We start from the raw sequence: 54,511 nt of genomic DNA on the forward strand, positions 1-54,511 counted from the left end.
CGTCGTGGCCCTCGAACGTGGCGGCTTCGGCACTGCGGGGGAACATCGCCAGCTCGTATGCGGTGAGGGCGGACTCCACGTCGTCGGGATGCGCGGCGAGGGCCGCGCCGAGTTCGGCGCCGTCCAGCATGGCGAGGTTGGCGCCCTCGCCGTTCGGGGCCGCGAGGTGGGCGGCGTCGCCCAGCAGTGTCGCGCCCGGCAGCCGCGGCCAGCGGAAGCCCGTCGGAAGAGCGTAGAGGGGGCGCAGGACCGGTGGGGCGTCGGTTTCGGTGATCAGCGAGGTGAGCTCCGGCGCCCAGCCGGCGAACTCCTCCGCGAGGCGCGCGGTCGCCGCGGCCGCATCGCCGAAGTCGATGCCGGCGAACCAGGACTCCGGCTCGGCCAGGCCCAGGTAGACGTGGAGCGTGTCGCCCTTCTCCCGGTGGGCGAAGATCTCCCGGCCCGGCCTCGTCGCGACCATCGACCCGCCGCCGACCGTCGCCGCGGCGGCGGGGTGCCGACTGTCGGAGTCGAACAGGTACGTGTCGACGACCGACTTGCCGGTGTACTCGGGTGTCACGGTGGAGAGCAGCGGTCGTACCCGTGACCAGGCGCCGTCCGCGCCGACCAGTAGGCCGGTGGTGACGACCCCGCCATCGGCGAACGTGACCTCGTGGCGGCCGTCGTCGAGCGTGCGGGCCCGGTTGACCTTGTGTCCCCAGCGCACGGTGCCGTCCGGGAGCGAGTCGAGCAGCAGCTGCCGCAGGTCGGCGCGCTGCACCTCGGGCCGTCCTCCCGTGCCGTCGTCGGCCTTCTCGAACAGGACGGTCCCGTCCGGATCGAGCACGCGCAGGGCTTGGCGCCCGTCCAGGACGAGCCCATCGAACTCATCCATCAACTTGGCTTGCTCAAGCGCTAGTTGGCCGTTGTAGTCGTGGATGTCCAGCATGCCCCCCTGCGAGCGGGAGGTCGCGGAGGGCTCGGCCTCGTAGACCGTGGCGGACATGCCGTGGACGTGCAGGACCCGGGCGAGCATGAGGCCGCCGAGACCGGCACCGATGATCGTGACGTCGGTGGGCATGGGATTCCTTCTGGGCCGTGGACCCTGGACGGCCGGCCGGCGGCGTCGCGCCGGCCGGGACCGCTCCAGAGGGTCCGGACGATCGGATGTGGCGGGGGCGCCTGCCGTTTCCGGCCCGGCTCCCACGTGATCCAATGTCCCTGCGCCCGCCGACAGTTCACCGACAGACCGCTGACAACCCCCGACAAGCGCCCGACGCGGCGCGGTCCCACACCCCCGCATCGCCGGGGCCGATCGCTTTCCGGCGACAGGACTTCGGCGACTGTGAGATCCCCTCCTCGCACCTCAGGGCGGGGTTTGAGCCCGAGGGGCGCAGCGGCTTCGGGTTGCATGTGCGCGGCTGAGGCGGAAGGAGGGGCCTCGCGGAGGCGCAACCGCGGATCGGCGAAAATGACCCGCGAAGGGATATTCGGCTCGTACGTGGGCAGTGTGGACCCGTGCTCTCCAACGCTCTCGCCTGGTGCCGCGCCCGTCTGCGCCGACCGCGCCCCGGTGTCCGTTCCCCGGTGGCCGACGGCCCGGTCGTGTTCACTGCGGACTTCGCCTCGCTGACGCAGTGGGTGGCGGGACGATCGTCGGCGTATCCGGACGGCGGCCCGGTCAACCCCGGTGACAACAAGCTGGATTACCTGGTCGACGATCCGTCGTACAGCCGCGGCGGAGTATTCCGGGCGACCCGGAACCCCGACGGCACCTGGAAGACCGGGCTGTTGACCACGGAGGGCAGTGCCGACGGGTTCACCGTGCGCACCGGAGACGTACTGGAGGCGCGCGTCCGGCTGCCGGTCGGTGTGGGGGCGTGGCCCGCCATCTGGACCTGGCGGGACGGCGGTCAGGAGATCGATGTCTTCGAATACCACCCGGACAACCCCGACCTCCTGGAGCTGACGAACCACGTCAAGGGGGGACAGTTCTACTTCCAGGACGCCGTCGTCGCACCGGACGCATGGCTCGATCTGCGCGTCCGGTTCGGGGCCCGGTCGGTGACCTGGTGGGTGAACGGCGTACGCGTCTTCGGAGACCGTGCGGGAGTGGGCCGGAACTGGCAGGCGTATCTCATCGTGAACTTGTCCGTCAGCGCGGGCCGTTATCACCCCGAGCCCCCAACTGCCTTGTCGGAGCTGTCATTCGAGGTGTCGTCCCTGCGGATCCACCGCCGCTGAGGGCACCGGCCGGCAGCGGCCGCGGGGCAGCGGGACGCGGCATGGTCTCCGACGGGGGCCGCGCTCGGTGGTGCATGCTGCCCACGGCGATGGGTACGACCCCTCTCGTACCGGAGGGCACCGGAGCCGCCCGCGAACAAGGAGTGTCGCACGTGATTCGAAAGCTACAGGCGGTCGCGTTGGACTGTGACGACCCGGCCCGGCTCGCGGAGTTCTACGCGGGTCTGCTCGGCGGCCGGGTGGCCGCCGACCCGGACGACCCCGACTGGGTCGAGGTGGACGGCTTCGAGGGAGGCCGTCTGGCCTTTCAGCGGGTGGATGGCTACCGGCCGCCGGAATGGCCCGGCCAGCAGGTTCCCCAGCAGATCCATCTGGACTTCGACGTGGACGATCTGGAGGCTGAGGAGAAGCGGGCGCTCGCCCTGGGCGCGACGGTGCTGGAGCGGACGGACCAGGTCCAACCGGGAGCCAACTGGCGGGTCTACGCGGACCCGGCCGGGCACCCGTTCTGCCTCTGCCTGCACTGACCAGACCGTGTCCGCGTCGGCCGCCACGGGCACGGCCACGGGGTCGCCCACGGCGGAGGGTCACCAGGGCACGGGTGTCCCGTCCCAGGAGAAGAAGCCGCCCGTGGGGCCGTCGTCCGGGAGCAGGGCCAGGCGAACGGCCCCCTGGGCCGCCTCGGCCGGGTCGCCGCCCGCGCTCGCGGCACGGGGGTTGAGGTCGGTGGCCCGCAGGCCGGGGGCCAGCGCGTTCACCTTGAAGCCCGCGTCGGCCAGGCTCAGGGCGTACAGGACCGTGAGGGCGTTGAGGGCCGCCTTGGACGAGCGGTAGGAGGCGGCGCCTGCGCCACCGGGAGTGAACTGGGGGTTGGGGCTGGTGCTCCAGGTCAGCGACGCGGTGCCGCTGGAGATGTTGACGATGCGCGGATGCGGTGAGCTGCGCAGGGCGGGCAGGAAGGCATTGGTCACCGCCACCACCCCGAACACATTGGTCTCGTAGGTACGGCGGAACTCCTCGACACCGGCTTCGGCCGGCGGGGTGAGCGAGGGGGAGAGCCCGGCGTTGTTGACGAGTACGTCCAGGCGGTCCACCTGGGCCGCGGCCTTCGCGATGCTGTCGGGGTCCGTCACGTCGAGGATCAGGCAGCGGGCGCCCGCGCCGATCTCCTCGACAGCCCGTTGCCCGCGCTGGGCGTCGCGGGCACCCACGTGGACGGTGAGGCCCTCGGCGACGAGCAGGCGGGCGATGTGCTTGCCGATTCCCTTGCTGGCTCCGGTCACCAGAGCTGCGCGATCGTTCATGAGACGTACTGTTCCCCGGCCGGGAGCACCCTGCCAGGGACAGTCCGTACCAGGGAGGGTTCGCACCCGGAGCAGTCCGCACGCGGGAGGCTTCCGGCGGACGCCCGTACGCGGCGGGAGGAGGACCGGGATGGCACGGCAGGAACTGGCCCGCTTCCTGCGGGACCGCCGGGCGGGTCTGCGGCCGCACGAGTTCGGACTCCCGGCGACCGACGGCCCGCGGCGCACACCGGGGCTTCGGCGTGAGGAGGTGGCCGAACTGGCGCACATGTCGGTCGACTACTACACCCGCCTGGAGCAGGCCCGGGGGCCACGGCCCTCGGCCCGGATCCTGGACGCGCTGGCGCGGGCCCTGCGGCTCACCTCCGCCGAGCGCAGCCACATGTTCCGCCTCGCGGGATCCGGCGTCCCGCCCGGCAGCACCGCCGTGCGGCAGGTACGCCCGCATGTGGCCCGGATGCTGGAGCGGTTGCCGGAGACCGGCGCCATCGTCACCGACGCCGCGTACGGCGTCCTCGCCTGGAACCCCTTGGCCCAGGCGCTGTTCGGCGGCGACCTCGGGGTGGGGACGACCAACCTGGCCCGGCGGCGTTTCCTCGGCCAGGGGCGGAGGTACGAGAGCACCGGGGCCGAGGAGTTCGGACACATCGTGGTGGCACGGCTGCGCCGGGCCGCCGACCGCTACCCGCACGACCCGGAGTTGGCCGCCCTGCTTGCCCAACTGCGCGCCGGAAGCCAGGAGTTCGGGCAGACCTGGGAGACCCGTCCGGTGCACGCTCCCGGCCACCGGACCAAGACCATCGACCATCCGGAGGCGGGCAGGCTGCGGTTGAACTGCGACGTCCTGCTCGTGCCGGAGGACGACCAGGAGGTCGTTCTGATCACGGCGGACCCTGGATCGCCTGCCGCGCGCACCTTCCGCGCACTGGCCTCGACGCCGCAAGCGTATGGTGTACGCTAAAGCGAACGGTGTACCCGGCTGGTGAACGGTGTGCGCTTGGATGCGGGTGTTAGCCCTGTGGGTGCGAGACGGAGACAGGGGGAGGCTCGATGGCGGCCGATGAGCAGCAGGGAATTCCGTCGGTGTGGACCCGGCCGCGCCAGCGGCGGGAGCAACCGGCGCTGAGCCGGGAGCAGATCGTCGCCGAGGCCGTCCGGCTCCTGGACGCGGAGGGCATCGACGCGCTGAGCATGCGCAAACTCGGCACCCGCCTCGGCGCGGGGGCCACCTCCCTCTACCGGCACGTGGCCAACAAGGACGAGCTCATCGAGCTGGTGGTCGACGAGGTGTACGGGGAGTTGGCGGAGCCCGACATCGCGCGGTCCGCGCACTGGCGCGACGTCACGGCGCGGCGCGCGCACGGCGTGCGGGCGATGTTGCTCGAACATCCGTGGATCGCCTCGCTGCTCGGCGAGGTGGGCGTCGCTCATCTGGGGCCCAACCTGATGCGTCTCTCGGACCGCATGATCGCCACGTTCGAGGCGGCGGGGTTCGCGCTGAACGAGTCGGACCACGCGGTGCGCACCGTCTTCGCGTACGTCACCGGGATGGCGACCAGCGAGGCCGCGTGGATCACCATGCTGGCGCGCAGCGGTCAGACCGAGCAGGAGTGGGTGGAGCGCCTGTGGCCGGCCGCCGAGCAGGCCGCGCAGGCCTATCCGCGCCTGCGGAAGGGATACGCCGACCAGCGCGGCAAGGACCCGCGCACCACCCGGGACGAGAACTTCGCGTATGGCCTCGATCTGATCCTGGACGGCCTGGAGGCCAGACTCGGACAGGCGGGCCCGGCCGCCGGATAGCGGGACGCCGGCTTCGGGCGCGCGGGGGGAGCGGGGGATCCCTGTCCGCGGCGCACACATCAGTGATCCACCGTCCGGTGCATGCGGACGGCTCATCCCCTCTGTAGGAGTGCCTTGATGGCCAGGCAGGAACGCGCGTTACGTACGCGCAACGCGTTAGTCGAGTCCGCTGCCGAGCTGTTCGACCGGGACGGCTTCGAGACGGCGTCGCTCGCCATGATCAGTGCCCGCGCGGGCGTGAGCAACGGGGCCCTGCACTTCCACTTCGCCAGCAAGTCGGCCCTGGCCGACGCGGTGTGCGTGGCGGCGGCGCAACGGTTGGCGAGGATCACGGACGCGGGTGAGGAACGTGCGGACGGCGGCGCGCTACAGATGCTGATCGACACCAGCCACGCCCTGGTGCGGGGCCTCGGTCAGGACGTGGTGCTGCGGGCGGGGTTCGACCTGGCGGACGGCCGCGAGTCGACGGGTGCGGGCATCGACCTGTGCGGCCGCTGGCAGGACTGGGTGGGGGAGGCGTTCGCGCGGGCGGCCCGGGAGGGCGCCCTGGCTCAGGGAGCCACGGCGAGGGACGCGACCTTGACCGTCGTGGGGGCCGTGGCCGGGTTCAAGTCACTGGGAGTGCGGGATCCCGCATGGCTGTCCCCGGAAACGCTGACGCGCTTCTGGGGGCTACTACTGCCGCGCGTGGCAAGGGAGTTCACCCTGGACGGGCTGGAAGCCGCGGGGACGGAAGCCGGCAAGGCAGCGCTGTGGTTCTGAGCATCGGCCGATCCGCCGGCTCGGGGCAGGCGGATCGGCCGTAAAGGGATCCTTGACGGAGCGACTCCGTAAAGGCACCCTTTACGTATGGCCGATGACGCGGATGACGCGGAACCCTCGATCTCGCTCGGCACGCTGACCGGGCGGCTCGCCGAACAGGCGGAGGCTCTGGCCGGGGCGCTGGGCGGCCCGTTCGAGCCGCCCGCGTATCTGGATCTGGTGCGGCGCGCCCGGGACGTGGACGGCCTGGCGGAGCAGGTGTTGAAGCTGTCCGTGCAGCAGAGCCGCGACGCCGGTCACACCTGGCAGGAGATCGGAGATCTGCTCGGCGTCACCCGCCAGGCCGCCTTCCAGAGGTTCGGCAAACCGATCGATCCCCGGACGGGAGCCCCCATGGACAAGACGGTACGCATGCACAACGCGGCGCAGCGCGCACGGCAGATCGCCGAGGCCGTCCTTGGCGACCGGATGGACGAAGCGAGGCCGCACTTCAACGCCCAGGTCCTGGCGGCCTTCACCGAGGAGGAGCGCGGCAGGGGCATGGCCACGGTCGCGGGTCTGGTCGGAGCGTTCGAGGGCTTCGCCGAGGACGCCCCGTTCGTCCGCCGCATCGGGGATCACACGGTGGTCGACATCCCGCTGCACTACGAGGCGGGCGACATGAAGGCCCGGGTGGCCTTCGACGCCGACGAGAAGGTCGCGGGCCTGTTCATCCTGGCCCCGGAAACGCCGTAACGCCGCTGTTCCGACGCGTAGAGAGGCCTTCAGTATGACGGCCGACCCCGCCCCCACCCTGTGGATGACCCTGGTCCCGCTGATCGCGGTGCTCCCAGCCGTCCTGTGCATGCTGGACATCGCCCGCCATCCCCACACGCGCACCCTGACCCCTCAACTCTGGCTCGTCGTCTGCGCGTTCGGGAATGTGATCGGCCTCGTCGCGTACCTCAGGTACGGGCGGGACGAGCGCCGCTGAGCGCAGCCGGCCGACCCGACGCGTCGCCCGGCCACGACGATGGGCCGGCCATGTGGATCGGGCGGCCGCGCGGATCGGGCGGCCACGACGACGGTCCGGCCAGGAAAACCCGTTGGTGCTGTCCGCCCCGGCGGATAGTATGCGCAACGCCGTGACACCGATCCAGGAGGTGAGACCCATGAACGCAGTAACCATGTGGGTGCTCCCCTTCTCCGTTACGGTCGGCGACTGACGAAGCTGTCGCCGGGAGCGCCTCGAAGCAGGCACTCCCGAAAGGCAACAGCCATGAATACTCTGCACTTCACCACCAAGACGTCGGCGAACAGCATCGTCGAGCGCGAGTTCACCCTGGGCGACCTCGACGGCGCCCTCTGGTCACCGTCCTCCGGCGCCGAACGCGCGCCGCTGATCCTGATGGGTCACGGCGGCGGCAACCATCACAAGTCCCCGGCGATGACCGGCCGTGCGGCACGCCTTGTGGCCATCGGCGGCTTCAACGTCGCGACCATCGACGCCCCCGGGCACGGCCGCCGCCCGCGCACGGAGCGCGACGAGCGCGAAATCGCCCTGATGCAGGCGGCGATGGCGGCGGGCGAGCCCGTCGGACCGATCGTCGTTCCGTACAACCTCCACCTGGCCGAACGGGCCGTCCCCGAATGGCGGGCGACCCTGGACGCGCTTCAGGAGCTCCCGGAGATCGGCGCCGAAGGCCCGGTCGGCTACTACGGTCTGAACATGGGCACCGCCATCGGCATCCCTCTGACGGCGGCCGAACCCCGCATCGCGGCCGCGGTCTTCGGGCAGTTCTGGCCCGACCCGCTGGCCGAGACGGCCAAGCGGATCACCGTGCCCATCGAGTACGACCTCCAGTGGGACGACGAGCACATCCCACGTGAAGAGGGCCTCGCCCTGTTCGACGCCTTCGCCTCGAAGGACAAGACCCTGCACGCGAACGCGGGCCGCCACAAGCAACTGCCCCGGTTCGAGGCGGACAGCGCGGCGCACTTCTTCGTACGTCATCTGGGCCGGGTGATCGCGGCCTGAGCCTCGGAAGGGGTCGAGCCGGTGCGGCACTTGAATCGGCTCGGCCCCCTCGCCCAGGGGGCAGCTCCTCGGGCCGCCTCTGGTTGCGGCGGGTTGAAGCCGGCTGAAACCGTGGTAACGCCCTGTTGAAACCGGCTCGGCGCACTGTCTTCATCAACGCGGCGGACAGCCGCCGCGCCGGAGACAACGAGTCGCAGGAGACCACCGTGATGCAGAAGTTCGCCACCACCGCCCCGATCGCCGTCATCCTCGACGTCCCCGCCGGGCGGGTCCGGATCGTCGCCGCCGACCAGGCGCACACCACCGTCGCGGTGAAGGCGGCGGACCCCGCCAAGAGCCGTGATGTGAAGGCGGCGGACCACACCACGGTCCGCTATGACCACGGGGTCCTGCGCATCGAGGCCGCACCGGCGGGGAACCAGTACTTCGGTTCCTCGGGTGCCCTCGATGTGACGGTCGAAGTTCCCGCCGGCTCGCGGATCGAGGCGAGGACGGCCAGCGCGGAGTTGCGTACGGTCGGGCGGCTGGGCGATGTCGTGTTCGACGGCGCGCACGGCACGGTCGAGCTGGACGAGACGGCGGGCCTGCGCCTGGGTGTCCATGCCGGGGACGTCTCGGTCGGTCGCCTGGCGGGGGACAGTGAGATCCGGGTCGCCTCGGGCGACATCACCATCGCCGAGGCGCAGCACGGCACGCTCAAGCTCCGTACCGAGTCCGGCAGGATCACGGTCGGTGCCGCCCGGGGAACCTCCGCGACCCTGGACGCGGGCACCTCCCACGGCCGCATCCACAACGCCCTCACCCACACGGAGGGTGCCGCTGCGGTCCTGAACATCCACGCGACCACGGCCAGCGGCGACATCACCGCCCGCACCCTGTAAGGGATATGACTAGCCATCAGCTGAATGTGACTGATCGTCAGATCGGCTCTTGGGCGGCCCCGGGGCCACTCACCACCCGTCCGTCCGGTGCCGGGCATCCCGTTTGCTCGGCACCGCAGGGCGCGAGTCAGGCGGGAAGGAGCCGGGTCAGGGCGCGGCGGGCGCGGGACGTGGCGAGTGGGTCGTGCTGGAGCTGCTGGAAGTGGTTCAGCGCCAGCATGATCCCGACGATGTCGTAGATCAATTGGTCGGGGTCGGTATCGCCGGGAAGGTCCCCGGCCGCGATGGCGCGCTGAACGTGAAGGCGCAGATCGCGCTGCCAGAGTGTGTTCAGCCCGGCGATCGCGTCGCGCACCGGACCCTCGCGCCCGTCGAACTCCGTCGCGGCCGCGGTGAAGAAGCAACCGCCGGGAAGTACACCTCGTTCGAGATGGGACACCCAGGCCTCGCAGAGCGCGCGCAGGCGCGGCAGCCCGAGCGGTACGTCCCGTACCCGCTGGGGCACTTCTTCATTGAACAGTTCCGCCGCGGCGTCGACGACGGCGAGTTGGAGGGTTTCCTTCGTGCCGAAGTGGCCGAGGACGCCGGCCTTGCTCATCCCCAGGTCGGTGGCGAGCCGGCCGATGGTCAAGCCCTCAAGGCCTTCCGCCGAGGCGATCGCCAGGCTGCGGTCCAGAATGCGCCGACGCGTGTGACGCGTCTCCAGGACGGAGTTCCGAGGGCTCATGAGGCTCAATGATAGCCGAGCGCCACCCCTTTAGCTTCCGACCGATCGGTTGCTATATTCCTCGGGTTCGCCGCTGGCCTGAATCCAAGGAGAGCTCTCTTGTCCGGCTCCCGCATCACCGCCCTGGGGCACCACCAGCCCTCACGTGTCCTGACGAACACCGAGTTGGAAGCCATCGTGGACACCAGCGACGCCTGGATCAGGCAGCGCACCGGCGTCGTGACGCGGCGGATCGCCGACGCGCAGGAGTCCGTGACCGATCTGGCCTCGGCGGCGGCCGCCAAGGCGATGGCCGCCGCCGGCCTTGAGCCCGTCGAGATCGGCCTGGTCACCGTCGCGACCTGCACGGCCGTGGACCGCTGTCCGTCCATCGCCGCACAGGTGGCTGCCCGACTCGGCATCCCGGGCGCCGTCTGCTTCGACCTGAACAACGGATGCGCCGGCTTCTGCACCGCACTCGCCTGCGCGGACCACTCGATCCGCGCCGGAGCCGCCCGGCACGCACTTGTCATCGGCGCCGAGAAGATGTCGGACGTGACCGACTGGGGCGACCGCTCGACCTGTGTTCTGCTGGGCGACGGCGCGGGCGCCGCCGTCGTCAGCGCCACGGAGCGGGACGATCCCGCGACCGGCCCGCGCGGTGGCGGAATCGGCCCGGTCGTCTGGGGCTCCGACCCTGAGCGGGGGCGCGCTGTGCGACTGGTCGACGCGTGGCAGCCGCGGTTCGCGCAGGAAGGACAGACGGTGTTCCGCTGGGCTACCGGCGAGATGCCCGCGATGGCGCGAGAGGCCTGCCACCGGGCCGGGATCACCCCCGCGGACCTGGCCGGTGTCGTCACGCACCAGGCCAACCTGCGGATCATCGAGTCTCTGGTGCGGCAGCTCGACCTGAGTGAGGACGTGGTCATCGCCCGGGATGTCGTCGACTCCGGCAACACCTCTGCCGCGTCCGTTCCGCTGGCTCTGTCAAAACTGGTCGCTCGCGGCGAACTCGCCACTGGATCGCCGGTCTTGCTCTTCGCCTTCGGCGGCGGCCTCTCATGGGCCGGCCAGGTCATCACCTGCCCCTGACTGGTGCCCCTGACGGGTGCCCCTGACGGGCCCACTCATGGGCCCGTGATCGCCCATGCCCTTACCGAACGGGGGTTGGCCGGCCCCGCCCGGGCCCGCCGTCGCCCGCACCGGACGAGCCCTCGCCCTTCCCGATAGGCCGACACCCATCCCTGGCCGGTCATGCCTGCGCCTGGACAGGCATCATCCGCCTCCCTGAGAGGATCACCGATGCTCTACCGCCTCACCCGGCTGCTGCTCGTCCCGCTGGTCCGTCTTGTCTTCCGGCCCGTGGTGCGCGGCCGCGGCAATGTTCCGCGCCGCGGCCCCGTCATCCTCGCCAGCAACCACCTGTCGTTCATAGACAGCGTCGTCATCGCACTGCTGTCCCCGCGCCCGGTCCACTTCCTCGCCAAGGACGCGTACTTCACCGGTCCGGGCCTCAAAGGCGTGCTGGTGCGCTGTTTCGTCACCGCCTTCGGCTGCGTCCCCATCAACCGAGGCGGCCACCGCAGCGCGCAGGCGGCCTTGGAAGCAGCCGAACGCATCCTCGCCGACCGGCGCGCCTTCGGTATCTACCCGGAGGGCACTCGTTCACCCGATGGCCGGCTCTATCGCGGCCGGACCGGCGTCGCCTGGCTCGCCCTGGCCACCGGAGCACCCGTCGTGCCGGTGGCGCTGACCGGCACCGATCAACTCCAGCCCGTGGGGCGGATATTGCCCCGCTATCACCGCATCTCGGTCGAATTCGGTCGGCCACTGCACTGCTCCACGGCCCATCGGGATCTTCCCCCTGCCCGCGCCCGTCGCGCCGCGACCGACGAGATTGTCCAGGCCATCGGCGACCTCTCCGGCCAGGAGCGTGTCGAGGCCCACGCAAGCCCTCCGGCCCGGAGCGTCCCGCTCAGCTAGCGCGGTCCCAAGGACCGACCGGGGCTGTCCAGGTTGATGCGCACGGCAGCGTCCGGATCGCCCGTCTCCAGGGCCCCGGTCTCGGCCTCGTCGTACGCGATCATGTCCGCCGACCAGTGGTAGCGCGGCCAGGGAGCGGCGAGTATCGCCAGGGAGCGCACCCGTTCCGGGTGGGCGAGCGTGAAGTCCACGGCCACCCGGCCGCCCCAGGAAGCGCCTACGAGCCGGGCACGATCGTGACGGAGGTGGTCCAGGAGGCGGCGCAGGTCGTCGCTCTCGCTGAACGGCCCGGTCGGGGGCGCGGACTCACCGAAGCCGCGCAGGTCGTACCGGATCACCGTGTGCTGCTCGGTGAGGGCCGGCACGACCGCGTCCCACATGTGGTGGTCGGTCACGCCAGCGTGTACGAGTACATGTGGCTGCGCGGGCCCGCCCGCGGCTGGGACGACGACGCCGACGGGCTGGTCGGCCAACTGCGCTGCCCGTTGCGGACATCGCTGGTGAACCAGCCCCTGGAGGGCGAGCACTCCGAGGGCCCGGGGACGGGAGACCTCGCCACCATCTCCGTCCACACGCTGGTGGGCGTCGGCAAGCTCGACGTCGCCGACTTCCAGGACATCGCACGTCGCTACGCCGCCGAGATTCCTGGCGCGCTCCTGGCCGAGTTCGCCTCCGCGGCCCACCTGATCGCCATGGACGTGCCGGACGAAGTCGCCTCAGTGCTGCGGGAGTTCTTCGCTCGGTAGCGAGTGGATGACGGATCCTCCGTTCTCGGTCGGTCCTCGGACCGTCCTCGGTCAGTCTCCGATCCGCGTCCTCGTCGTCAACCTCATGCCGGGTCGATGAGGCGGCTTTCGTGGGCGAAGACGACGGCCTGTATCCGGTCGCGCAGTTCGAGCTTGTGCAGGATCCGCCCCAGGTGGGCCTTCACGGTCGCCTCCGCGAGGTGCAGGTCCGTAGCGATCTCGGTGTTGGACAGGCCGCGGCCCACCCGGACGAGCACCTCGCGCTCACGGGCGCTGAGCCGGCTCAATCGCTCGGCCCCGTCGGCGCTCCTGCCGTCGGGGATGTGCGGACGGAAGTGCTCCAGCAGGCGCCGGGTGATCCGGGGGGAGACCACAGCGTCGCCCGCGGCCACGCTGCGTATCGCGGTCAGCAATCGCTCGGGTCTGGTGTTCTTGAGCAGGAAGCCCGAGGCTCCGGCGCCGAGCGCGGCGAAGGCGTATTCGTCCAGGTCGAAGATGGTGAGGATCAGCACTCTGCTCCGCGGGGAGGCCCGGATGACCTGCCGGGTCGCCTCGATCCCGTCGGTCCCGGGCATCCGGACGTCCATGAGGACGACATCCGGGCGCAGTTGACGCGCGAGCCGTACGGCCTGGAGGCCGTCCGAGGCCTCACCGACCGGTGTCATGTCGGGCTGGGCCTCCAGAATCGTGCTGAAGGCCATGCGGAGCAGCGCCTCGTCGTCGACGATCAGGATGCGCAGTGTCATGCGGACGCCCCTTCGGTGCTGCCGAGATGGAGGCGGGTGTGGACTCCCCAGCCGCCGCCCGGGAGCGGTCCGGCGCGCAACGTCCCGCCATAGGCGGCCGCACGGGCGCGCATGCCGGGGATGCCGTGGCCGGAAGGCGGGGAGCCGGCCGCTGACGGGTGGGGGCCGCTGTCGGCGACGTCCACCGTGACGGTCTCGGCCGAACACCGTATGCGGACCTTCGCCTCGGTGCCGGTGGGCGTGTGCTTGAGCGTGTTGGTCAAGGCTTCCTGAACCAGGCGGTAGACGGTCAGCTGGGCGGTGGCGGGTATGTGGGTGTGGTCGCCGCGGACCTCCACGCGGGTCGGCAGCCCGGCGGTGCACATCTGGTCGGCCAGCACGTCCAGTTGTGTGAGGCCGGGCAGCGGGTGGCGCTCCGCGTCCGGTTCATCGGTCCGCAGGATGCCCAGCGCGCGCCGCATGTCGGTCAGGGCCTGTCGGCCCGTGTCGGAGATCTGGAGCATCAGGGTGGTGGCCTTGGCGGGCGACCGGTGCTGTGCGGAGACGGCGGCGTCGGTGAGCGCGACCATGACGGACAGGTTGTGGGTGACGATGTCGTGCATCTCCCGGGTGATGCGGGTCCTCTCCTCGGCGACCGCCAGCCGCGCCTGCTGGTCCCGCTCCCGCTCCAGACGCACGGCCCGCTCCTCCACGGCCGCCAGGTAGGCGCGCGTGGTCCGTGCGTTCACCCCCAGGACGGTGACGGCCACCACCGTCGCGGACACCGCGACGAAGGGAGGCAGGAACGCGCCTTCCGTGGCCCAGCGCAGACAGGCCAGCAGAACCCCGCCCTCCACGATGACACCGGCGACCAGCGTGCGCCGTCGGCCGGAGTGCGCGGCCACTGTGTAGAGGGCCACCAACAGCCCTGCATCCGCCGGTAGTTGGACGTTCGCCAGCCACTGGACCAACGCCGCGGCTGCCACGGTGCCGAACACCGTGAGCGGGGCACGGCGCCGCCACACCAGTGGAACCGTGAGGGCTGCGGTGAGGGCCAGGGGCAGCGGCAGCTCATTCGGCGCGCGCGTGGTCATGATGGTGAGCAGGAGCAGTGCCGGCACCAGCGATTCCCCCACCGTGGGGGGCAGCCGGGAGCTCACGTGCCGGGTGGCCCCCATCGCTCGCGCCGCCGGTGAGGAGCCCGGGTCGGTGCGCCCTGTCGGCCGTACGGCCGTCCACGCCTGCCGGACCCGACAACACATCGGGTGGGCGTTGCCGGGCTCTGCGGCCGCGTCGGTCATCGCACGTCCCTGTCGATTCGGCGTCATGGTGGCCCTGCTCGGGGCGCCCCCCAGGTGCAGGTGGAGCGGGATTCGTGGGGGAGTGGGGCTTGGTGTGGGTGCGCGGGAGCCGTGCGGCCCGGTGGGCACCTGGCCCTGTCACGTTAGGCCGCAGCCCGCCGGCGCGCATGAGCCCACCGTCTGATGGCATCGCGCCGAGGTACGACCCCAGGAGGAGCCCCGCTACCTTCCACAGTCGCAACGCGGCCGCCGATCCGGTGTGCTGCCGTGCGACTCCGGTCGCACGGACGCCGTGCCCGGATGCGACTCCGGTCGCACGGGGACAGGTCATGGACGGCGCCCCCGGTTGCACGGAGACATGCCGCGGACGGCGCCCCCGGTTGCACGGAGACATGCCGCGGACGGCGCCCCCGGTCGCACACCACGTCGACCCGGGGCCGATGTGGCAGCGCGTACTCCGCGCCGAGGATGGCCGGGTGACCGAGATCATCACGGGGCTCTCCATGTCCCCTCCGGAAATCCTTGCCCTGCTGGGTGCCGTCGCTCTGGTGACGGCGCGCTGGCTTCCCTCCGCCGCCCGCCCACGCGTCACGATCGCTGCGGGGGCGCTGTGCGCGCTGTCCGCCGTCGTGCTGAGCGTGGTGGGGGTCCGCTGGCAGACGCTGCCGATACTGGCAGGCGCCCTTTTCGCGTCGCCGTTCGCCGTCGCTCCGCTGATTCGACGACGTTCCGGCCGGCCGGCGTGGCGGGCCCGATGGTGGCTGGCGTTGCCGGGGTCGATTGCCTGCGTCGGCCTGATCGTGGCGGGTCCGGTGGCCGCCTGGGCCTTTCCCATTCCCGTCTTCCCCGAGCCTTCGGGCCGTTTCGCGGTCGGCACCGGCGTCATGGAATGGACCGACCCGAACCGCCCCGAGACCGCCACCACCGACCCGCACGACCGGCGCACTGTCGTGGTCCAACTCTGGTACCCCGCGCAGAAGTTCCCCGCGGGCGCGCGGCGGGCACAGTACCTCGGCCGCACGGAGCGCGAGGCGCGCACGGTCTCCGACGCACTCGCCCGGGGGTCCGGCCTGCCCGGCTTTCTGGTCGACGGTGTTCCTCGTGCCCACACCCACGCGGTCTTCAACGCCGCGGCGGCGGACGGGGACGGACGGTTCCCGATCGTGCTGTTCTCGCCCGGAGCGGGCGGAGTACGTACCCAGAACACGGCCTGGGCAGAGGAACTGGCCGGCAACGGCTATGTGGTCGCCGCCCTCGACCACCCGTACGACTCGGCCGTCGTCGTCCTCGCCGACGGCCGAACGATTCGCGGCACGACCTCTTCCACCGGTGATCGGGCCAAGGACGCCGAACTGGCCGCCGGCCAGACGGCCGTGCGGGCCGCCGACCTCCGCTTCGTCCTCACGCAGCTGGGCCGTATGGACCGAGGTGAGATCGCCGGCCCACTGGCCGGACGCCTGGACACGGGCCGGGTCGCGGCGACCGGCCACTCCATGGGCGGCGCCGCCGCGCTCCAGGCGGCCAGGCAGGACGACCGTTTCGACGCCGTCATCGACTTGGACGGTTACCCCCACGGCCCCACATCCCCAGCCCTCCACCAGCCGACGCTCGCGCTCACCCAGGCCATCACGCCGGAAACCGACCCGCGTTACCTGCCCCGCCTCACCGAGGCCCTCAAGCTCAACAGCGCGACGAGTTACCGCCTCACCATCCCCGGCGCCGCACACCTCACCTTCACGGACGCCCCCCTCTACCTGCCGCCCGTGCCCTCCATAGTCGGCTCCCTGGGCCGCACCGGGAGTCCCCGCGTCGTCGCCGCGACCACTCTCGCCTTCCTGGACAGCTCCCTGCGGCGCCGACCCGGTGACCTGGCCGGCGCACTGTCGGCCCACGGCGATCTCCGCGTCTACCGCCCGGACGACGGCCCCTGACGAGCCGTGCCCGCGGCAGCCGACCGCCCGAGCGTTCCCGCTTCCCCGCCGGAGGGCGGCCCGCGTTGCGGCCCCCCGCCGCGGAGTCTCGGTGAGATCGTCGCCAAGATGTTGGAGCAACTAGGCACGCCAGCAAGGGTGTTGACCCAAGTCGCTGATCGAGAGCGGCTGCGCGTATGGGCGGCGACTGTTGCCGAGCGGGAGCCCGGACCCGGCAACGGTCTTGCGATCACGGCCGTTCGAGGAGAAGTGCCCGGGCATCACACTTTGCCCTTCGGCTGAAGCCCTCCGGAAACTCGGATGCGGCCCGGGCCGGGCACCCTTAGGCTCGGGCATCCCTGAGCTGCGACGCCCGTCGAAAGGGCGGGCGTCGTCTCGCGCGTCTGTGGATCGGAGCTGCACGAAGCATGGCCAGTCAACTGTTCGCGATCTGCTTCAACGCGAGTCGGCCGTCGGACCTGGCGCGATTCTGGTCGGGGGTGCTGGGCTGGGATGTGGTCGACGGACCGGACGACGATGTCGAGCTCCTGCCGCCTCATCCTGATGATCCGGCCACGTTCCGCATCCGCTTCCTGCTGAGCCACGAGCCGAAGGCCGGCCAGAACCGAGCGCACTTCGACCTGACCAGTGCCTCCGCGGAGGAACAACGGCGGACGGTGGCCAGAGCGTTGGAATGCGGCGGCCGGCACATCGACGTGGGCCAACTCCCCGAAGAGGGGCATGTGGTGCTGGCCGATCCGGATGGCAACGAGTTCTGTGTCATCGAGGCGGGCAACAAGTTCCTGGCCGACACCGGTTTCATCGGCGCACTGGCCTGCGACGGCACTCAGGACGTCGGCTACTTCTGGAGTGCGGCTCTGGGCTGGCCGTTGGTCTGGGACCAGGACCAGGAGACCGCGATCCAGTCGCCGGACGGCGGCACGAAGATCACGTGGGGTGGCCCTCCGGTGGCGACGAAGACGGGTACGAACAGGCTGCTTTTGGAGCTGGCGCTCCCCGCCGAGGCCGACGGAGAGGCGGAGGTCGACCGCCTGCTCGCGCTCGGAGCCACCCGCACCAACATCGGCGCAGATGGCGGGAGTCGGGTGATGTTGTTGGACCCCGACGGCAACGAGTTCACCCTGAGGCGGAGAGAGTCCCGGTAGCGGGGCGGGTGGCTGCCCGGCGCCACACCAACCGTGACCCACTCGGCAACCGTGAGCCACTCGGATGCAGGCTCCGGGACGCGGGCTCTCGGATGCGGGCCGGGTCGCCGCAACGAGCGAGCGCGTCCTCGCATCCCTCGGCCTTCCGCTGGTCAAGGCTGAGATAGCGCCAGGCGATGAGCCCGGTGGTACCGGTTTTCGCCGGGGTGACGGTGGCGGTGACGGGCGGACCGGCGGGGATGTTGAGCCGTTGGGCCTCCCGTGCTCCGCAGGGCAGCTCCTGGGTGTGCTTGCTCCGGCCGCGGGTGAGCTCCAGGGTGAGGTGGCCGACTTCGTAGCTGTCGCAGGTGATGTCGAGGCGGTAGGGCTTGCTGCCCGGGGCCTCGAACGTCGCGTTCATGCCGGAGGCGACATGGGGAGCGCCGCGGTCGATGACGGTGAGGGTGTTGTCATCGGCGTCCAAGGCCCGATCGGCGCGCTGGAGCGCGTCGTCCGGTTCCCACTCCCGGGCGGTCGTGCCGTCGGTGGGGGAGCCGGAGCCGGAGCCCGCGCTGGTGCAGCCGGAAAGGGCTGCTGCCGCGAGAAGAAGGGCGAAGGCGGGTCGTGTCCGCATGGCTGCATCCTAGGCTGGCGGCGGGTCGGGTGCGGGGCTTCATCTTCCCATCAGCGTAGGGCAGTTGAGGTGTGCCCGATCTGGGGGAGGCCCGAGCTGGCGGGGGTCGGCGGGCCGAAGATTCGGTGCTCCAACCGCCCCCGGTGGACACAGGATGATGTGCACGAGGTTGGCCGTTCCCACATGGCAGAGCGGTCCCGCACGGTGGACCGCTCCCGCACGGCAGACCGGCCGACGCCGGTGGCGGCCCTTCGCTGAGGCGGCCGCGGGCGGGCTCGGCTGATACGTGGCAAACCCCGCCCAGCCGGGTGTCCCACGTGCCGAGGGCGGCGGCATTCCGGACCTCGACCAGGGCGAGTTCGGGCCGGTGCTCCGACACTGCCGCCAACAGCCCCTCCGCGTCGCCTGCTTCCGCAGCGACCCGCACCCACCCATCTCCAGCCCGTTGCTCAGGCCGACCCCAGCAAACAAAATGCTCGGTGATCACTACACACAAGGCAGCTCCGCGGCGATGGTGGTGGGCCCGCCAACGGGGCTGCTGACGTGGAAGGCCCCGTCGAGAGAGCCGACCCGCTTGGCCAGGCCGGTCAGCCCCGTGCCCGCGGCGGCGTCGGCACCCCCCAGCCCGTCGTCGGTGACGCGTACTCGCAGCACCTCGCCGACCTGACGGACTATCACCTCCGCATGCATCGCATGGGCGTGCTTCGTTGCATTGGTCAGCGCCTCAGAGATCACGAAGTATGCGACCGACTCCACGTTGGGCGCCACCCGCTTCTCCACATCGACCCGCAGCCGCACCGGCAGGGGCGTGCGGGCGGCCAGCCCGGACAACGCCGCGTCCAGACCACGGTCTTCGAGCACGGCCGGGTGCAGCCCCCGCACCAGGTCATTGAGTTCGGCGATCGCCTCCTTCGCCTCCAGGTGCGCTCTCGCGATCACCTCGCGGGTATCACTGGGCAGGTCCGGGCGGGTGGCGATGGCCAGACCCAGGTTGACGGCGAGAGACACCAAACGCTGCTGGGTGCCGTCGTGCAGGTCGCGCTCGATCCGGCGGCGCTCCGCGTCGACGGCCTCGATCAAGTCGTTCCGGCTCACGGCCAGCTGATCGACCCGCTCCTGGAGCCGTTGTGCCCGGCTGGGCCCGAGCATGCCCAACGCCAGCCGCGCCTCGGTCCGGGCTACTGCCCGCGCGGTCCAGGGCAGGGCGCACAGCAGGAGGACTCCAGCCGCTGTGTAAGCCGGCAGCTGGGTCAGGTAGCCGAACCAGCCCTGTCTGATGCCGGTTGGCAGCGCCCATGACCAGGCGCAGGCGAAGACGCCCGCCAGGCACGCCGCCGCCACCGCGAGCACCAGCAGTTCCAGCAGCGCGAGCAGCGGGCCCAGCAGGAGGTGGTAGCCGATCTTGCGCCAAGGCCGCGTCGCCGCGAGCCACCGGGCGGTCGAGGTCCACGTCCAAGGTTTCTGTGCGGTGGGGGTGAGCCGGGGGACGTCCACACCCATGAGCTTGCGGTAGCGCGCCCGCTGAACGGCCGTCAGGACCGGGCCCCCGAGCACGACCAGGGTGGCCGACGTGGAAACCGCAAGGAGCCAGTTCCCCGTTCTGGCGGTGGTCGCCGCCGCCCAGGCCCACGCGGGCACCAGCGCCAGGTGCGGCAGCACACCAGCGGCGAGAAAGCCGGTGTCCCGCTGCGCCCGGAGGACTGTGCGTCTCAGTCCGGCTGGAATCTTCATGGCACGACGCTAGGGCACCGCAGAAGGACGGTGCCATGAAACCCGCACCCGATCTTATGGTGAACCTAGTACCAGCTGTAGATCGTGATCGTGGGCTGTGGGTGACCTGTGGGGAACGGCATCTCGGCTCGGCAGGTCGGCTTCTGCCGGCCGCCGGCAGGTGGACCGAGCCCGGTGGAACGGGCGCCGTCCCCCGGGTGGGCATGGTCATCAAAGGAAACCGTCTAGCCGTGAAAGGCCGTTGTCGATCCGACCGGAGCCCGCTCGGTCCTCACGCGATTCACCGGTGCTGCCTCGTCGGCATGGCCGAAGGAGATGCCGACGAGCAACTTGCCTTCGGTAACGCCTAGTTCGGTGCGTACGGTGTCGGCGTAGAAGCTCAACAGCCCCTGTGGACAGCTGTCCACGCCGTAAGCGGTCATCGCCAGGAGCAGTGTCTGGAGGTAGGCGCCGGCGTCCGCGGCCAGCCGCGCCCCTCCGTCACCGTGGACGAAGAGGAATGCCGCGTGGGGCGCTCCGTAGAAGCGCAGGCTCTCCAAGTCGTAGGCCGCCCGCGCCGTGTGATCGTCGGAGCCGATGCCCAGAGCCCCGTACAGCTCGGCACCGAACGCGGCCCGACGTGCCTGGTGCACCCGCGCGTACATCCCCTCCGAATACGGTAAGTCGATCGAGGTGCGCCTCTCGGCATGGGCCGCCCGCAATGCATCGGCCAGGCGCTGACGTGCCGCCCCGCTCACCACCTCCAGCTGCCACGGCTGGGCGTTGGAGTTGGACGGCGCGGTACCGGCCAGCGAGAAGATCCTGCGCATCGTGTCCTCGGACACGGCCTCCGGGCGGAACGCGCGGGTCGAGTGGCGTCCGCGTATCAACTTCTCCGCGCAGCCGCTCAGTTCAGTGGGGCCGAACTCGCTCATGAGGCTCCTTGGTGACGGAAAGTCGGTGTAAACGGGATCGTTTACATCGTTCGTCACCCTAACTCGGTCGGGTGGGCTAAGTAAACGCGTGCGTATACTTCAGGCATGGATACGACCGCGCGTGCGACGGCCACGACTTCCCAGCGGCGGGGGCGTGGAGGACGGGAACGCATTCTGGCCGCCGCGGGCGTGCTGTTCGCGACCCAGGGCATCAACGCGACCGGCATGGAACAGATCGCGGAGGAAGCGCCGGTGTCCAAGCGGACGCTCTACGCACACTTTCGCACCAAGAACGATCTCGTCATCGCCCACTTGCAGGGCCTCGCACTGTCGGGAGCCACGCTGGAAGGAGTGCTGACCCGCGAGGACATCCCGCCGCGTGAGCGGATTCGCAAGCTGTTCAGCCAGTCGGTGGTGGACGCGGCTCCGGTGCGCGGATGTCCGTTCATCGATGCCGCAGCGGAGTTCCCCGACCCGGCGAGTGCGGTGCACGCCTACGCGCGGGAGCAGAAGCTGCGCATGGTGGAACTCATCGTCGCCTTGGTGACGGAACTGGGCTGTCGCGCCCCCCTTTCGCTCGCCCACCAGTTGGCCACCCTCGCGGACGGCGCGGCCAGCCGCGCCATGGTCCTGGACGAAGCGGACTACGGCCGACACGCGTGGGCGGCGGCGGAAGTCCTCCTCGATCAAGCTCTACCGGGAACGAGCTGACAAGGAAGGGCCTGCCCCGGACGGGAGCGGGGCTGCTCGCGAGGGTGAGGGGCCGGGCACGGCTCCCGGCTTTGACCGGACGGGTGGGCCAGGCTGCTGTCATGAAGACGAACATCGGGGTTCGCGGGGCGCTGGCCGGCCTTTTGCTGCCCGTCGCCGCACTCTTGGCCGCCTCGGACGCGGCGCTCGCACAGCCCAGCACGCCCGGGCCCGGTACCACCAGCACTGGCGCCGGTTCCGGCACCAGCTACTCCGTACCGTTCGAGGCCGCCCTGGTGGGAGTGTGGAAGGCGGTTCCTGGGGCCGGTGCCAAGCGGATCGACAGCGTGGAAGTGCGGGCTGACGGCACGTTCGAGCTGAGGTTCGTCTACTACTGCCCGCCGGGAGCGATGTGCTTCGTAGGGCCGCGCGCTCCGGATCGCGGCACGTGGCGGCGGAGCGGCGAGGACATCAGCCTCACGGGTGTGGCCGGCACGTACTCCGGGCGGGTGCGCGGCGACGTGATGGAGCTGGACGGTGAGGTGCTCCGTCGGGTCGACTCCCGCCGGTAGGTGTGCTGGTGAGCCGGTGTGCGCTGGAAGCGAAGGGGGCGGGGGTGCCTCGCTGGATGCAACCGGGCCGGTGGGCCCCGGGCGTAAGCGAAGAGACGGCCTCATCATCATCATCGAGTTGCAGAGTTGCGCAACCTATAAAGTGTGGTCATGAATGCGAATGACGGGGTGGGTTGGGAACTGGCCGTGCTCGACGGGGGCCCCGCGCACGGGTTGCGCATGCGGGTCGCCGGCCAGGCGAGGGTGCTCCAGGTGACGTACCCCTGCGCGGTGGAGCCGTCGCGGGGCGAGGTGGCGAGCGTCCATGCGGTGTTCGTCTATCGGCGGGACGCGCGGCGAGGTCTGCGGGGTGACGCGGGGGCCGACGCGGGGGGCGATGCATGGGGCGACGCTCTCGCTGGTCGGCCCGTGCGGTACGGCTTCGATCCGGCCAGCCCGTAAGTCCCGCCCCTGCCCGCCCGCTTGAGCGCCCTCGCCCCTTCCTTCCGCTCCGGCTCGCCGTGGAACATTCGTCCCCGCTTCCCCTCGCTGAACCAGGACGTCCTGACGGGACGCACCCGCGGGAAAGCTTGCTACATTGCGCAACTGTAGAACTGTTAGGTGGGGCGCGAGTCGGCTCCCCTCCAGTGAGCCGACTCTTTGGTGAGCCGAACGGACAAGGGGCGCGCGGATGGCAGGCAGTCGTAAGGCGTCGGGGCAGCGCCGCGGTGGTGGGGACGGGGCCCCTGGGTCAAGTCGGTCGCGTAGGCGCGGCAAGGCGAAGCCCTGGCTCGCGGTAGTGGTCTCGCTGCTCGTGCTGCTGGCGGCCGGGGCGGGCTGGATCTACATCAGGCTCGACGGCAACATCAAGACCTTCGCCGCCGACGGCGTCTCCGACGACCGGCCGGCCGCCTCGGCGAACGGCTCGAACGTGCTGGTCATCGGGACGGACGCGCGGACCGATGGCAACAGTGAACTCGGCGGCGGCGACAAGAGCGACATCGGCCGCTCCGACACCGCCTTCCTGCTGCACACCTACGCCGACCAGAAGCACGCCGTGGCGGTCTCGATACCCCGGGACACACTGGTCGACATCCCCGCCTGCAAACTGCCCGACGGCACCTGGACCGAGCCGCAGACCGACACCATGTTCAACGCCGCCTATTCGGTGGGCCGGACGGCCAAGGGAAACCCGGCCTGCACGCAGAACACCGTCGAGAAACTGACCGGACTGCGCGTCGACCACACCGTGGTCGTCGACTTCAAGGGGTTCGCGAAGATGACGGAGGCTGTGGGCGGCGTCCAGGTCTGCCTTCCCCAGGACGTCTACCAGCAGGACCTCAACCCGAACCGGTCCACTCGCGGTGCGCAGATCTTCGCCAAGGGGCCGCAGACCGTCTCGGGCCAGAAGGCCCTGGACTACGTACGGATCCGGCACGGCATCGGGGACGGCTCCGACATAGGCCGTATCAAACGCCAACAGGCCTTCGTCGCCGCCCTTTTGAAGAAGGTGAAGAGCGACGGCATGAGCCCCACCAGCCTGCTTCCGCTCGCCAACGCCGCGACGCAGTCGCTGACCGTGGACCCCGGGCTCGGCTCGGCCGACAAGCTGATCTCCTTCGCCCTGTCGATGAAGAACGTCGACCTCCACAACACCAAATTCGTCACCCTGCCGTGGCGCTATCAGGGAGCGCGGGTGGCGATCGTCCACCCGGACGCGGAGGCGCTGTGGGCCGCGCTCAAGGCCGACCGCACCCTCGATGGGCAGAGCACGGGCAGCCGTCAGGGGGGACCGGCCGGCGCCGCGTCCCCGTCGCCCGGAGCCGCCGAGTCGGTGTCCGGCCAGGGTGTCTCCGTCGCCGTGTACAACGGCACCACGATCACCGGTCTGGCCGCCCGTGCCGCCGACGAACTCAAGCGGCACGGCTTCACGGTCACCGGCACGGGCACGGCCCTCGTGCGCACCCAGACCAGAACGGTCATCGAGTACGGGCCCGGCGAGAAGGACCAGGCCGAGAAGGTCGCGCGGGTCCTGACCGATGCGGAGGCGACGGCCGCGGCCGCGCCCGGCGTCAAGGTGATCCTCGGCACGTCGTACGCGGCCGGCCCGGTGGCATCGACCTCCAGCGCGCCGAGTGCGGTGCCGTCCCACATCGCCGGGGGAGCGCGCTCGGCCGACGACGACCCCTGCTCCGACCTCTCGTACGGCTGACCCGTACGGCTGACCCGTACGACGGAGCCGTCACAGCCCGACGGGACGGCGCTTCGCACGCCTGGCGGCGGTCGGACGGGCTTCGCGTCGTATCTCAACTCGCAGGCCTACAGGGGTGGTTACCTGCCCCCACCTCGGCCGTCGTTCGGTTCCCCTTTAGGGTGACAGTACTCAAGCGACAGGAGAGGCGGACATGACGACTTTCGTCCTGGTTCCCGGTGGGTGGCACGGTGGCTGGTACTACTCCGACCTCGCGGACCGGCTCCGGGCCGCCGGGCACCGGGCGTTGCCCGTCACACTCTCCGGCATCGGCGAGCGCGCACACCTCGGTGCTTCGACGGTCAACCTCGACACCCACATCGAAGACGTTCTCGCCGTGTTGGCATTCGAGCGCGTCACCGATGCCGTGCTCGTCGGGCACAGTTACGCGGGCATGGTGATCACGGGAGTCGCCGACCGTGCGGAGCCGGGCGCGGTGCGGCGCCTGGTCTACAGCGACGCCTATGTGCCACAGGACGGCGATTCGTGCTGGGAACTCACCACGGAGGAGTTTCGGCGGCTGTTCCTGGAGGGCGCCATGGGAGACGGCATCTCGGTCCAGCCGCCGCCCGGTCTGGACGCCCGCACGACCGCGCACCCCCTCGCATCGTTCCTCCAGCGCATCACCCTCGGTGTCGGCGGGCTGGACCGGATCGCGACGCGGGACTACGTATACCTGTCCGGCTGGGCGGGCACGCCGTTCGCCGACGTGTACGAGAAGCTGTCCGCGGATCCCGGCTGGCGCACACACGTCCTGGAAAGCAGTCACAACGTCGTCCGCGACGCACCGGGCGAGTTCGAGGAGATCCTGCTGCGCGGGGAGTGAAGTGGTGCCCCGCGAAGGCGCGATGGCGCGACGGCATGCGGGTGGGCGAGAGTGCGGGCGGCGTCCTGGGTCTTCCGGGTCCGCGGTGTGATGGAGGCGGCGACGCACGGCTCACGCCGGGCGGACTCGTCGCCCGCCGCCCGCCGCCTCGGTCTCGCCCGGTGACCCGAGGCCCGTACCCCGGTCCGGCGGGCTCCTCAGCCGAAGGCCGAGTACGAGTCCTCGTCGCGCATGTGGGCGCGTCGCACCCCGCTCCAGTCCAGCGCCTGCCGTGCCTCGTGCTGCGTCTGCTCGGCCACGGTACGGGTCTCGGCGAGGACATCGCCGCGTTCGCGGACCAGTCGCTCGTAGATCGGGGGATGGGAGATCTGTGACGGGTTCATGATGCTTGATCTTTCCCGCTCGCCGTGGATCTGTCAGCCCGAGGGGCCGCCGATGCCCTGTGAGATCCGCCTCGGCCGGCCGGAGACCGCTTTGGAACGGGGCTCGGACGTCCCGTGGACGGCGTTCGCAGCATCGTCGGCTAGGGTGACGCGCTCGATGTCTGCGTGGGTTCGAGGGGGAGAGAACGCGTGAAGCGGAATGCGGTGTGGTTGGCGAGCTGCGCCATCACGGCAGCGGCCGCGCTGCTTTCGGGCTGCGGTGGTTCGGGAGCCGAGGCGAGCCCCGGTGGCACCGCGGGCGCGGCTCCCTCGGCGAACGCCTCCGGGGTCCGGCCCGTGCAGGCGATGTCGGACAAGGCCGCGATCGCGGAGCAGGTCAAGGACGCGGTGGAGACGCGACTCTCGCCGCACGAGGACTTTTTCGGCTCCGGCGGCAAGTCGCCCTGCTCGACGGCGTCGGCCAAGATGTTCACACGGCAGTGCGGGGCCGCGGCAGAAGCGACGAACGAGGACGCTTCGTTCGCCCTGGCACAGGCCGGTCGCCACGCGGGGTTCGCCGCTTTGCGTTCAGTGGCGCAGAAGATCCAGAAGTCCAGCGCCACGTACCGGCAGCTGGGCTGTGCGACGAATCCGGCCGAGGCCGCCACTCGCCATGCGTGCCTTGAGCCGGCCGCCGTCCTCGCCCAGGGCTTCCCGGACCTGCGCGACGGCGTCAACCTCGGCCTGGCCGGCAAGTAACACTCGGGTATGCCGAGTCCGGGTGCCGTTGCCTTGAGCGGCGTCGCCGGACGTCGGTGGTTCTCGGTCAAGTCGCCCTGCTGATACGTCATCTGACACACCGTCGGGTCGCCTCAGGACTTGCGTCGCCCGCGGAGGGCGAGACACGCGCCCTCGGGCCGGCCCGCAACGTCGTCACGGCGGGCCGGTCGGAGCGTCGGGCGGGGGAGCGAGGAGCGGCCGAGGATCCCCGGGCGTGACGTGCCCCGGGGGCGCCTCCCGGCCCTGCCTCAGCGTTCGTAGACGCCGGTCAGCCGGCCCCGGGCCAGTACGGGCCCGGTGACGGAGGACAGGAGGAGACGAGGCCGTGCCCGGTCCGCGGGCTTCGCGTGCACGCTGTCGTCCACGGGAGTCGCCAGGGCGAACAGCTGGAAGACGTAGCGGTGCGGCCCGTGACCCTTGATCGGGCCCGGCCCGTGGTAGCCGCGCCCGATGGTGGAGCGCATCAGCCGCACCCCGCGTCCCGGCTGCCGCGCGTCGAGGGCGCCGGGCTCCAAACGTTGGCACGTCGGGTCGATCAGGGCGACGCAGTGCACGGCGGGCCTGTTCAGGGGGATGTCGACGTCCTCCATGACGAGGAGGAGCTGCGCCGTGCCCGAGGGCAGCGGGGACCAGCTCAGGCGGGGCGACAGATCGCGGCCGCCGATGTGCTTCCCGCAGTGCTCCAGCAGCATGGCCTCGCCGTCGCCGAACTGGTCGCTGGTCAGCGACAGCCCTTCCGGGCCCGTCAGATGGGGGAGGTACCAGGCGGCCTTGGTCTCGTCCGCCCTGCGGTTCTTGAGAAGTCGTCCGAGCAGTGTCATCGCGTTGCTCCCAGTATGCCGATGATCTCGACGGTGGTGGTGGTCTCGCCGAGTTCGGGGAAGATTCGGGCGACGCTGGGGCGGTGGGCCTCGGCGTCGGGGTCGGTCATCGCGTCGGTGGCGAGGACGGCGTGATAGCCGTGGTCGGAGCCCGAGCGGGCGGTCGATGCAGGAGGGAGGCGATCGCGGCAACGAGGGCGAGGATCTGTCATGGGTCCGCTTTCCCCGTGAGTCCGCTTCCTCATGTTCCGCGTGTCTCCTTCGCGCGCTGCCGGCATCGGACCACTGCCGGCCGCCCCTGGATGTCGTCGATGCCGTCAGATGTTCCGGGCCAGCCGCTCGAAGAGCGGCGCGGCTGCCGCGAGCTGCTCCAGCTCGGCAGAGGTGAACTCGCCGCTGGTCAGGGCGCCGGCGATGAGCTCGGCTCGCGCGTTGCGCTTGTCGCTGAGCGCTTGGTGGCCCGCGTCGGTCACCGACATCACGCCACGCCTGCCGTCGTTGGGATCCGGTCGCCGCTCGACCAGGCCCCGGGCCCGCAACTCACCGAGCGTGGCCCCCATGGCCTGCGCGGTGATCTGCACCTGCCGGGCGAGTGCCGAAGAGGTGGTGGGGCCGGAACGGGCCAGCTGTGCCAGGGCGGTCCGCTCGGGCATCGACAGTCCGCCCTCGACCGGTACCTGGCGCACCCGTCGCACCAGCAGGCTGAGGCTCGCCAGCAGGGTCGACGCGACCTCACCGGGGTCCAGGTCATCGCTCATATACTAAGGCTACCTTATCAAGCTGCCTTACTGTATTTCCCTGGTCCTCGACGGGGTCGCGGATGCGGAAGATCCCGTACCGGGAACACCTGGTCACGTCGGCACTGTTGGATCGGGGGAGGGACCGGCACCGCGTGTTCGGGGAGGGGGACCGTACGGTCGTCCGTCCTGACAGGATCGGGCCCGGGACCGTGGCGCACCCAGCCGCGCAATCGCACCGACATACGCTTCTTAGCAGGAGGACTTCTCATGGCTGACCGGCCGTTGACGCTCATGGCAGTGCACGCCCACCCCGACGACGAGGCCACCGGAACCGGAGGAATCCTCGCGCGGTACGCGGCGGAAGGCATTCGCACGGTTCTCGTGACGTGTACCGACGGCGGTTGCGGTGACGGACCCGGAGGTGTCAAGCCGGGCGAAGCCGGGCACGACCCGGCGGCCGTCGCCGCGATGCGCCGCCGGGAACTCGAAGCGAGCCGCGACGTGTTGAAGATCAGCGACCTGGAGATGCTGGACTACGCCGACTCGGGAATGATGGGCTGGTCGAGCAATGACGCGCCCGGCTCGTTCTGGCAGACGCCCGTCGCGGAGAGCGCCGCCCGGCTCGCGGAACTCATGCGCCACTACCGGCCCGATGTGGTCGTCACCTATGACGAGAACGGCTTCTACGGTCACCCCGACCACATTCAGGCGAACCGCATCACGGTGGCGGCGCTGGAGATGACCGACCTGACACCGAAGGTGTACTGGACGACGATGCCCCGCTCGGCGATGCAGCGGTTCGGGGAGATCATGCGCGAGTTCGGCGACGACATGCCCGAGCCGGACCCGGCCGAGGCGGCCGAGATCGCCAAGATCGGTCTCCCGGACGACGAGATCACCACGTGGGTGGACACCGCCGCGTTCAGCGGCCAGAAGTTCGACGCTCTGGCCGCACACGCCAGCCAGGGCGAGAACATCTTCTTCCTCAAGATGGGCAAGGAGAAGTTCGGCGAGCTGATGGGGATGGAGACCTTCGTCCGCGTCCAGGACACCACCGGCGCGGCCGTACCCGAGAACGATCTCTTCGCCGGTCTGCGCTGATCGGCCGGCCCCGACTGTCGGCCCGGCGTTCGTCTCGCGGGAGCCGCAGCAGCGGGGGGTTCCGCAAGTGAATGCCCCGGGCGGCCAGTCGGCCAACGTTGACCGAAGATCGATGCCGCTGCGCGCGACGAGTTCACGCGCAGCGGTCGCCGTATCCGTGCTGCCTTGATGAGGCCTGCCGGGTTGATCAGGATATGGCTGAGTCGCTCGGCAGGCCGGGGCGAAGCTTGGGCTCAAGGAAGGTGGCGGGCGGAGCAGCGGCCCCGGAGCGGGGCGCGGCCGGACGCGGACGCGCCGACTCCGGGGAGCTGAAAGAAGGGACGTCGTTGTCCAGGGGACTGCTCGGATCTGTGGTCACCCGCCCAGTCTGCCGTACGTTCCGGCCCACCTCCATCCTGAATTGACCGGCTCGGCCGGGGAACGGTCGCTGGGCCGGTGTCGCGGACGGTCGTATGGCGGGTATCGCAGGCGGTCGTGAGGCCGGTGTCGCGGACCGTCGATGGTCGCTGTCGCGGACGGTGATCGGGCTGCTCGCGAAGCGGTCCGCGATGGGCCCGAGGTGAACAGCGAGACGCACGGTGGCGAGAGGGGACGTGAGTGAGTGGCGAAGTGGCTTGGCAGGGGCTGCCGTTGAGCCTGTTCAACCGGATTTGATCGGGTCTGGTCCACTCGGTGGAGGGGCTCGGGGGCGTGGCGTTCGGCCGGCGGCCGACGCCGGACAGCAACAGCGCGGGGTGGCTCGCCTGGCGTACCGCGCGAGGTCAGGACAGGAATCTCGCAGAGCTTCTGGGCGCTTCCCAGCTCTGGCTGCCCGATGGGCGGGGGTGACATCCGATAGCCGTGGACACTTCGGTGGGGCGAAGGGCTTTCGGCTGCGGCCGTTGGCGATGTCAACGCCGCGCAGCCGCCGGGTCGGTGAGCGCGCGGTGGGTGCGGCCGCCGCGATAGATGGAGACGCCGAGGGCGAGCAGCCAGTAGCTGAAGACGGCGCCCATCAGGGCGGTGGTACCCCATCCGTTCGCCGCGTAGAAGTGCGCGGGGTTGTTGCCGAAGAACAGCGAGGGCATGAACGCCACGTTGATTCCCGCCAGCACCAGGGCGGAGCGGCCCGCCCAACGCGGCAACAGGTTCGTTCGGGAGACTCCGTAGCCGACGGCGGTCAGGAACAGTGCCAGCATGAGGCGGCCGATCGTGCCGTAGAGGACGTAGGTTCCGCTGACGGCGATGGTCGGGTCGATCGGGTGATCGGCGGCGATGACCGCGCCGGCTTCCAGCCCGCTGGAGACCAGGGTGATCGTCGTGTAGACCAGCCCCGTGGCGAAGGCCGTCGTGCCGACCCACTCATGGGCGGGGCTCACCACCTTGACCAGCTCCCGGAAGGCCGTGGCGAAGACGATCAGGAAGGCCAGCGCGAGGATTCCGATGAGCAGTCGCGTGAGCACGTTCGAGCCCGGCGGCGGGCCTGAGTAGACGAAGTACAGCGGCACTTCGACGATGAAGGCGACTGCGGCGAGGATGCCCGCCAGGCCCGCCACGCGCCTTGCTCCACGTTCGTTCATGGTGTTCCCCCAGGTGGTGAGTCGCTCGTTGCCGGGTGGCTCCGATACGTGGATTCTGCTGCGCGCGGCACTCGTCGTCCCTGGGCCTGGACACCGGACGGGGTGTGCCTGTCAACACCCCTGAGAGTGCTGCCTGTTGGCGTTGGTGAGTACCTGAGTACGGATCTGAGTAGCGCGGCTCAGGTCCAGGGCCGGTCAGGAGTCGGAGGCTGAGGCCATGACAACACCTGCTGCCCTCAGTCACCCGCCCCTGCCGCCGGCGCCTCCGGTCCGGCCTGGGCGGCCGCGTTCCCGGCGCGCGTGGATCAGCGCGGCGGTCGGCGCCCTGGTCCTGGTATTTCTCGCCGGAGCGACGCACTGGTGGCCGAGCCGGAACGACGACCACTCCCCATGGGCCGGGAGGCCGCGCGTGACGGACGGTGCGGCGGGCATTTCGTACGCCATACCCGAAGGATGGAAGACCAACGACGGCAAGGATCTGATCCAGGCCTTCACTTCCTCGATCGCGACCAAGGGGCCCGATGGGCACGGCGGCGCTGTCGTACTGGCCGGGCGGGGCGGGCCCGTCGCGGAGTCGGCGCTGCGGCAGCGGACGGAGACAGCGGCGCGGTCCAACGCGGAGTTCTTCTACCCGGAGGCCAGAACGACGCTGGAGGAGTCCCGGGCTACGAAGGTGAGTGGTCGCTCCGCGTACACGGTGGTGCTGAGCGTGCGGGACGAGAGCGGGCGGGCGGGCCGGATTCGCCTCACCCTCGTCACGCGGAGCAGCGAGCAGTCGGCCTTCCTCCTCGGTATCACCGAGTCGCCGGAATCGACCGGCAGCGGCGAGGTCGACTCGGTCCTGGCCGGCGCCGCACTGCGGTAGCGGCGCGAGCCGGCTGAAGCCGGTCGCCCCGGCCGGTCGGCGGCCCCGCACAGCGCGGGCAGGCCGGTCTCGTCGACGGCGCGGGACGGCCCGGCTGGATCTACTTGCTGGAGATGCTCCAGCCGGCACCGCCCGCCGGGGCCTCGACGCCGAGGTCCGCCCAGCTGGTGTCACTGATCTCGAAGACGTCGAGAAGGTAGGCGGAGATCGTGTCGGCGACGAGGGCGACACGGGAGGGGTCCTCGTCGCTGGTCTCGGCGACCATCTCCCCGGCGAGTCCGCCGAGGGTGTGCTCACCTTCGGCGATGGTGAGGAGGCTCTTGGGGGACGGGCTGAGGTGATAGGCGTCGGTGAACCACTCGGGCCCCCGGGTGGAGAGCTGCGACTGGTCCTTGCCGCCCGCGATGATCAGGGCAGGGGTGGTCATGGCGGAGTAGTCCGGCCTCATGAACGGAAGGTGTTCGGCCGCGAACGGGGTGAGGGTGTCGCCGGTGCCGGTCGCGGCGATCAGGGCGCCGGCCGAGACCGCCGGGTGGGAGAAGTCCTCTCCTGGAGTGCCGTCGGCACCGAACACCCGAGCGCCGAGTATCGCGCCGGCGGTCTGGGCGCCCCAGGAGTGGCCGACGACCGCCACGCGCTCCCGGTCCACGCGGGGCCCCAGGCCGTCGACCTGGACGACGATGTCGTCGAGGCGGTCGAGCACCGCGTGGAGATCGGCGATCCGAACACGCCAGATGGTGGCGAAGCGCGGATCCTCCCACCCGATTCCGTTGCGGCGGGAGTCCAGGTGGGTGGGCTGCACGACGACGAATCCGGCGCCGGCCCACCGGTCGACGAGGGGCTCGTATCCGTCCAGGGACCATGCGTTGCCGTGGGAGAACACGATGATCGGCAGGTTCTGGCCCGACAGCGGGGCGGTGACCTTCACCTGGAGTTCGGCGCTGCGGTCGGGGGCGGGAACGGTGATCGGCTTGACCGCGACGATCCGCTGGTCGAGGAGGCTGGAAGACATGGGGGACCTGCGCTTTCCCGAGGAGCGCTCTGCCATACTTTGGCGGAGCGTCGTTCCGCCAACTTAGCGGAACATTGTTCCGCGAGTAAAGGAGGGTCCCGTGCGGGAACCGGTCGGAGTGCGCCGAGCGCAGGCGGAACGCACCCGCGACGCCGTGCTGGCGGCAGCGGCGGCGGTCTTCGTGGAGCAGGGCGTCCAGGCCCCGGTCCGCGACATCGCGGAACGGGCCGGCGTCGGCGTCGGCACCCTCTACCGGAACTTCCCGACCCGGGCGGACCTCGTCACCGCGGTCTACCGGCACCAGATCGACACCTGCACCGCGCTCGCGGCCCGGCTCCTGAAGGAATCCGCCTCCCCCTTCACGGCCCTGACCCGCTGGGTGGACGCGTTCGTGGAATTCCTGGTGACCAAGCACGGCCTCGGTGCGGCCCTGGGGTCCGGGGATCCGGGCCTTGAGAACCTCCATGCCCTCATGCTCGACACCCTGGTCCCGGCCTGCGCGACGCTGCTCGATGCCTGCGCCGCGGCCGACGAACTCGGCGCCGACATCACCGCCTACACACTCATGCGGGCCATCGGAAACCTCTGCATCACCGGACCCGACTACGATCGGGCCGATGCCGAGCGGATGGTCGCGACGCTCCTCGCCGGGTGCCGCCGCACGGCATAGCGGCAGGGCGCGGCTGCCTCGACCGTCCCCCGTGGACGCACGGCGAGCCGCCGGCCAAGGAGCACCCCGCCCACCGCGCCGCAGTGCCGGGGCGGGGTTGAAGTCCGGCAACGCGGAGGGGAGTTGACCACGGAGGCGGTTTCGGCTCTGCTTCTGGGATGTCCACTCTTCACATCCGCCGGCCCGAGGACGACGCCGCCCTGGCGGACTGGCGCCACGTGCACAACGTCGTCGTCCCCGCCCACTCCCTCTCCTTGGACGACGTACGGGAGCGGGCCACGCGCAACCACCTTGAGGTCGCCCATCTCGGCGGCGAACTCGTGGGATGCAGTACGGTTCGGCCGCCCGGGGCCGACTCGGACACGGCCACCGTCATCGCGCGCGTCCTCCCCGCGTACCGCAACCGGGGTTTCGGCGCGGAGCTCTACTCCCGAGGCCTGCGAGAGGCCCGGGAGCTGGGGGCGAAGGGGATCGAGACGGTCGTCCTGTCGTCCAACGAGGACGGACTCCGCTTCGCTCTGCGCCAGGGATTCACGGAGATCGACCGCTATCTGCTCCCGGGCGACACCGTGCCCTGGATCGACCTGCGCCTCTCCTGACCGCGTGCCGGGGGTGACGTGCAACGGCTGCCGGTCCGGTTCGGGGATCAGGACCACGGCGGCACGGACAGCGGCCTTCCCGTCTCGATGTAGGTCTTGAGGTTGGACAGCACCGCCGCCCAGCCCCCGGCCGCCTGGCGGAACTCGGCCTCGTCCCGCAGGTTTTCGTGGGTGACCGTGAGCTGGACCGTGCCGCCTACGGGCTTGAGGTCGAAGGTCACCGTGGAGGGGCCGTTCGGGCTGTCGTCGTCGGGACCGGCCCAGGTCATGACCAGACGCTTGGCCGGAACGGCTTCCATGACGGTGCCCACCACGTCGGCGACGCCGGAGCCGTCGACGCGGCGGTGCTCCCAGGCGGAACCCGGCTGCCAGTCGGAGATGTTGCTGTGGCCCCAGTAGGCGGCGGACGTGTCGGGGTCGGTCAGAGCCGCCCACACCTTCTCCGGGGTCGCCTCGATGTAAGTGGTGTAGACGAACTGCGGTTTGGCGGACATCGCGTGCTCGGCTTTCTGTTTGAGGGCGCTCAGAGCCCGCAGGCGCGGGTGCTCGAACTTGTCGATCCACCGCTCCTGGATCTCGTGGAGCGGCACAGGGTTGAGGTAGTGGAGTTTCTCCCGGCCCCTTCTGACCGTGCTGACGAGGTTCGCGGCCTCCAGCAGGCTCAGGTGCTGGGTGGCGGCCTGGCGGGACATCGCCAGGCCGTCGCACAGCTCGCTGAGGCTCTGGCCGTTGTTCTCGTGCAGCCGGTCCAGCAGACGCCTACGGGTCACGTCGGACAGGGCCTTGAAGACCCTGTCCATCTCATCGCTCACACCTACCATCATGCAAGTATTTACTTGCATGTCAACCGGAGGCCGACTCGGCTCGGCCCAACCCCGCGTGGGTCGCCGCCTCCGCGCTGTCGTGCCGACCCCGTTGGCGACTCGGCTCCTGGCGGTCAAGAGGGCCCCGGGGGTCCGGCGGTACGTCGGCCTGAACTGACCGCCTGCGCACACCGTGTTGTCCGTACTACTGCCGTGAGCCGACCGTCTGCCGAGCGCGAGGTCGCTCCGTCTCGGTGAGCGTCCCATCAGGGGGAGCGCGCCGACAACTCGCCGAGGAGTGGGCCGCGTCCCGGAGGCAGGTGTGTCGGTCACCCCGGGATTCGGGCGCCTGATTCGGACAAAGGGAATTCCGGTGTCTACGGCACCGGTGCTTGGGAACGCGTATATCTACGTGCCGGTGGGCTTGTGATCCACGCTTGATCCACGCGTGATCGACGCTCGCGCTCCCGCCGGCACCCACCGAGTACGCAACAGACCCGATGGAATCTGGGGGCGGTAAGTGGGGAGAGTCCGGACCCGCGCAGGGGAGTAGGGCGATGTCCGTCCCTGCCTGATCCGCCCGTCCACACCTGACCGAGTGCCCGCCCACCTTCGTGGGGCGCTCATGCCACCTCTCGCCCCCGCCCCCTCACGCTTCTCACCCGTCTCCTTCGGGCGTTCCGCATGGTCTCTCAATCAAGCTGAACCAAGGAGTGACGTCATGTCCTTAATGGACGGTCGGCTCGACGAAGCGCCGACGATCAACCTGCTCGACTGCACGCTGCGCGACGGCTCGTACGCCGTCGACTTCCAGCTCGACGAGGGGTTCGTGACGAACCTGCTCACCCGGTTGAACGACATCCCGGTGGCCAAAGTGGAGGTGGGCCACGGAATCGGCCTTGAGGCCGAGCGCAGTGGGATCAAGGCGTGCAACATCGGCCACTACCGGTGGGCCGAGATAGCGACGGCCACCCTGACCGGCAAGCCCTGGGGGATGTTCGCACAGCCCGAGTTCACCCGCCTGAGCACCGTCGCGGACCTGAGTGACCGGGGCATGTCCTTCATACGGATCGGAATGGAGCCGGACCGGGTACCCGAGCACCTCGACTACCTGCGGCGCGCCACCGAGCTGTGCGGAGAGGTCTATCTGAACCTCATGAAGTCGAGCGCCACGCCGGTGCGTGAACTCGTGCGGCTGCTCGACGGGCTGCCCGCCGACATCGCGGGCGTCTACGTCGTGGACTCCTACGGCGCCATGCTGCCCGCCGACGTGCAGAGGTATGTGAGTGCCGTCCGTCAGGACTTCGCGGTCGTCGGCTTCCACGGGCACGACAACCTCGGCATGGCCAACATCAACAGCCTCACCGCCCTGCAAGCGGGCGCCACCATCGTCGACGCCACGCTCGACGGCATCGGCCGGGGCTCGGGCAACGCCGCCATCGAGTCGGTGGCCGGGGCCCTCAAGATCCTCGGATCCGACCGCTTCGACTACGCGGAACTGGCGAAGCTCGCCGCGTACTGCCGGGCGAACATGGTGCCCCTCCCCGAGGACCGCACCATGCAGGTCCTCGGCGCGGTGATCGGCATCCACTCGGGCTTCTTCCCGCTGGTGGAACAGCTCGCGGGGGAGTACCACGCGGATCCGGCGCGGCTGATGGAGACGGCGGTCGAGATCGCCGATCACAGCCCGCGCAAGGACGACTTCCGGATCGCCGCACACCAGATCTCCGCCTGAGACACGTGCAGTTGACCACCCAGCAGATCGGTGGGCCGGTTCCGGTCCGCCCTCCCGTGGGAGACCACCATGAGAATCGCCAAGTCGATCAACTCCGCCTCCGGCCCCGGCATCTCCGTCGGCCATGCGGAACAATGGTTCGCCCTGTCGGACCTCAAGGGCTATGAGGACGTCACCCGGATCAGTGAGCTGGTGCGGGACGACGCGAACCTGCGGTCGCTGAAGGATTCCGTCGAACGGCAGGCGGCCGAACTCACCCCCGTCCGGCCGGACTTCGAGCAAGCCGCCACGATCGTCGACCCGGGCTCGGACATCTGGGGAGCCGGTCTCAACTACCGTCGCCATTCGGAGGACTTGGAGTCCGAGCAGCCACGCTCCGGCCCCGGCTCCTATCTGCGTCCCGCCAACTGCCTCATCGGGAACGGCGGTTACATCGAACTACCCCGGCAGTCCGGACGGGTGACGGCGGAGGCGGAGCTGGGGCTCGTCATCAAAACCCGCTGCAAGAACGTGGACCGCTCCGAGTGGCGCTCCGTCGTGGCGGGCGTCACCGCCGTCCTCGACATGACCGCGGAGGACGTGATCCGCGAGAATCCCCGGCACATTCCGTGGGCCAAGGGATTCGACACCTTTTGCAGCGTCGGGCCCGTCCTGGTGACCCTGGACGAATTCAGCGATGCCGACCTCGCCTCGCTCCGGATCGCCACCGTGTGCAACGAGGAGACCGTGGCTGCCGCCACGCCCGCCGACATGAAGTTCGGCCTGGACCGTCTCGTGGAGTACTTCAGCGCCGGACGAACCCTCGAACCCGGCACCGTGATCTGCACCGGAACCCCTGGTGCCGTTCCGCTCGACGCCGGCGACACGGTGCGGGCCGTCGTGGAGCACGTCGGCACCCTGACCCACCCGGTGCGCAAGGACGAGGCACGCCCCCAGGAGATCCGGCGCCTCACAACGCACAGCGAAGGAGGCTGACATGGTGAAGGAGGCCGACGTGCCGCCCGAAGAGGAGTCCCTGAAAGACAGGCCCCTGAAAGACAGGCCCGTGACGGACGGGGCGGTGGTGGACGGCGGGTCCGTGGTCGACGCCCTGGACCGTGCCGTGCGGGAATTCCCCGGCCACGACGCGCTGCGCACCGCGGACACGACCCTCACCTATCGGGAGTTCGGCACCCGCGTCGAGGAGTTCGCCCGCCGATTGCAGGATCTGACCGCACCGGGGGAGTTCATCGCCCTCGAAGGCAGCCGGGGTCCGGCAGCGATCATCGCCATGGCCGGGGCCTTGAAGGCGGCGCGCCCGTTCGTCTTCGTCGACGACCGCGACAGCGCCTCGTCCAACGCCGAGAAGACCGGCCTCCTGGGTGTGCGCCTGATGGCACGCGCGCCGTCCGGGAACGGCCCGGCGGAGTTCACCTCGATCCCCGACGCGTGGCGCACCGGCGACGGCATACCCGCCGGAGCACATCGCAAGGCCCCCCAACTCCCTTTCGAGGAAGGGGAGATCGGGTACGCGATCCACACGTCGGGATCCACCGGAGCGCCCAAGTGCGTCCTCGTCCGGACGGCCCCGCTGGCCCCGGTGATCCGTGACCACGTCGAGCGACTCGCCGTCGGGCCGGACAGCAGGACGCTCCAGTTCGCCCGGCTCACCTTCGACGGGTGCATCACCGAGATCCTCTGGACGCTGACCGCGGGCGGCTGCCTCGTGGTGCTCGACGAGGCGCACTTGGCGCCCGGCGCCGTCCTGCGCGACACCCTGGAGCGCTTCGCCGTCACGCACCTCAAGACGACCCCGTTCGCCCTGACGGTGACCGAACCCGGCGACGCGATGCACTTGGAGCACGTGGTCAACGGCGGTGGCCCCTGCCGGCCCGCCGTGATCCGCACCTGGTCCAAGGTGGCGAGCTTCCACAACGCCTACGGCCTCACCGAGACCACGGTGTGCAACCTGCTCAGCGACGCGCTCGATCCGGACGACTGTCGCGACGGAGTACCCCTCGGGGACCCGGTGGGCGACTGCGGTCACCTCATCCGCGACCCGGCCACCGGCGCCACGGGCCCCGGCGTACAGCGGGGCGAACTCGTCGTGACCGGCGCGAGCGTGGCCGCGGGGTACCTCACCGCACAGGGTGTGCGGCCCTTCCTCGGGCCGGACGGCACGAGTGCGTACGCCACCGGGGACCTGGTCGAACTCCACGCCGACGGGCTCCATTTCGTGGAGCGCCTGGACCGGCAGGTGAAGGTCCGCGGCTACCGCCTCGACCCCGGCGAGATCGAAGCGGCGGTGTGCCGGCACCCGGACGTGCGGGACGCGGTGGTCGTGGCCGAGGCCCACGACGGCGGCGACCCCTCCGAGCTCGACACACTGGTCTGCTACTACCGGGGCGAGCCCGGTCCCCGCTCCGTACGCGGACATCTGGAGGGCATTCTCGACCCGTACAAGATCCCCTCGGTCCTCGAACAGGTCGACTCCTTTCCGCACACCGTGAACGGCAAGGTCGACCGGGACGCCCTGCGGGCGCGCCGCCGCGGCCAGGCCACCGGGGCCGCGCCGGCCACCCCGGACGGGCAGGTGCTGCGCCTGGTGCGCACCCTGACCGGCGTCGAGGACGTACGCCTCGACGACAACTTCTTCGACGTGGGCGGCGACTCGGCCTCGGCCGTCGTGCTCGTGTCCGGACTGAAGAAGCTCGGCTGGGCCGATGCCGGAGTCCGCGACGTGCTGCGGGCGGCGGACCTGCGGGACCTCGCCGACCGGCTGCGGGAACGGAGCGTGTGACGGATGTGTGGCCTGTGCGGGACCTACGCCCCGGACAAGACCCTCGACCGGTCCGTAGCCGCCGCGATGCACGCACGGCTGATCCACCGAGGACCGGACGAGACCTACTCGCTCAGCACGCCCACCCTGTCCGTCAAACTCGGCCGCCTCGGCATGACCGCCCTGAAGGACGGCTGGCAGCCGGCCGAGGACCCCAGCGGCCGGTACGTGGCCATGACGAACGGCGAGATCTACAACGGCGCGGAACTGCGCGCCCGGCTCGGCGGCGCACGGCCCGACAACCGGGTCGACGTGGCCGTCCTGCCGGAACTGTTCGCCCGGTACGGGCCGGCCGGCCTGGAAATGGTCGACGGTCAGTTCGCCACCGCCATCCACGACCGGGCGGAGGACCGGCTGTACCTGGGCCGGGACCGCTTCGGAGTGTGCCCGCTCTTCTACACCGTCGTCGGCACGCACGTGCACTTCTGTTCCGAGTTGAAACCGCTCGTGCAGAGCGTCGAGCGCTCCTGGGGGCTCGACGTCGGCGCGGTCGACCAGTACCTGACGCTCGGCAACATCGTGGCCCCGCGCACGCTGGTGGAGGGCGTCCACGCCGTGCCGCCCGGCTGCCTGGTCCGCTTCGGCGGGGGCGCACCCGCGACCGAACGGTACTGGCGCTACGGGGAGTTCACCGTGCCGGACCGTCCCGTCACCGCCCCGCAGATCCGGGACGCGCTCCAGGGGGCGGTGGCCGACCGGCTGCGCGCGGACGTGGAGATCGGCGCCTACCTCAGCGGCGGATTCGACTCCACCGCCCTCGTCCTTGAGGCATCCCGCCTGCGGCGCGAGCCCACCCGCACGTTCTCCGTGCTCTTCGACGACATCGCCCTCGACGAGGGACGGTTCCAGCGCGAGGTCGCCGACAAGGTGGGCAGCGAACACCACCAGATCCACTGCACGCCCGATGACGTCACCGCCCGCTTCGAGGAGATGGTGCGCCACTGCTGCTATCCGCAGCGCGAGACGTACAACGTGGCGGCCTTGATGCTGGCCGGCGAGGCCCGCCGCACCGGCCTCAAGGGGGTGATCTCGGGGGAGGGCGCCGACGAGCTGTTCTACGGCTACGACTCCTACGCGTTCGACGGCGCCCGCAGAAAGCAGCCGCCGAGCCACCCCGACAACGAACGGGCGTGGGGCAGGGCCGACTTCTCCTGGGAGGTCGACCGGGCCAGGGCCGCCCGCAGGCGCGAGATGTGTCTCACGTCCCGGTCGGCCGAGGCCCTGGTCGGCAAGGAGTACTGGCGGGACCGCCTGATCCCGTTCGACGAGCGGGAGACCGCCGGGCTGACCCGGATGCAGCTACGCTCGATCGCCGATGTGTATGTGCAGCTCAGCGGCCATCTGCTCGGCGACCACGGCGACACCATGCTCATGGCGAACTCGGTGGAGGGCCGCTATCCCTTCCTGGGGAACTCCGTGGTCGCCCTGGGGCTGAGTGTCCCGGACGAGCGGAAGGTGGCGGACTTCGAGGGCAAGGCCTGTCTGAAGGAGGCGTACGCCGACATCGTCCCGCGCGCCGTCCTGGACCGCGCCAAACAGGGCTTCACCGCGTACGGCCTTTCGGCGACGTCGGACGAGCCGACGCTGTCGCGATGGCGGGACCTGGTCGCGGCCAGCGGTGTCTTCCGGCCCGACGCCCTGGACACCCTGGCCGCCGACCCCACGCCCGACAAGTGGGACGTCCGTCTGAGCCTCATCAGCATCAGCGCGGTGATCGACGAGTTGGGACTGACCTCATGACGGACACCGAGACGCACACATGGCACGAGGTGATCCACGGCGACCGCTGGACATCGTCGTCGACCCTGTGGGTCGAGGACGGCACCGAGTACACCGGGGCGCGGGTGGGACGGCTCGCCGCCATGGTCGAGGAAGCCATCCACGCCCATGGCCCGGCCCGTGTGGTCAGCATTCGCTCCCCCCACAAACTGGGCTGTTTCGCCGGGCAGTTGGGGGCCTGGCGGGCCGGCTCCGTGGCCGTCGCCGACGACCACACCCTCACCGGGCGCGACTTCGAGCGGGTACGGCCCGACCTCACCCTGGAGGTCCGGTCCGGGCCGTCCCCGACGGTCGAGGCGGCTGTCTCGCCGGGGACCCGGCCGCCCCGGGACCGGATTCCCGAGGAGGTGGTCGCCGTCAACTTCACCTCGGGCAGCACCGGCAGCCGCAAGGCCGTCGCGGTGACCCGCGGCAATCTGCTGGTGCTCTTCGGCTGCCGGGACCTGGACGTGCCCGTCGGCCAGGATCCGGACCGGTCCGGCGAAGTGCCCGTCACGGCGGGCAGCTTCGCGACCCCCACGTACGACGGCTGGTGGTTCGACACCTGGCGCACGGTCGCGACGGGTGGGCGCGTGGTGTGCCTGCCGCACGTCAACGACGACGTCTTCGCCTGGCCCGACCTCGTGGAGAGCTACGGCATCAGCCGCCTGCTGCTGCCCGCCGCCGTCATCACGACCGTCGTCGAAGCCGTACCCGACTGCGTCGCGGACATCCCCTGGCTGTTCAGCGGCGGCGAGCAGTTCCGGATGTCGACCTACCGGCGGGCCAGGCAGGCCGGCCTGCGGGGCCACTTCGTCAACCTCTACGGACCGACCGAGGCCACCTTCGCCACCCACCACTACCGGCTGCCCGACGACTTCTCGGCGCCCACCATCCCCATCGGCCGCCCCTTGGACGGCTGCCGGCAGACCCTGCGTGACCCTGGTGAAGGACCGCCGGGAGCACGGGAGTTGGTGGTGCACGGACCGTTCGTCTGCCTGGGATACCTGGACGGCGGCACCCTGGTCCACCGGTTCCGTGACCCGTCGGGACAGCCGTCGTACCGCACCGGGGACCTCGTGCATCCGGACGAGCACGGCGACCTCGTGTTCGCCGGGCGGCTGGACGGCGAGGTCAAGGTGAACGGGATGCGGGTCGACACCGCGGCCCTGGAGCAGCGGATCAGCACCCTGCCCCGGGTCCTCGACTGCCGGGTGACCCAGGACGAACGGCACACCGTCGCCTTCGTCCGGACCGATCCCGCCGCCCTTGACGACCCGTCGGCCCGCGACCGGATCGAGTCCGCCGTACAGGACTTCTCCCCGGCGATCGGCGTGCGTCTGGTGGGCCGCTACCCGGTCAAGGCCGGCGGCAAGGTCGACTTCCCCACCCTCATGGACCGATACCGACAGACAGAGAAGGCGGAAGAGACATGACACAGATATCACCCGACGCCATCACCGACTGCCTGCGCACCGTGCTCGACCGCGAGGTCGAGGCCGACACCGACATCTTCACCGCCGGAGTCGACTCCCTGGCCGTGCTGCGCTGCCGCGCCCTCCTCAAGGAACGGACGGGCGTCCGGGTCCCCGGGCACGTCTTCTTCGAGGGCCGCACCCCGCTGCGCATCGCCGACCTGATCGGAGCCGAGCATGCTGGTCGTTGAGGACAGCCCGCTGTACTCACCCGAGTTCTTCGCCGACGACGACCCCTGGGCGTACCTCGCCAAGCTCCGCGAGCACGACCCGGTCTCGCTGCACCGCAGGGACGACGGCTACGAGTTCTACGCGCTGACCCGGTACGCCGACGTGTACGCGGCCTATGTGGACCACCGGCGGCTCAGCTCCGCGTACGGCACCATGATCGACGGCTCGTACCTGCCGCAGAAGGACTCGGCATCCGGCCGCATGCTCATCGTGTCCGACCAGCCCGAGCACACCGCGATCCGCAAGCCCATCAAGACCAGCGGCTTCAGCAGGGACATGCTGGGCCGGGTCGGGCAGACGGTTCGGCGCAACATCCGCGGCGCCCTCGACAGCCTGTCCGTGGGCGATCGGCTCGACTTCAGCAAGGTGATCGCGCCCGAGCTGCCCAAGGGCGTCCTGGAGGTGCTCTTCGGCATCGGCGCGGAGGACGCGCGGTACCTCCTGGAAGCGACCCGCACGATGATCGGCTACCGCGACGAGGCGTACGCCGGTTCGCGGCCGCTGGACGCGCTGGTCGACGCACAGCTCGACGTGCTGGAATTCATCGACGACCTCCTCGTCAAGCGCTCGACGACCGGCCCCGCCGAGGACATGATCGGCTTCCTCGCGCAGTGCGTCGCCGAGGGCGCCATGCCCCGGGACGTCGCCGTGCTCAACGGCCTGAACGTCGCCGTCGGAGGTAACGAGACCACCCCGCACACGGCGAGCCTGACCGTCCACACCATCGACCAGGAACGCGAACAGTGGCGGAAGGTGGCGAGCGGCGAGGTGGGACCCGACGTGGCCACCCAGGAGTTCCTGCGGTGGACCTCCACGAACAGCTATGTGCAACGGCTGACGGTCGAGGACTTCGAGGTCGGCGGACACACCATTCCGGCCAACAGTTTCGTGGCCCTGTGGAACATGTCCGCGAACCGGGACGCCGAGGTCTTCGACGGCCCCGACAGCTTCCGGATCGACCGGTCGGAGAACAAGCAGATCGCCTTCGGGGCCGGTGTCCACCGGTGCGTCGGGGCACCCGTGGCGACCTTGGAGATCCAGACGTTCATCGAGGAACTGGCCGACTGGGACAAGGCGTTCGCGGTGGTCGACCCGCCCCGGCGCCTGCACTCCAACTTCATGCTCGGGCTGACCGAGCTTGAGGTGGAGGTGGTCGACGCGAAGGAACTCGGCACGTGAACGAGCCCCCCGCCGGACCGGACGTGTGCGTCTGCTTCCCGGCCGCCGGCGGCGGCGGTGCCACCCTCGCCCTGCTGAGGGACATCGCCGCCCGCCGCGGCATGACCGTCCTGGCCCTGTCGAACGCCGAGTCCGTGGCCGACTTCGACTCCGGCCGGTGGAAGGACCGGGCCGTACAGGAGGTCCGGCGGGCCGTGGCGCACACGTCCGGCCGCCGGGTCGTCCTGGCCGGGCACTCCATGGGTGGGCTTTCCGCCATCTGCCTGCACGCCGCCCTCGGCGCGAGGATGAGCGTGCCGACGGGGGTACTGGTCATCAATACCCCGTGCCCCGACTCATCAGGACGCATACCGACGATGTCACAGCTCCCCGACCGCGAGATCGCCCAGGTACTCGCCCACGACGGCTTCCCGCAGGAGTTACTCGACGACGAGGACATGCTGGCGGAGATCGCACACGGACTGCGCCGCGACGCCGTGGTGGCCGACCGGCTCGCCGAGGTGCTCGGCTCCGCGGACCACCTCGACCAGCTGCACGTGCTCTCCGGACGCGACGACCGGTTCATCCCACCCGAACGCTGCGCCGCTTGGCGGCACCGGGTCACCGAAGAGTTCCACCTGACGATCACGCCCGGCCGACACGCCCTGGACGCGACGCGCACCGCCGCGGTCGAGCGAGCCTTCGACGGGCTCCTCGCGGCCACCCCGTACAGGGAGGCCGCGGCGTGAGCGGACTGCAGAAGTCACTGGGCGGCGCCGTGGGCACCTTCCTCGCGCTCTCCACCATCCTGGGCAGCGGCATGATGATCCTGCCCGGCACCAGCTACCACCAACTCGGCCGCTCGGCCTGGATGCCGTGGGCCGTCGCGGCCGTCTCGGTCATCCCGCTCCTGTACTGCTACGCCTGGCTCGGCCGGCGCTACCCGTCGGCCTCCGGGGTGGCCCACTACTCGGAGGTCGCCTTCGGGCGGCCTGCCGGGCGGTCCGCCGGACTGCTCGCCACTCTCGCGCTGGTGGCCGGCATCCCCGCCACCGCCATCACCGGTGGACGCTACGTCGCCGAGTTCTCCGGCGTCGCGAGCCTGGCCTGGCTCTTCCCGGTCGTCGTCCTCGTGGCGGCCACGGTCATCGGATGCCTGGGCACCAATGTCTCCGGCAAGGTCCAAGTGGCTCTCGTTCTGGCCCTGTTCGTCCTCGTCACCTGTATTTCCCTGGTCGCCCTCGGCGTGCACGGCGTACGGGCGCCGAGCGCCGAGGTACCGCCACTTGGTGAACTCGGCAGCGTCCTGACGGCCGTCTACGTCGCCTTCACCGGCTGGGAGACCGTGGCCTTCACCTTCGAGGAACACAAGCGCCCCGATGCCATCCCGCGCATCTTCGCCGCCTCGTACGTGATCGTGGTCGCCCTGTACGGGCTGGTGCTGCTCGGCCTGTTCAGCGCGGTGGACCCCGGCGACAAGGCCCTGGACCAGGCCCCGCTGCTGCTTCTGGCGGAGCGCTCGCTCGGGGACCTCGGCCGGCCGGTGACGCTGGCCCTGGTCGTCGCCGCCATCACCGCGAACGTCTGCGCCTCGGTACTGGCCCTGTCCCGGCTGGTGTTCGGCATGGCACGCAGCGGATTCCTGCCCGGCGCGCTGAGCCGGGTACGGGAACGTGACGGAAATCCGGTCACGTCCGTGCTTGCGGTGGGCGTGGTCCTGACGGTGATCGCGGTCCTCGGCGCGACGGGCGTCATGTCCTTCACGCTGCTCTTCGTCCTGTCCGGCGGGATCTACTTCGTCCTGTACGGCCTGGGCGCGGCCTCGTACACCAAGCTGGCCGGACACGGCCCGCCCCGGCTCATCGCCGCGCTGTGTGGCGTGACGGTGGTCGCGGTGACCGTGCTCGCGGGGCCGCCCATGTGGATGTGCTGGGCGCTGTTCGCCCTCGTGCTGCTGGTGACCGCCGTCCTGGCGCGCCGCGCGTCGCGCCGGGACCCGAGCACCCGCGTACGGGCGGACGAACCCGCCCGATGACCGACCTGGAGATCCCGATGACCGTTCCGGAGATACGGAGGCTGTGATGACCGACGCCGCGTTCTTCCCCGGCGCGGGTTCCTTCGGCGGAGAGTTCCGCCCGCTCACCCGGGCGCTGGGACCCGCGTCCCGGCTGGTGCGCTACCCGGGCCGACAAGGCCGGGACTTCGGGGTTCCGGCCCCGTCGTTCGACGCCGTGGTCCGCGCCTGCGCCGAACAGATCGTCCGGCACGCGATGGTGCGCCCACTCCTGTTCGGCCACAGCTACGGGGCATACGTCGCCTGCGCGACCGCCGCCCACCTGCGGGACTCCGGGGTCGAGGTGGCCTCGCTGGTGGTGGCGGGCGCCGCAGGCCCCGGGCGCCTGGAGCTGCCGGGGCCTGCGGTGAGCGGTCCGGCGGAGGCGGTCGCGTACCTGGAAGAGGTGGACCCCGGTCTGCTGGCCCAGGCGCCCTCGGACGAATGGCGCGAGGTCGTCGCGGAGACGGCGGTGTGGGATCTGCGTCTGCTCGGCGCATTCGACCCGGCCGACGTGCCGCCTCTGCCCTGCCGGGTCTTGGCGGCGCGCGGGGCCGACGACCCGTTGACGACGGAGGACTCGATCGCCGAGTGGCGGAACGTCACGACGGGCCGGTTCACCAGCCGCACCTTCCCGGGCGGCCACTCGGACCTGCTGGCTTCGCCCGACTGCGCCTCCTGGCTCCAGGATGCTGTGCGGACGGCCGGCACCTGAGTGATTGCCCGGGTCAGTGCGGTGGTGGGGAGCGCGATGGCGGTCAGTGCAGTTGGAACTTCTGGGCGGGGCTGCCGTTGCAGTCCCAGATCTGGAGCCTGGTGCCGTTGGCGGTCGCGCCGCTCGGTGAGTCCAGGCACCTGCCGGACTGCGGGTTCAGGAGCGAACCGTCCGACCGGACGACCCACTTCTGGCCGCCGACGCCGTTGCAGTCCCACAGTTCGACCTTGGCGCCGCCCGCCGTGCCATTGCCGTTGATGTCCAGGCAGCGGCCGAGGGTGCGCAGCGTGCCGTCGGCGAGGTGTGCCCAGTGCTGGTCCTCGGCGTACTTCTGGCAGTCCCAGAGCTGCACCGCGGCGCCGTTGGCCCCGGTGTCGTCGGCGGCGACATCGACGCACGCGCCGCCGGGGCCGGTGAACTCGCGCTGGTCGCCGTTGGGTTCGTCGGTCTGGCCCGTGTAGCCGACCGAGGTGATGTTGGCCTGGACGGCGTTCTCGGCGGCGTCCGTCGGATAGCCGGCGACCATCACTCCCTCGAAGAACGTGCCACGGTTCCAGTTGCTGTTGTCACCGCCGGTGCCCAGGATGATGCCGCCCTCCTGTTGCATCGGCGCGTAGCCGCCGCGGTTGGGCAGGGCTCCGTCCCACCAGGTCGACAGGCCGCCCGACCGCGCGTCGGCGCCCTTGAGCGCGTACCTGGTCCGCCCGTCGTTCTTGAGCATGGCGGTGACGTAGGGGGTGCTGTTGCCGCGGTTGGCGGTGTTGGAGCCGTTGGCTCCCTGGAACATGCCGTTCTCCAGGTCGGCCTCGATCCAGGGTCCGGATCCGGTGCACGGGGCGAAGTAGCAGGTGGTGGCGATGGACACGGCGTCCATGTGGCCGTTGCCGGTGTCGGCGGGAGTGCGTTCGGCGTTGCCGTAGTCGAAGCAGCAGGCGGACCCCACGTGGGTGCCGCTGGCGACCATGTAGGCGCCCTCGGCCTGTCCGTTGACGGCGGTGCCGGACGCCTGGCCGTTGGAGCGGTAGCCGACGCCCGGCGAGATCCAGATGCCGTAGACCTTGTGACCACCGGCGGTCACCGAGATCTCGGCGGCGTCGGCGCCCCGGTCGGCTCCCATGCCGGCGGTGCCGGCCGGTCCCGGCAGGAGGTCGTTGTGCCGTGCCGTCTGGTCGTAGACCCTGCTGATCGAGCAGGTGGTGTTCTGGCAGAAGGCGTCCTGCGCCGCGGCGTTGGCGTAACCGCCCGGGGCGAGCACGCCGATGTCCTTGGCCGCGCCGTCGGAAACCCGCTTCACCTGGTAGAGCGGGCCGTTGTAGGAGGAGATGAGGGCGCGGGTGGTGCTGTGCGCGGCGACGCACGCGGTGCCGGCGCTGCCGTAGATGTCGCAGGGCAGGGACGCGGCGGCCCGGGACGCCGCCGGCAGTGCCAGGAACGTGCCGAGTACGACGGTGACGGCGGCCAGGACGGAGAGTACGGCCCGGCGCGCGCGGCCGGCGGGGCCGTGACCCGAGGTGCCGGTTCCTGTGTGGGGGAGTGGCGCTCTGCGCATGCTGTGCTCCCGTGGGGTGTGGGGTGGAGCCTCAATGGGCGTGCAGGAGACGCGAGTTGCCGTGGTGCGGCTGAGGCGGAACGTAACCCCACTGTTTGGTTACGTCAATGTTTGTTGCTTCCGATTCGATTCCTTGGCGGAAGATTTGGGATTTGGCGCGAATGCGAGAGTTCCGCGTCAGACCGGGCCTGCGTGATGGAGAGGCTGCACCGGTGTCAGGAGCGAGAAGGCCGCCGTCGAAGCGCGGTCACGTCAGGACGAGCCAGCGCCGGCCGTCGATGAGCTCGCGTGCCGCGTCGAGATGGCCGGCGTGGCACGCGGTTTCGGTGATGACGTGCAGCAGGACATCGCGCAGGGTGTGCAGATGCGGCTCGCCGAACAGATCGCGCGGCCACCAGGCAAGGGCCGTCTCGGGCGAGCCGGCCGCACTGATGGCGTCGGAGATCTCCGCCTCGCGGCGATACGCGTCGAGCACGTCGGCGGCCGGCCTCCGCGCCGGCACGATCCAGGCTTCGTCGCCGGTCGGCAGGCCCTGGATGACGTCCTGGTCCCCGGCCACGACCGCACGGAACCAGAAGCGCTCGACGTCGAGCGTGAGGTGCTGGACGATCCCCAGGCAGTGCCAGCCAGACGGCAGCACAGGCCTGCGCAGCGCCCCCGCGTCGAGTCCGTCGAGGATGCCGAGCACGTGGCGCCGCTGTGCGTCCAAGGTCTTGAGGAGTGCCCTGATCTCGCCGCACGGAGGTGTCTCGCTCTCGCTTTCGGTCACGCTCCCATGATTCCCCCATCCGTACGGATCCGGGACCGGTTCCGCGATCCACCGTTCCGCCCGGCCACTGCTGCGAGCGGTCGGGGCCCGCGCTCCCGGCCGGACGGGTCCGGTCGTCCGGGCCTTTCCGGCAGTGACTGTAGAAGTCGGCTATAGGGTGGGGAACGATGACGCCCGTCAACTGCCGTGCGGGCATTGGCCGCTGGAGACGAAGTCGGCTCGGACGCCACGCCTGAGGGTGGCGCGCCCGGCCCGGCTCGGGGCAGCTGCCGCTGCCGCCGGCGGTGCCGGACGCCGCGCCCGGACCGCGAGAGGACCCGATGCACGCCAACGAGCAGGCCCAGACTCCCCAGAGCAGGACGCCGCGCAGCAGCACGGTCAGGGCCCCCGCTCCGGAGCGGGCGCTACCCCCCGGCCTGCTCGCCCTCCAGAGGGCCGCGGGAAACCGGGCCGTGCTCCAAATGCTCCGCACATCCGGCCACGCCTGGTCCCAGGACCAGCACGCCCACCCGGACCGCTGCGGTGAACAGCGGCAGGGTGCCGGGCCGGAGACGGCGGTGCAGCGCCGCTCCGCCGTCCACGATGTGCTGCGCTCTTCCGGCCGGCCCTTGGACGACGCCACCCGCACGGACATGGAGGCCCGCCTCGGCGCCGACTTCACCGGCGTGCGCATTCACGACGGCGCCGAAGCCAAGGCGTCCGCCGCCGAAGTCGGTGCGCGTGCCTACACGAGCGGTGACCACGTCGTCATCGGCGAGAGCGGTGCCGACAAGCACACGCTGGCGCACGAGCTGACGCACGTCATCCAGCAGCGCCAGGGGCCGGTCACCGGCACCGACCGGGGCGACGGCCTCCGCGTCTCGGACCCCTCGGACAGGTTCGAGCGCGCGGCCGAGGCCAACGCCCGCCGGGCCATGTCCGGCTCGGCACCGGTCCAGCGCACTGCCGTGCCCGCCGTCGGCCCGACGCACCAGGATTCATCGGTGATCGCCCGGATGCCGGCCGAGGAGTCCGCGACCGAGACGGCCAAGCCGTGGCTGGTATTCGGCGTGGACGGGCGCAACAAGGAACAGCTGACCTCCGCCGTCCAAGCCGGGTACCGGCGCTTCGACACGGCGGAGAGCTACCGCAACACCGAGACCGTCTCCGAGGTGCTGCACGGCCTGCCCCGCGCCGGCTACGAGATCCTGTACAAGTTCGACGTCCGCTCGGGAGAGTCGGCCGCGGTGCTTCGCGCCCGCCTGGAACGGGCCGCCGCCCTCTTCGAGGGGCGGCTCGACAGCCTGGTCATCCACAACCTGGACGTCGACAGGACGGACCTGTCGGACGCCTGGCAGGTCCTCGCCGAGCTGAAGCGCGACGGGATCACCGGGCAGGTCGGGCTGGGCAACGTCGGTGAGAACCACACGGAACTGCTGGCCGAACTCGGCGGAGTCGACGTGGTGGAGAACTCCGTCGAAAGCCTTCTGCTCAGCGAGAACGTGCAGAACGCGATCAAGGAGTCGGGCGCGCACCTGTACTACTACGACGTCATCAGGACGGCCCGCCAGATGGATCTCGACCTGACCTCGCCCGACGACCTGAACGGCCTCATCTACACCATGGCCGGTACCTTCCCCCGGCGGGACGGCACGTCCAACGCCACGATGATCAGCAGCAGCGGATCGTCCGGCACCCAAACGGCCAACCTGGAGAACTACGGCGGCGGCCCCGACCACGCGGACTTCACCGGGGACGAGCAGTACGGCGCGATGGAGAAGATCGACACCTGGCGCAAGCAGCAGAGTTCCGGCCAGACGAACGACACCTCGTTCGCGCTCCGCCCCCAGCTCGCCGGCTGGCTGATGGACCTGTGCGAACCGGGCGCCGCCGACGCACTGCGCGACAGTCTCGTGGAAGCGGCGAAGAAGCAGGGGACATCGGTGAACCAGGCGTTCATCGAGGAGTGGCTGGTGGAGCAGGGCCGGGTCACGGCGGAGGAGCTCGGCGCGGTACGGATCCCCTCCCGGGTGGGTCTGAAGCGGCGCTACATCGGCATGACCCTGCGGGACACCCTGGCCGCACTGTTCGGGGTCAAGAACTGCGACTGGAAATGGTCCATCGAACTGGTGCAGTTGATGTTCAGTGACGCCGACCAATGGGACAACGTTCTCCGGTTCGCCGCGGGGGAGATCGTCCAGCAGTGAGGGGCACGGGATCCGACCCGGGGGAACACCCGGACGCGGGCGAGGGCCGTCCCGGGCGCGGCGGTGCCGTGCGGCCCTCCGGGCGCACCTTCACGGGATGGCCCCCGGAGGCTTTCGACGTCCTGCTGCGGTTGGAGGGTGAGCCGTCGCAGTCCGTGCGCGAGGCGTGTCGCAGGGACCGCGAACGGCTGGTGCGGAAGCCGATGATCGCGCTGCTCAACGACATCGCCGACACGAACCCGGACTACGACGACTTCTCCGTCTGGCACTACCGCACCAACTCGTGGTGGTGGCAGCACCAGGGTGCGGTGATCCGGCTCGCGCGCAACGTCGAAATGGGCCTGCGCTTCGACCTCGACGGCCTGCGGATCCAGGGGGCTTGGTGGTACCCCGTGCCGGAGCAGGTCAAGATGTTCCGGCAGGCCGTGGCAGCGGCAGGCAGTGGCCCCCGGCTCGCCGCCATCGCCGTGGAATTGAGGACGCGGGATTACGAAGTCACCGGCGACCTCATGAAGCGGGTTCCGCGGGGCTACCCGGCCGACCATCCGCGTGCCGAACTCCTGCGGCATCGCTCGTTCATCGCCGCCCGGCCGCTGGGATGCGCTGCCTGGCTGCACACACCGGAGGCGTTGGACCTGGTCCTCGACGCCATCGACGAGCTCAGGGACCTGATGTCCTGGCTGGTCCGGTACGTGAAGGTGTAACCTTCGCCGGGGTATGCGGTGCGGCGGAATCGGTCCTTCCGTCAGCGCCGATGCGCCGTTCTGTCGAGGCGGGCCTGCACGGCGTTGCGGACCAGAGCCAGAACCGTGTACTCCGCCGCGGGCGGTATGCACACCGCCCGGTTGTAGTGCAGATGCAGGATCGACGGCAGGGGAGTGGCCCGCCCCTCCTCGGCGGTGAGGCCCTGGCCGAGACCGCGCAGAACCCGCCCGTACTCGCCGAGTGCTTCGGCGCGGACCGCCGACGCCGAGGCCAGCGGGCCGGGACCGATGAGACGCGCCAGCGTCGGGGCGGCGGCGGGGGCAGCGGGCGTGCAGAAGTCGGGGCGGCCATCGTGGAGTTGGCCGAGGAGCTGGTCCAGGAGGCGCTGCCGATTGCGGGAGGACGGGGTGTGCGGAACGCGCGGATACCGCGCCAGCAGCCAAGGAGCCCAGGGCTCGGGGCCGGCCACCGCGCTCAGGGCGTCGAGCTGGTTGACCGCGCACAGGACGACCGGATCGCCGTGGAGCGAGCCTTCGCGCAGTGCGGCGAGTTGCGCCGACACCAGCTCGCTGTCGGCCTGGAACGCCCTCTCGGCGGCCTCCAGCGCCTGGGGGCCGCCATAACGGGCCGTCTCCGGGCGGTACTCGTCCAGAACCACGCGCCGCAGGAGTCCCGCGGCGCGCAGCCGGTCGGCCCAGGCGTGCAGTCGCGGCAGCGCCTCGCGCGCGAGCCGCTCGGGACTGCCGTGGAACCGCACCCGCAGCTGGGGATCCGGGTCGCCGTACCGAAGGAAGAACCAGCGGTCCACGTGCTCGCCGAGGTGTGCGAGCAGCTCAGGCAGGTGGGCCGCGATCACTTCGTCGTGCCGTTCGTACGCGATGTACAGCTTGGCGTAGAGCCAGGGGCCGCCCACGAGGTGCGGCGGTTCGACGAGGTGCGGCGTTCGCCGGGGGCGGGACGCGGCGACCGGTCGACGGGTGAACAGCGGGAAGACCACCTCGTTCGCATGCGCACCGGCCGGACCCGTCAGCCAGCCGTCCCCCGGCTCGGGGCCTGCCGGACCGGGCAGGAAGGGCGCCTCCTCCAGGGTGACCGGCAGTCCCCGGGCCGCCTCCCGCCGGATCAGCTCCACATGGGCGGGACGGCTCGAATCGATCTCCACGCGCTGGTCGCCGGTGCCGAGGAGCACGCGGCGCGGCAGCCCGGACCGCTCGGCCCAGGTCGCGAACTCCTTTGCCCAGGCGGCCGGTTCGGGCGTCGCGGGTGGGCAGAGGCCGGCACCGAGGCGCCAGCGGGCGGCGGCCAGCACGGTTCGCCCGTGCCGGACGCGCGGCAGGAAGGGGGCTGCCGACAGTGCACCCCAGTCCCAGCTCCGCCAGGGCCGTACCCCGGTCAGCGGCAGCTCGGTGAGGAATCGGGCGAGATTGGGGGCGTGCCGTTCGAACTCCAGCATGTGGAAGGAGAGCGGCACGATCTCACTGTCCCGGCTGAGCGAGATCAGTCGCAGACGGCGGTCGTCGGCCACCACCGCCAGGTCCGACGGGTCGATGCTCAGCGGATCGGCGGGATCGGCGTACAGGCCGACGGGCAGCCGATGGGCCGTCCAGCGCGGCAGCCGCGTGATGTTCTCGCTGCGGAACGGGGAGGGACGGCACTCCAGTTGCGCGGTCAGCGCGGGTGAGTACCGCAGGGCGGAGCGCCGTGCCACCTCGCCCAGCAGATCACCTTCGGCCGGCCCCAGAGCATGGGCGAAGCGGGTCGACGCGGCACCCGCCAGGTCCGAGCCCGGCCCCGTGGTCAGCCACAGGCGGAAGTCTCCCGCATCCAGTTCGGCCGTGCTCCGGGCCAGGAGACGGGCGGGGAAGTCCGTGGAAGGCGGCGGCCCGGGGGCGTCCTCGCCCTCGGGGGTGCGGTCGAGCCGGCGGATCGACTCCGCGTCGAGTTCCACCTCCTGGCTGCCCGTACGGACCGCCTCGAAGACCAGGTCCGCGAGCAGTCGCGCACGCTCCGGCGCGTCGGGACAGGGAGGCGCGGCGCTGCTCTGCCGCAGTGTCGGTGGGTGCCGATAGCCCTGCGGTGGGCCGAGGCCGGTGTCCGGATCGAGGAGTTCGCGGACCGGGACCGCGACATCGGTCCCATAGGTCTCAATGAACTCCTCATGGAAAGACGTCAGTTGGGCAGGCGGGCCGGGTGGCGAGACTCGCCACAGGGCCTCCGCGGCCCGTTCCGCTTCGCGTGTCACCCCGTCGGGCAGCAGAATGTCCGCGTCGGCTGCCAGGTCCACCTGGATCGGCGTCGTTTCGCCGGGCAGCAGTTGGCTCATCGTCCTACGGGCCTGGTCCAGCGCGCGGAGCGCGGTACGCGGTGGGGCGGTGCCGTACCGGGCGAGTGAGGCACGTACCTCCCGCAGGACGGACAGCTCGGGCACGCCCGGGATGCCGTCGAGCCGTTCGAGCACGGCCCCGATCGGATCCTCCTCGTGTGCGGCGGGACGCGCTTCCGTCAGCAGGAATTCCCGCCGCACCAGCGTGACCAACGCGGCGTCGACCGCTTCCTGGGCGAAGCGCGAGACCAGTGATTCCCTCAACTGTCCCAGCCGGACCGGCCGTTGGGCCATCCGGAGAGCGGATGAGGTCACCTCGGTATGCGGCAGTCCTATCTCGAAGAACGTGTCCCGCTCGGTTCCCCGGACCAGCCGCTCGGTCTTGAGGGACGCCACATGGCTCAGTACGAGCCGGTCGCCGCGCACGGTGGCCAGGGAGTTGGCCACCACCCGAAGCCGGTCGGCGACTTCGGGGCGCTGTTCCCACTGGGAGACCAGGGTGAGCAGCCACTGTGCGTCCGGGCGGACACCACGCCGATGGGCCGCGCCCAGGGCGACCCGCGTGTTCTCGCCCGGCGCGCCGACGCGGGCGAGCGCCACGGCCGCGAAGGTACCGAACGGAGT

At 70.6% G+C, this 54,511-nt stretch carries 54 protein-coding genes and 2 pseudogenes (2 of these 56 only partly in view); 37 read left to right on the plus strand and 19 right to left on the minus strand.

All coding sequences use genetic code 11. The features are described 5' to 3' along the window. Positions 1 to 1,060, minus strand: the 5' portion of a protein-coding gene (locus ACFYNP_RS11360) for an FAD-dependent oxidoreductase (RefSeq protein ID WP_388784784.1). Its footprint begins 77 nt before the window's first position; the window shows 1,060 of its 1,137 coding nt (coding positions 1-1,060); the start codon lies at positions 1,058 to 1,060; its stop codon lies beyond the left edge, outside the window. Between the two features lie 221 nt (positions 1,061 to 1,281). Here ACFYNP_RS11360 and ACFYNP_RS11365 point away from each other — a divergent pair. From ACFYNP_RS11365 to ACFYNP_RS11375, 3 genes and pseudogenes are all read left to right on the plus strand, one after another. After that, positions 1,282 to 1,404, plus strand: a pseudogene (locus ACFYNP_RS11365) (flavodoxin family protein); the annotation flags it as partial. A gap of 129 nt (positions 1,405 to 1,533) precedes the next feature. After that, positions 1,534 to 2,223 (plus strand): beta-glucanase, encoded by a 690-nt coding sequence (locus ACFYNP_RS11370; RefSeq protein WP_388785271.1) that lies wholly within the window; start codon positions 1,534 to 1,536, stop codon positions 2,221 to 2,223. 152 nt (positions 2,224 to 2,375) lie between these two features. Continuing rightward, the gene (locus ACFYNP_RS11375; RefSeq protein WP_388784787.1) at positions 2,376 to 2,750 is read left to right on the plus strand and encodes a VOC family protein; all 375 of its coding nucleotides are present in this window, start codon (positions 2,376 to 2,378) and stop codon (positions 2,748 to 2,750) included. Between the two features lie 60 nt (positions 2,751 to 2,810). Here ACFYNP_RS11375 and ACFYNP_RS11380 read toward each other — a convergent pair whose 3' ends face one another. Next, positions 2,811 to 3,527 (minus strand): SDR family oxidoreductase, encoded by a 717-nt coding sequence (locus ACFYNP_RS11380; protein ID WP_388784790.1) that lies wholly within the window; start codon positions 3,525 to 3,527, stop codon positions 2,811 to 2,813. A 130-nt stretch (positions 3,528 to 3,657) separates the two neighbouring features. On the opposite strand from ACFYNP_RS11380, the gene ACFYNP_RS11385 reads away from it, so the two are divergent. The 7 genes from ACFYNP_RS11385 to ACFYNP_RS11415 all read left to right on the plus strand — a co-directional run bounded on the left by ACFYNP_RS11385 (position 3,658) and on the right by ACFYNP_RS11415 (position 8,987). Beyond that, on the plus strand, positions 3,658 to 4,488 hold the full coding sequence (locus tag ACFYNP_RS11385) for a helix-turn-helix transcriptional regulator (protein ID WP_388410357.1): 831 nt from the start codon (positions 3,658 to 3,660) through the stop codon (positions 4,486 to 4,488). An 89-nt stretch (positions 4,489 to 4,577) separates the two neighbouring features. Next, positions 4,578 to 5,327, plus strand: a complete 750-nt coding sequence (locus ACFYNP_RS11390) for a TetR/AcrR family transcriptional regulator (RefSeq protein ID WP_388410355.1) — start codon at positions 4,578 to 4,580, stop codon at positions 5,325 to 5,327. A 117-nt stretch (positions 5,328 to 5,444) separates the two neighbouring features. Continuing rightward, the gene (locus tag ACFYNP_RS11395; RefSeq protein ID WP_388784792.1) at positions 5,445 to 6,089 is read left to right on the plus strand and encodes a ScbR family autoregulator-binding transcription factor; all 645 of its coding nucleotides are present in this window, start codon (positions 5,445 to 5,447) and stop codon (positions 6,087 to 6,089) included. An 87-nt stretch (positions 6,090 to 6,176) separates the two neighbouring features. Next, positions 6,177 to 6,824 carry a DUF3887 domain-containing protein gene (locus ACFYNP_RS11400; protein WP_388784795.1) on the plus strand — a complete coding sequence of 216 codons (648 nt, stop codon included), beginning with the start codon at positions 6,177 to 6,179 and terminating at the stop codon, positions 6,822 to 6,824. 34 nt (positions 6,825 to 6,858) lie between these two features. Continuing rightward, on the plus strand, positions 6,859 to 7,062 hold the full coding sequence (locus ACFYNP_RS11405) for a PLDc N-terminal domain-containing protein (RefSeq protein ID WP_388784797.1): 204 nt from the start codon (positions 6,859 to 6,861) through the stop codon (positions 7,060 to 7,062). A 285-nt stretch (positions 7,063 to 7,347) separates the two neighbouring features. Further along, positions 7,348 to 8,106: an alpha/beta hydrolase gene (locus tag ACFYNP_RS11410; protein ID WP_388784800.1), complete on the plus strand. Its 759-nt coding sequence runs from the start codon at positions 7,348 to 7,350 to the stop codon at positions 8,104 to 8,106. 209 nt (positions 8,107 to 8,315) lie between these two features. Further along, positions 8,316 to 8,987, plus strand: a complete 672-nt coding sequence (locus ACFYNP_RS11415; protein WP_388785273.1) for a DUF4097 family beta strand repeat-containing protein — start codon at positions 8,316 to 8,318, stop codon at positions 8,985 to 8,987. A 127-nt stretch (positions 8,988 to 9,114) separates the two neighbouring features. Here the strand turns inward: ACFYNP_RS11415 and ACFYNP_RS11420 are convergent, their stop codons facing one another. Beyond that, a complete protein-coding gene (locus ACFYNP_RS11420) occupies positions 9,115 to 9,714 on the minus strand; it encodes a TetR/AcrR family transcriptional regulator (RefSeq protein ID WP_388784803.1) in 600 nt (199 codons plus the stop codon). Positions 9,715 to 9,813: 99 nt separating this feature from the next. Between ACFYNP_RS11420 and ACFYNP_RS11425 the strand changes: the two genes are divergently transcribed. Beyond that, positions 9,814 to 10,785: a beta-ketoacyl-ACP synthase III gene (locus tag ACFYNP_RS11425; protein WP_388410339.1), complete on the plus strand. Its 972-nt coding sequence runs from the start codon at positions 9,814 to 9,816 to the stop codon at positions 10,783 to 10,785. 210 nt (positions 10,786 to 10,995) lie between these two features. Then, the gene (locus ACFYNP_RS11430) at positions 10,996 to 11,676 is read left to right on the plus strand and encodes a lysophospholipid acyltransferase family protein (protein WP_388784805.1); all 681 of its coding nucleotides are present in this window, start codon (positions 10,996 to 10,998) and stop codon (positions 11,674 to 11,676) included. On the opposite strand, the gene ACFYNP_RS11435 is transcribed toward ACFYNP_RS11430, so the two are convergent. Continuing rightward, the gene (locus ACFYNP_RS11435; RefSeq protein WP_388784808.1) at positions 11,673 to 12,071 is read right to left on the minus strand and encodes an alpha/beta fold hydrolase; all 399 of its coding nucleotides are present in this window, start codon (positions 12,069 to 12,071) and stop codon (positions 11,673 to 11,675) included. The genes ACFYNP_RS11430 and ACFYNP_RS11435 overlap by 4 nt on opposite strands. A gap of 6 nt (positions 12,072 to 12,077) precedes the next feature. Here ACFYNP_RS11435 and ACFYNP_RS11440 point away from each other — a divergent pair, with 6 nt between their 5' ends. Beyond that, complete coding sequence (locus ACFYNP_RS11440; RefSeq protein WP_388784811.1) at positions 12,078 to 12,422, plus strand: alpha/beta fold hydrolase; 345 nt, start codon at positions 12,078 to 12,080, stop codon at positions 12,420 to 12,422. 83 nt (positions 12,423 to 12,505) lie between these two features. Here ACFYNP_RS11440 and ACFYNP_RS11445 read toward each other — a convergent pair whose 3' ends face one another. Beyond that, on the minus strand, positions 12,506 to 13,168 hold the full coding sequence (locus ACFYNP_RS11445; RefSeq protein ID WP_388784814.1) for a response regulator: 663 nt from the start codon (positions 13,166 to 13,168) through the stop codon (positions 12,506 to 12,508). Further along, a complete protein-coding gene (locus ACFYNP_RS11450) occupies positions 13,165 to 14,325 on the minus strand; it encodes a sensor histidine kinase (RefSeq protein WP_388785275.1) in 1,161 nt (386 codons plus the stop codon). Before ACFYNP_RS11450 ends, ACFYNP_RS11445 begins: the two co-directional genes overlap by 4 nt. 563 nt (positions 14,326 to 14,888) lie before the next feature. Here ACFYNP_RS11450 and ACFYNP_RS11455 point away from each other — a divergent pair. Beyond that, positions 14,889 to 16,379 carry an alpha/beta hydrolase family protein gene (locus tag ACFYNP_RS11455; RefSeq protein ID WP_388785277.1) on the plus strand — a complete coding sequence of 497 codons (1,491 nt, stop codon included), beginning with the start codon at positions 14,889 to 14,891 and terminating at the stop codon, positions 16,377 to 16,379. Between the two features lie 407 nt (positions 16,380 to 16,786). Next, entirely contained in the window at positions 16,787 to 17,524 is a 738-nt protein-coding gene (locus ACFYNP_RS11460; RefSeq protein ID WP_388784817.1) for a VOC family protein, read from the plus strand. Here ACFYNP_RS11460 and ACFYNP_RS11465 read toward each other — a convergent pair. From ACFYNP_RS11465 to ACFYNP_RS11475, 3 genes are all read right to left on the minus strand, one after another. Continuing rightward, complete coding sequence (locus tag ACFYNP_RS11465) at positions 17,496 to 18,137, minus strand: hypothetical protein (protein WP_388784820.1); 642 nt, start codon at positions 18,135 to 18,137, stop codon at positions 17,496 to 17,498. The two genes, ACFYNP_RS11460 and ACFYNP_RS11465, sit on opposite strands and share 29 nt — an antisense overlap. 486 nt (positions 18,138 to 18,623) lie before the next feature. Then, positions 18,624 to 19,868, minus strand: coding sequence for a histidine kinase (locus ACFYNP_RS11470; protein WP_388784823.1), 1,245 nt, complete (start codon positions 19,866 to 19,868; stop codon positions 18,624 to 18,626). Positions 19,869 to 20,092: 224 nt separating this feature from the next. Beyond that, complete coding sequence (locus tag ACFYNP_RS11475) at positions 20,093 to 20,782, minus strand: nitroreductase family protein (protein ID WP_388410317.1); 690 nt, start codon at positions 20,780 to 20,782, stop codon at positions 20,093 to 20,095. Positions 20,783 to 20,887: 105 nt separating this feature from the next. Here ACFYNP_RS11475 and ACFYNP_RS11480 point away from each other — a divergent pair, with 105 nt between their 5' ends. The 5 genes from ACFYNP_RS11480 to ACFYNP_RS11500 all read left to right on the plus strand — a co-directional run bounded on the left by ACFYNP_RS11480 (position 20,888) and on the right by ACFYNP_RS11500 (position 25,100). Continuing rightward, positions 20,888 to 21,493, plus strand: a complete 606-nt coding sequence (locus ACFYNP_RS11480; protein WP_388410314.1) for a TetR/AcrR family transcriptional regulator — start codon at positions 20,888 to 20,890, stop codon at positions 21,491 to 21,493. Positions 21,494 to 21,594: 101 nt separating this feature from the next. Further along, on the plus strand, positions 21,595 to 22,044 hold the full coding sequence (locus ACFYNP_RS11485; protein ID WP_388410312.1) for a hypothetical protein: 450 nt from the start codon (positions 21,595 to 21,597) through the stop codon (positions 22,042 to 22,044). A 150-nt stretch (positions 22,045 to 22,194) separates the two neighbouring features. Further along, positions 22,195 to 22,485, plus strand: coding sequence for a hypothetical protein (locus tag ACFYNP_RS11490; RefSeq protein WP_388410309.1), 291 nt, complete (start codon positions 22,195 to 22,197; stop codon positions 22,483 to 22,485). 229 nt (positions 22,486 to 22,714) lie between these two features. Further along, positions 22,715 to 24,235, plus strand: coding sequence for an LCP family protein (locus ACFYNP_RS11495; protein ID WP_388784825.1), 1,521 nt, complete (start codon positions 22,715 to 22,717; stop codon positions 24,233 to 24,235). Between the two features lie 193 nt (positions 24,236 to 24,428). Next, complete coding sequence (locus ACFYNP_RS11500) at positions 24,429 to 25,100, plus strand: alpha/beta fold hydrolase (protein ID WP_388784826.1); 672 nt, start codon at positions 24,429 to 24,431, stop codon at positions 25,098 to 25,100. Positions 25,101 to 25,297: 197 nt separating this feature from the next. On the opposite strand, the gene ACFYNP_RS11505 is transcribed toward ACFYNP_RS11500, so the two are convergent. Continuing rightward, positions 25,298 to 25,483, minus strand: coding sequence for a hypothetical protein (locus ACFYNP_RS11505; protein WP_388784827.1), 186 nt, complete (start codon positions 25,481 to 25,483; stop codon positions 25,298 to 25,300). A 189-nt stretch (positions 25,484 to 25,672) separates the two neighbouring features. Here ACFYNP_RS11505 and ACFYNP_RS11510 point away from each other — a divergent pair, with 189 nt between their 5' ends. Further along, entirely contained in the window at positions 25,673 to 26,221 is a 549-nt protein-coding gene (locus tag ACFYNP_RS11510) for a hypothetical protein (protein WP_388784829.1), read from the plus strand. A gap of 269 nt (positions 26,222 to 26,490) precedes the next feature. Here ACFYNP_RS11510 and ACFYNP_RS11515 read toward each other — a convergent pair whose 3' ends face one another. From ACFYNP_RS11515 to ACFYNP_RS11525, 3 genes and pseudogenes are all read right to left on the minus strand, one after another. Continuing rightward, a complete protein-coding gene (locus tag ACFYNP_RS11515; RefSeq protein ID WP_388784831.1) occupies positions 26,491 to 27,063 on the minus strand; it encodes a YbhB/YbcL family Raf kinase inhibitor-like protein in 573 nt (190 codons plus the stop codon). After that, positions 27,060 to 27,230: pseudogene (locus ACFYNP_RS11520) on the minus strand (isochorismatase family protein); the annotation flags it as partial. The pseudogene ACFYNP_RS11520 and the gene ACFYNP_RS11515, both read right to left, overlap by 4 nt. Positions 27,231 to 27,380: 150 nt before the next feature. Further along, positions 27,381 to 27,821 (minus strand): MarR family winged helix-turn-helix transcriptional regulator, encoded by a 441-nt coding sequence (locus ACFYNP_RS11525; RefSeq protein WP_388784833.1) that lies wholly within the window; start codon positions 27,819 to 27,821, stop codon positions 27,381 to 27,383. A gap of 249 nt (positions 27,822 to 28,070) precedes the next feature. Between ACFYNP_RS11525 and ACFYNP_RS11530 the strand changes: the two genes are divergently transcribed. Then, the gene (locus ACFYNP_RS11530; RefSeq protein ID WP_388410289.1) at positions 28,071 to 28,904 is read left to right on the plus strand and encodes a PIG-L family deacetylase; all 834 of its coding nucleotides are present in this window, start codon (positions 28,071 to 28,073) and stop codon (positions 28,902 to 28,904) included. Positions 28,905 to 29,794: 890 nt separating this feature from the next. Here the strand turns inward: ACFYNP_RS11530 and ACFYNP_RS11535 are convergent. Beyond that, entirely contained in the window at positions 29,795 to 30,463 is a 669-nt protein-coding gene (locus tag ACFYNP_RS11535) for a hypothetical protein (protein WP_388784835.1), read from the minus strand. A 409-nt stretch (positions 30,464 to 30,872) separates the two neighbouring features. Between ACFYNP_RS11535 and ACFYNP_RS11540 the strand changes: the two genes are divergently transcribed. Next, positions 30,873 to 31,328: a hypothetical protein gene (locus ACFYNP_RS11540; RefSeq protein ID WP_388784837.1), complete on the plus strand. Its 456-nt coding sequence runs from the start codon at positions 30,873 to 30,875 to the stop codon at positions 31,326 to 31,328. 100 nt (positions 31,329 to 31,428) lie between these two features. Here ACFYNP_RS11540 and ACFYNP_RS11545 read toward each other — a convergent pair whose 3' ends face one another. Beyond that, positions 31,429 to 32,340 carry an alpha/beta hydrolase family protein gene (locus ACFYNP_RS11545; RefSeq protein WP_388784839.1) on the minus strand — a complete coding sequence of 304 codons (912 nt, stop codon included), beginning with the start codon at positions 32,338 to 32,340 and terminating at the stop codon, positions 31,429 to 31,431. A 100-nt stretch (positions 32,341 to 32,440) separates the two neighbouring features. Here ACFYNP_RS11545 and ACFYNP_RS11550 point away from each other — a divergent pair, with 100 nt between their 5' ends. Both ACFYNP_RS11550 and ACFYNP_RS11555 read left to right on the plus strand, forming a co-directional pair. Then, positions 32,441 to 33,010: a TetR/AcrR family transcriptional regulator gene (locus tag ACFYNP_RS11550; RefSeq protein WP_388784841.1), complete on the plus strand. Its 570-nt coding sequence runs from the start codon at positions 32,441 to 32,443 to the stop codon at positions 33,008 to 33,010. A 158-nt stretch (positions 33,011 to 33,168) separates the two neighbouring features. Continuing rightward, on the plus strand, positions 33,169 to 33,609 hold the full coding sequence (locus ACFYNP_RS11555) for a GNAT family N-acetyltransferase (protein WP_388784843.1): 441 nt from the start codon (positions 33,169 to 33,171) through the stop codon (positions 33,607 to 33,609). 47 nt (positions 33,610 to 33,656) lie between these two features. Here the strand turns inward: ACFYNP_RS11555 and ACFYNP_RS11560 are convergent, their stop codons facing one another. After that, positions 33,657 to 34,409: an ArsR/SmtB family transcription factor gene (locus ACFYNP_RS11560; RefSeq protein WP_388785279.1), complete on the minus strand. Its 753-nt coding sequence runs from the start codon at positions 34,407 to 34,409 to the stop codon at positions 33,657 to 33,659. Between the two features lie 724 nt (positions 34,410 to 35,133). Between ACFYNP_RS11560 and ACFYNP_RS11565 the strand changes: the two genes are divergently transcribed. From ACFYNP_RS11565 to ACFYNP_RS11610, 10 genes are all read left to right on the plus strand, one after another. Continuing rightward, entirely contained in the window at positions 35,134 to 36,147 is a 1,014-nt protein-coding gene (locus tag ACFYNP_RS11565) for a hypothetical protein (RefSeq protein WP_388784845.1), read from the plus strand. A gap of 69 nt (positions 36,148 to 36,216) precedes the next feature. Then, a complete protein-coding gene (locus tag ACFYNP_RS11570; protein ID WP_388784846.1) occupies positions 36,217 to 37,122 on the plus strand; it encodes a fumarylacetoacetate hydrolase family protein in 906 nt (301 codons plus the stop codon). 1 nt (position 37,123) lies between these two features. Beyond that, positions 37,124 to 38,926, plus strand: a complete 1,803-nt coding sequence (locus ACFYNP_RS11575; RefSeq protein ID WP_388784848.1) for a non-ribosomal peptide synthetase — start codon at positions 37,124 to 37,126, stop codon at positions 38,924 to 38,926. A 3-nt stretch (positions 38,927 to 38,929) separates the two neighbouring features. Next, complete coding sequence (gene asnB, locus ACFYNP_RS11580) at positions 38,930 to 40,705, plus strand: asparagine synthase (glutamine-hydrolyzing) (RefSeq protein ID WP_388784850.1); 1,776 nt, start codon at positions 38,930 to 38,932, stop codon at positions 40,703 to 40,705. Continuing rightward, the gene (locus ACFYNP_RS11585; protein WP_388784851.1) at positions 40,702 to 42,159 is read left to right on the plus strand and encodes an AMP-binding protein; all 1,458 of its coding nucleotides are present in this window, start codon (positions 40,702 to 40,704) and stop codon (positions 42,157 to 42,159) included. Before asnB ends, ACFYNP_RS11585 begins: the two co-directional genes overlap by 4 nt. Then, entirely contained in the window at positions 42,156 to 42,389 is a 234-nt protein-coding gene (locus ACFYNP_RS11590) for an acyl carrier protein (protein ID WP_388410257.1), read from the plus strand. The genes ACFYNP_RS11585 and ACFYNP_RS11590 overlap by 4 nt, the downstream gene beginning before the upstream one ends. Beyond that, positions 42,376 to 43,608, plus strand: a complete 1,233-nt coding sequence (locus ACFYNP_RS11595; protein WP_388784853.1) for a cytochrome P450 — start codon at positions 42,376 to 42,378, stop codon at positions 43,606 to 43,608. The genes ACFYNP_RS11590 and ACFYNP_RS11595 overlap by 14 nt, the downstream gene beginning before the upstream one ends. Next, entirely contained in the window at positions 43,605 to 44,336 is a 732-nt protein-coding gene (locus ACFYNP_RS11600) for a thioesterase II family protein (protein ID WP_388410252.1), read from the plus strand. The genes ACFYNP_RS11595 and ACFYNP_RS11600 overlap by 4 nt, the downstream gene beginning before the upstream one ends. Continuing rightward, positions 44,333 to 45,622, plus strand: coding sequence for an APC family permease (locus ACFYNP_RS11605; RefSeq protein ID WP_388410250.1), 1,290 nt, complete (start codon positions 44,333 to 44,335; stop codon positions 45,620 to 45,622). The genes ACFYNP_RS11600 and ACFYNP_RS11605 overlap by 4 nt, the downstream gene beginning before the upstream one ends. 46 nt (positions 45,623 to 45,668) lie before the next feature. Further along, the gene (locus ACFYNP_RS11610) at positions 45,669 to 46,355 is read left to right on the plus strand and encodes a thioesterase II family protein (RefSeq protein WP_388410247.1); all 687 of its coding nucleotides are present in this window, start codon (positions 45,669 to 45,671) and stop codon (positions 46,353 to 46,355) included. A 43-nt stretch (positions 46,356 to 46,398) separates the two neighbouring features. Here ACFYNP_RS11610 and ACFYNP_RS11615 read toward each other — a convergent pair whose 3' ends face one another. Beyond that, complete coding sequence (locus ACFYNP_RS11615) at positions 46,399 to 47,904, minus strand: arabinofuranosidase catalytic domain-containing protein (protein WP_388784854.1); 1,506 nt, start codon at positions 47,902 to 47,904, stop codon at positions 46,399 to 46,401. Positions 47,905 to 48,151: 247 nt separating this feature from the next. Beyond that, positions 48,152 to 48,673, minus strand: coding sequence for a DinB family protein (locus ACFYNP_RS11620; RefSeq protein ID WP_388410242.1), 522 nt, complete (start codon positions 48,671 to 48,673; stop codon positions 48,152 to 48,154). 320 nt (positions 48,674 to 48,993) lie between these two features. On the opposite strand from ACFYNP_RS11620, the gene ACFYNP_RS11625 reads away from it, so the two are divergent. Then, the gene (locus ACFYNP_RS11625) at positions 48,994 to 50,859 is read left to right on the plus strand and encodes an aldo/keto reductase (RefSeq protein WP_388784856.1); all 1,866 of its coding nucleotides are present in this window, start codon (positions 48,994 to 48,996) and stop codon (positions 50,857 to 50,859) included. Beyond that, complete coding sequence (locus tag ACFYNP_RS11630) at positions 50,856 to 51,563, plus strand: DUF2461 family protein (protein WP_388784857.1); 708 nt, start codon at positions 50,856 to 50,858, stop codon at positions 51,561 to 51,563. Before ACFYNP_RS11625 ends, ACFYNP_RS11630 begins: the two co-directional genes overlap by 4 nt. Positions 51,564 to 51,604: 41 nt before the next feature. On the opposite strand, the gene ACFYNP_RS11635 is transcribed toward ACFYNP_RS11630, so the two are convergent. Further along, positions 51,605 to 54,511 carry the 3' portion of a lantibiotic dehydratase gene (locus tag ACFYNP_RS11635; protein WP_388784859.1) on the minus strand. The gene runs 315 nt beyond the window's last position, so only the last 2,907 of its 3,222 coding nucleotides appear in the window; the start codon falls outside the window, past its right edge; it ends in the stop codon at positions 51,605 to 51,607.

The organism is Streptomyces sp. NPDC006691, from assembly GCF_042869955.1.
GTDB lineage: Bacteria > Actinomycetota > Actinomycetes > Streptomycetales > Streptomycetaceae > Streptomyces.

What these genes read in the sequence shown, in the direction of transcription:
- ACFYNP_RS11535 (WP_388784835.1), bottom strand. Translation starts at nt 30,463, where the DNA reads ATGAACGAACGTGGAGCAAGGCGCGTGGCGGGCCTGGCGGGCATCCTC.
- ACFYNP_RS11560 (WP_388785279.1), bottom strand. Translation starts at nt 34,409, where the DNA reads ATGGACAGGGTCTTCAAGGCCCTGTCCGACGTGACCCGTAGGCGTCTG.
- ACFYNP_RS11415 (WP_388785273.1), top strand. Translation starts at nt 8,316, where the DNA reads ATGCAGAAGTTCGCCACCACCGCCCCGATCGCCGTCATCCTCGACGTC.
- ACFYNP_RS11585 (WP_388784851.1), top strand. Translation starts at nt 40,702, where the DNA reads ATGACGGACACCGAGACGCACACATGGCACGAGGTGATCCACGGCGAC.
- ACFYNP_RS11460 (WP_388784817.1), top strand. Translation starts at nt 16,787, where the DNA reads ATGGCCAGTCAACTGTTCGCGATCTGCTTCAACGCGAGTCGGCCGTCG.
- ACFYNP_RS11525 (WP_388784833.1), bottom strand. Translation starts at nt 27,821, where the DNA reads ATGAGCGATGACCTGGACCCCGGTGAGGTCGCGTCGACCCTGCTGGCG.
- ACFYNP_RS11385 (WP_388410357.1), top strand. Translation starts at nt 3,658, where the DNA reads ATGGCACGGCAGGAACTGGCCCGCTTCCTGCGGGACCGCCGGGCGGGT.
- ACFYNP_RS11475 (WP_388410317.1), bottom strand. Translation starts at nt 20,782, where the DNA reads ATGAGCGAGTTCGGCCCCACTGAACTGAGCGGCTGCGCGGAGAAGTTG.
- ACFYNP_RS11420 (WP_388784803.1), bottom strand. Translation starts at nt 9,714, where the DNA reads ATGAGCCCTCGGAACTCCGTCCTGGAGACGCGTCACACGCGTCGGCGC.
- ACFYNP_RS11575 (WP_388784848.1), top strand. Translation starts at nt 37,124, where the DNA reads ATGGTGAAGGAGGCCGACGTGCCGCCCGAAGAGGAGTCCCTGAAAGAC.
- ACFYNP_RS11495 (WP_388784825.1), top strand. Translation starts at nt 22,715, where the DNA reads ATGGCAGGCAGTCGTAAGGCGTCGGGGCAGCGCCGCGGTGGTGGGGAC.
- ACFYNP_RS11590 (WP_388410257.1), top strand. Translation starts at nt 42,156, where the DNA reads ATGACACAGATATCACCCGACGCCATCACCGACTGCCTGCGCACCGTG.
- ACFYNP_RS11480 (WP_388410314.1), top strand. Translation starts at nt 20,888, where the DNA reads ATGGATACGACCGCGCGTGCGACGGCCACGACTTCCCAGCGGCGGGGG.
- ACFYNP_RS11395 (WP_388784792.1), top strand. Translation starts at nt 5,445, where the DNA reads ATGGCCAGGCAGGAACGCGCGTTACGTACGCGCAACGCGTTAGTCGAG.
- ACFYNP_RS11625 (WP_388784856.1), top strand. Translation starts at nt 48,994, where the DNA reads ATGCACGCCAACGAGCAGGCCCAGACTCCCCAGAGCAGGACGCCGCGC.
- ACFYNP_RS11610 (WP_388410247.1), top strand. Translation starts at nt 45,669, where the DNA reads ATGACCGACGCCGCGTTCTTCCCCGGCGCGGGTTCCTTCGGCGGAGAG.
- ACFYNP_RS11470 (WP_388784823.1), bottom strand. Translation starts at nt 19,868, where the DNA reads ATGAAGATTCCAGCCGGACTGAGACGCACAGTCCTCCGGGCGCAGCGG.
- ACFYNP_RS11515 (WP_388784831.1), bottom strand. Translation starts at nt 27,063, where the DNA reads ATGACACTGCTCGGACGACTTCTCAAGAACCGCAGGGCGGACGAGACC.
- ACFYNP_RS11445 (WP_388784814.1), bottom strand. Translation starts at nt 13,168, where the DNA reads ATGACACTGCGCATCCTGATCGTCGACGACGAGGCGCTGCTCCGCATG.
- ACFYNP_RS11500 (WP_388784826.1), top strand. Translation starts at nt 24,429, where the DNA reads ATGACGACTTTCGTCCTGGTTCCCGGTGGGTGGCACGGTGGCTGGTAC.
- ACFYNP_RS11455 (WP_388785277.1), top strand. Translation starts at nt 14,889, where the DNA reads ATGTGGCAGCGCGTACTCCGCGCCGAGGATGGCCGGGTGACCGAGATC.
- ACFYNP_RS11485 (WP_388410312.1), top strand. Translation starts at nt 21,595, where the DNA reads ATGAAGACGAACATCGGGGTTCGCGGGGCGCTGGCCGGCCTTTTGCTG.
- ACFYNP_RS11530 (WP_388410289.1), top strand. Translation starts at nt 28,071, where the DNA reads ATGGCTGACCGGCCGTTGACGCTCATGGCAGTGCACGCCCACCCCGAC.
- ACFYNP_RS11380 (WP_388784790.1), bottom strand. Translation starts at nt 3,527, where the DNA reads ATGAACGATCGCGCAGCTCTGGTGACCGGAGCCAGCAAGGGAATCGGC.
- ACFYNP_RS11595 (WP_388784853.1), top strand. Translation starts at nt 42,376, where the DNA reads ATGCTGGTCGTTGAGGACAGCCCGCTGTACTCACCCGAGTTCTTCGCC.
- ACFYNP_RS11490 (WP_388410309.1), top strand. Translation starts at nt 22,195, where the DNA reads ATGAATGCGAATGACGGGGTGGGTTGGGAACTGGCCGTGCTCGACGGG.
- ACFYNP_RS11450 (WP_388785275.1), bottom strand. Translation starts at nt 14,325, where the DNA reads ATGGGGGCCACCCGGCACGTGAGCTCCCGGCTGCCCCCCACGGTGGGG.
- ACFYNP_RS11565 (WP_388784845.1), top strand. Translation starts at nt 35,134, where the DNA reads ATGTCCTTAATGGACGGTCGGCTCGACGAAGCGCCGACGATCAACCTG.
- ACFYNP_RS11555 (WP_388784843.1), top strand. Translation starts at nt 33,169, where the DNA reads ATGTCCACTCTTCACATCCGCCGGCCCGAGGACGACGCCGCCCTGGCG.
- ACFYNP_RS11615 (WP_388784854.1), bottom strand. Translation starts at nt 47,904, where the DNA reads ATGCGCAGAGCGCCACTCCCCCACACAGGAACCGGCACCTCGGGTCAC.
- ACFYNP_RS11430 (WP_388784805.1), top strand. Translation starts at nt 10,996, where the DNA reads ATGCTCTACCGCCTCACCCGGCTGCTGCTCGTCCCGCTGGTCCGTCTT.
- ACFYNP_RS11390 (WP_388410355.1), top strand. Translation starts at nt 4,578, where the DNA reads ATGGCGGCCGATGAGCAGCAGGGAATTCCGTCGGTGTGGACCCGGCCG.
- ACFYNP_RS11410 (WP_388784800.1), top strand. Translation starts at nt 7,348, where the DNA reads ATGAATACTCTGCACTTCACCACCAAGACGTCGGCGAACAGCATCGTC.
- ACFYNP_RS11465 (WP_388784820.1), bottom strand. Translation starts at nt 18,137, where the DNA reads ATGCGGACACGACCCGCCTTCGCCCTTCTTCTCGCGGCAGCAGCCCTT.
- ACFYNP_RS11505 (WP_388784827.1), bottom strand. Translation starts at nt 25,483, where the DNA reads ATGAACCCGTCACAGATCTCCCATCCCCCGATCTACGAGCGACTGGTC.
- ACFYNP_RS11545 (WP_388784839.1), bottom strand. Translation starts at nt 32,340, where the DNA reads ATGTCTTCCAGCCTCCTCGACCAGCGGATCGTCGCGGTCAAGCCGATC.
- asnB (WP_388784850.1), top strand. Translation starts at nt 38,930, where the DNA reads ATGTGTGGCCTGTGCGGGACCTACGCCCCGGACAAGACCCTCGACCGG.
- ACFYNP_RS11405 (WP_388784797.1), top strand. Translation starts at nt 6,859, where the DNA reads ATGACGGCCGACCCCGCCCCCACCCTGTGGATGACCCTGGTCCCGCTG.
- ACFYNP_RS11400 (WP_388784795.1), top strand. Translation starts at nt 6,177, where the DNA reads ATGGCCGATGACGCGGATGACGCGGAACCCTCGATCTCGCTCGGCACG.
- ACFYNP_RS11570 (WP_388784846.1), top strand. Translation starts at nt 36,217, where the DNA reads ATGAGAATCGCCAAGTCGATCAACTCCGCCTCCGGCCCCGGCATCTCC.